Raw genomic sequence first — 57,671 nt, forward strand, 5'->3', positions numbered from 1 at the left:
TGGTCATCCACACCCCTGAGCGGCAGGTATTGCTGCTTGAGCGGGCACGCCAGCCCGGTTTCTGGCAAAGCGTGACGGGCTCGAAAGATGCCATCGACGAAGCCTGGCGAGACACCGCGATCCGCGAAGTGCTGGAAGAGACGGGGATCCGCATCGGTTCCACAGACGTGCCAGATGCCGCCTTGCAGGACTGGGACATCGAGAACGTCTACGAGATCTACCCAGTCTGGCGTCACCGCTACGCGCCTGGCGTCACCCACAACCGCGAGCATGTGTTCGGTCTGTGCGTACCGGCAGGCACCCCGGTCACCCTGGCACCAGAGGAGCACACCCATTTCCGATGGCTTCCCTGGCACGAAGCGGCCGATCAATGTTTTTCGCCTTCGAACGCCGAAGCCATCCTCCAGTTGTCGCAGCGGGCAGGCACCGGCGTGCCCACTGCACCAACCATCTGACGAGTGCACCGTGCTGAACCCATTGAATTCTTCTCTGCTGCCAGAAGCCCCACAGGGCTCGCCCTCGCTGCGTGTTGCCACGTACAACATCCACAAAGGGGTGCGCGGCATGGGGCCCACCAAGCGCCTGGAAATCCACAACCTCAGTCTGGCGGTAGACGCCCTGGACGCGGACCTGGTCTGCCTGCAAGAAGTACGTCACTTCAATCACCAGGAGGCCCGGCACTTCTCGCCTACCAATTTCGGCCCCCTGGCCTGGCCACAGGAGGGCCAAGCCGATTACCTGGCGCCCGATGGCTACGAGGTGGCCTACCGCACCAACGCCATCACCCGCCACGGCGAACATGGCAACGCCCTGCTGTCTCGGTGGCCCATGGGGGCGATCGGTCACCACGATGTCTCGGATCACCGTTTCGAGCAACGTGGCCTGCTGCATGTGCCCATCATCTGGCACGGACAGACCCTGCATGTGGTGGTGGCCCATCTCGGCCTGATCCACGCGAGCCGGGTTCGCCAGGCACGCCAGATCGTGGAACTGGTCGAGCGGGAGATACCCGGAAATGAGCCGGTGATCATCGCGGGTGATTTCAACGACTGGAACGAGCGGCTGGATGAGATCCTGCATGGAGCCAACCTGTGGCGCGGTACCGACCCGTCGGGTAGCCACAAGGCCACCTACCCCTCCCGCGTGCCCGTGCTGTCGCTGGACCGCATCTATATGCGGGGCATGCGCTGTGTGTCCACCATGGTGCCCAAGGGCACGGCCTGGGCGCGCATGTCGGACCACCTGCCCTTTGTGGCCGAACTGCGGTTAGATCAGCAGGCATGAGCCCGGCACTGTCGGCCTCGCTTCAACAGAAGCTACGCAGTCTGGCCTGGTATGGCCAGCGCAAGCCGGTGTTCTCCGAAGGCAATGAAGTGTCCCTGCTGCGCGGTGGGCAGGCGCTGTTTCCTGCACTGTGCGAAGCCATTGACCAGGCCACCGAGTCGGTCTGGCTGGCCTGCTACATCGTCTCGCAGGAAGGCGAATCGGCCCACGTGATCCAGGCCCTCAAACGAGCTGCGCGCCGGGGTGTGGATGTCAGGGTCGTGGCCGATGGCATCGGTTCCCGCGAGGCACCTCCCGCCATGTGGGCCGACCTCAAGGCAGCCGGCGCGCAATGCGTCATCTACCGACCGGTCTTGGGCGTGCTCCGATCCCTTTTCAAACCCGGGCAATGGCGCCGCATGCACATGAAGTTGTGTGTGGTGGATGAGCAAGTCAGTTTTGTCGGCGGCATCAACCTCATCGATGACCTTTACGACATCAACCACGGCTGGTCCGATACCCCTCGGCTGGACTATGCCGTGCGTGTGGTCGGCCCGGCTGTCGAGCCCATTGACCACACCACCAAAGCCATCTGGACACGTGCCGCTGTGGGGCGCGACTGGCGAGATGACGTTGTGATGTGGCTCGGTGAGCAAAACCGGCTGGGCCGGCTGCGTGGCTGGTGGCACCAGCTTCGACTGAACATGCCGGTAAGCCAAGGCAGCACCTCAGCATCGGAAGCCAGCATGCGGCCCATGCGGTGTGCCTTTGTGTTGCGCGACAACATCCTGCAGCGTCGGACCATCGAGCGTGCCTTCCGTGTGGCCCTGGCGACCGCTCAGACGCGGGTCGACATCGTCACGCCCTACTTCTACCCCGGGCAAGGGCTTCGGGTTGCCCTGCAGCAGGCTGCGGCCAGAGGCGTGGAGGTGCGCTTGCTCTTGCAAGGCAAGATCGACTACCCCATCGCAGGGATGGCGGCACGGGTGCTCTATGAAGAGTTGCAACGCCATGGCATCCACATCTTCGAGTACCAGGCTGCATTCCTGCACGCCAAGGTCCTGTGCGTAGACGCACACTGGTCATCCATCGGGTCGTCTAACCTGGACCCGCTGTCGCTGCTGCTCAATCTCGAGGCCAATGTGATCGTCGACGATCAGGGCTTTGCCCAGACCTTGATGTCCGAGCTGGAAAAGGACTTTGCCTCAGCCCGTCGCATCGATCCTCCAGCACAGCCCTCGCGCTCCTGGCGGCGCGGGCTGGCGCGCTCCTTTGTGGCCTGGTGCGCCAACCTGTACCTGCGCATGGGCGGCGTGCGCAAACGCTATTGATCAGCTTGAGCGCCTTGCCACAGGCTCAGTCTTCAATGCCCCGCTGAGCCGGCACACCCGCTTCGAAGGCGTGCTTGACCTTGCGCATCTCCGTCACGGTGTCGGCGATGTCGATGATCTCCTGCGGGCAATCACGCCCGGTCAGCACCACGGTGACACCCGCAGGTCGGCCTCGCAAGGTGGCGACCACCTCATCAAGCGGCACCCAGCCATAGATCAAGGGGTAGGTGATTTCGTCCAGCACCACCATGAAGTGCTGCCCTGCGTCGATCAGACTGGCCGCCCTCGCCCAGCCCTGACGAGCCAGTTCGGCTGAATGAGCCAGATCCTTGCTCTTCCAGCTGAAGCCGTCACCCAGGCCCTCGACAGGCACCCCGAGCTGCTCGAACGCACGGTGCTCGCCAAATCGGGCTGACGGCACCTTCATGAACTGGAAGATGTGAACAGCTTTGCCACGTCCGTGGGCCCGCAAGGCCAGGCCAAATGCCGCCGTGCTCTTGCCTTTGCCGTCACCCGTGTTGACGATGACCAGGCCTCGGCGATCACCTTCCGGCTTGATGGGGCTGATCTCAGTGGGAGGCTGACGAATGTCCATGAATCAATATCTGCAAAATTGAAATCGGATCACAGCTGAGGCACGGCGACCCAGCGCTCCTGAACCGGCATGATCGAGACCGCCTGGCGAAAAACCTGCTCGATGGCGCGGTGAACCAGCGTGTCGTCGCTGCGCCCGGCGGCCACAATCCGCCCCTGATCGATGACGGCAACCTGGTCGGCCAACAGGGCGAGAGACAGATCGTGCACGCTGCTGATGATGGTCCGCCCTTCTCGGGCCTCCCGCTGCAAAACCCTGGTCAGCAAGCGCTGGTGCGGCACATCAAGGTAAGAGGTAGGCTCATCAAGCAGCACCAACTGGGCCTTGACACACAGTGAGCGGGCCAGCCGCACACGCTGTTGCTCCCCACCAGACAGGGTCTCAAGCCGCCGATGGGCCATGGTCTCCAGCCCGGTGTCCAGCAAGGCTTGCGCGATGGCGTGCTCATCTGCTGCCCTCAACCAACCCAGGCCCATCCAGCCCAGATAAGGCAAACGCCCCAGGGCCACGGTGTCTCGCACCGTCAGGCCCTCGCCCAGACCGTCTTGCTGCCCCATCCAGCTCAGCTGCAAGGCACGCTCACGAGGCGACCACTCGTCCAGGTTGCGCCCCATGAACTTGATGTGACCTTCTGTCAGCGCTTGCAAGCCAGCCAGGCATCGCAACAAAGTGGACTTGCCCGCCCCATTCGGGCCGACCAAGGCCAGCCAGCACCCGGGCTCCAGCCACAGATCGACCCCATGCAGCACCTGCTTGCCATCGTGTTCGGCACCCACATGTCTGGCAGCCAGAAGCGGTGTGTGTGTGTGCTGCACCGTCATGCCAGCGGCCTCCTGTGCATCAACCACAGCAGATAGCTGCCACCCAGGACAGCGGTCAGCACCCCCACGGGGAGTTCAGTGGGCGCAAACAGCGAGCGCCCCAGGATATCGGCGGCCAGCAGCAGCACGCCACCTGCCAGACTCGACAGCAACAACAAGCCGGCGTAGCGGAACTGCCCCAGACGCCGGATGAGATGGGGTGACACCAGCCCGACAAAAGCCACCAGGCCGGCTTGCGCAACTGCTGCGGCTGTGGCCAGCGCCAGCACACCAACCAGCACAGCCCGGGCACCACCCAGCGGCACGCCCAGGGAGCGCGCGGTGTCCTCGCCCAGTGTCAGTGCATCCATCACGCGGGACAACAACAGGGCCAGCACCAGGCTGATCACCCAGATCACACCCATGGTCACACAGGCCCACCACCCCAGCATGGCGGTGCTTCCCAACATGAACGACTGCATGGTTCGCCAGGCATCGGCCGACATCACCATCAGCAACTGGGTGACCGCGCCCAGCACCACACCAACCACGACCCCAGCCAGCAGCAGACGCAAGCTGTGCGTGGCACCGTTGGCGAGAAACAAGGCCAGCAGCACACCGGCCAGCGAACCAACGAACGCCGCCCCCGTCTGCCCCAGCAAACCGCCCCAGTAGCTGCCAAGGGCCAGCGACCCCGCATGGCTGACCCATGTCGCCACGGCCAGGCCCGCACCAGAAGAGCTGCCCAGGAGATAGGGCTCGGCCAGTGGGTTGCGAAACAAACCTTGCGCCACGGCACCCGCCAGCGCCAGCAGTGCCCCAACCAGCCACGCGCCAAACACACGTGGTGCGCGGATCTCGACCATGATGCGATGGTCGAGTGGCGACGACCAAACACGGTAGATGTCCATCCAGCCGGCACTGCCCATGGACAGACCCAGGCCCATCAGCATCAGGCTGACGACCAGTAATACGATCAACAAACTGCGAAGCGTCATGGCGACTTCAGGGCCTTTTCGAAGCAACGAGCCAGGATCCCGGCCGCTTCGCCCAGCCTGGGCCCTGGTCTGACCAGTACATCGTAATCATCGGCGGGCACAGCACAGACCTGCCCGCGACGAATGGCACGCAGTGTCGCCCAACCAGGGCGAGATGTCACGGCGCGCACGCCAGATGTCGACACAATGACGAGATCCGGATCAGCACGAACAATGAATTCGGGCGTCAGTACCGGGAAGGCGCCCAACTGCTCAGGCACGATATTGCGGCCGCCCAGACGGGTGATCAGCTGCCCGATGAACGAGGACGGCCCGGCGGCATGCGGTGACGGGCTGACCTCGACATAGACCTTAGCGCCCAAAGCTGCAGCAGGCACGACGGAGCGCGCTGCGGCAACCTTGCGATCGACGTCTTGCCACACCGCTACAGCGGCCTGCTCCCGGCCCAGCAACACACCCAGATCCGACAGCATCCGCCGCACGCCATCGAGGTCCCGCGTGTCGACCTCGGCCACGGCCACACCCAGGCTGCGCAAGCGAGCCGCCACGCGGGCTGCCGGCGCCACCAGCACCAGATCGGGCTGTTGCAGCACGATCAGCTCGACATTGGGATCATCGAGCCCGCCCACCTTCGGCAAGGCCTTGACCGACGCGGGCCAGTTGGACCAGCGGTCCACCGCCACCAGACGCTCACACGAGCCCAGGGCACAGACCGCCTCGGTGGCCGACGGCACGAGGCTGACAATGCGCTGTGCGGGACGTGCCAGCACGACGGGCTGCCCGCGGTCATCCTGCACGCGCACCGATGCTGCGGCCGGCACCTGCAACAGGCACCAGATCCAACACAGCAAACCGACTCTCATACAAGCCGACAACACAGGCATCGCCTCCTCGGAAACGTGGTGCTACAAGGCCAATCAGTCGTGAGACCAGGACAAGGTCACGTACGCTGCACGACCCGCCTGCTTGTAGCCATAGGCGTTTTCATAGTCGCGGTCGAACAGATTGTCCACCTTGAGGGCAACCTTCCAGTCACGAGCCAGGGCCTTTTCAACCCCCACGTTCACCACCTCGTAAGCGGGGAGGTGCTCGCTGGTACTGGCATCCTTGTCGCGACGGGCACCGACCATGCGCACACCCGCATTCCACTCATAGCCCCATTGCGAGGTGGTCACGCCCAGTGACCCGTGGTGATAGGCACGACGCGCCAGCGACAAGTCGGTCGACATGTCCTTCGGGTCCTGGATGGTCCACTCAGCCTGCACCAGCGTGTCCTTGGCCACCCGCACGGTTGCCGAGGTCTCGATACCGGTGATCCGTGCGCGGCCAATGTTCTTGATCGGCCAGGTGGAAATCAGATCACGGTACCGGGTCTGGAAGTAGTTGCTGCGCAGCGTCCAGCCGTCCTGACGGATCTTGATGCCCAGTTCCTCGCTGTTGGCCCGTTCCGGCCGCAGGCTGGCGTTGCCACCCCATGGGTAGAACAGCTCATTGAAGTTCGGTGCGCGGAACCCGTTGGAGTGCGAAGCGGTCAGCGTCACACCCTTGATCACCTGGTAGCCATAACCCACATAGCGCGTGATGGGCGTGCCAAAGTCGCTGTAATCGTCACGACGGATGGACAGTTGCCACTGGTGCGGGCCGTACTCACCCACATAGCCCAAAGCCAGGGTATCGATGTCGCGGTGATTGCGCGCGTAGACGGTATCCGAGCTCAGTTGCTGTACCGAGTGCTCCACGGTCGCGCTCACGGTCTGGCCTTCATAGACCTTCACGTCGTGCTGCCATTGCAGATCACGCGATACCGTCTTCGCATACCAGGGGTACGACGTCGTATCGGCGTTGCTCAATTCCTGCGATTGTGTCCAGGACAGGTTGCTGCTCCAGATGGGTGTCCACTGGTCACGGCTGCGCAGGGTGGTCTGCTGCAGGCGATAAGTGGTTTCATCTGCCTGGTTGGCTGGCCCGTATTCCGAGTCGTACTCATAACGACCGAAAGAGCTCAGCTGGCTGACACCGAGTTCGTGTCCGGCCAGCCATTGCCAATCCAGACTGCCATTGAAGGCCTTCTGACGGAAGCCGTCACGGTCAGGGTTGGTGCCGCTGACCTCCGACTGGTCAATGCTGTTGAAACCCGATGTCCCGAACACCCCTGCACCAATGCTGTAGCGCAAGGTATCGGTGCCACCTTGCAGACCCGCCGAGGCACTGTGCGTACCGTTTTCACCAGCAGTGACCTGCCCAGACATGTGCAGACCCGGGCGCCCACGTTGCGTGATGACGTTGATCACGCCACCAATGGCGCTGGAGCCATACAGGCTGGACACGTTGCCACGCACGACCTCGATGCTGTCCATGCCAATCAACGGCAAATAGGCGATGGGTGGGCGGCCAAAGTTCAGGCTGGGCACGGCCACACCGTCGATCAGCAGCAAAGTTTGCTTGGAGCTGCCACCACGCAGGAACACGCTGACATCACTGCCCAGACCGCCCGTCCGACTGACCTCTGCCCCGGCTGCTTGCAACAGGGGAGCCAGATCACCGGACACCGCCGAATCCAGCTGTTCGCGGGTGATCACCGAGGTGGCCGCGATCGTCTGGCTCAAGGCCTGGGGCGTGCGGGATGCCGTGACCACCACCGGGTCCAGCTCCGTATCCTGAACCACTTCTTCAGCGCCATAGGCGGCACAAGAAATAGCTGCGCAAACCAGGAGAACCGCCAGAGAGACGGGCGAAATGAAGCCGGGGGCCTGCTGCCCCAAAGAACGAATAGACATGAAGGAAAAACAGACTGAAGCGAGCCCGGACCAGCGTCCCCGCAGGTCATGGGCGATATGGCATCAGATGGACAAACCAGCTGATACCCCCTGTCGGCCGGTATCCGGGCTGGGCGGTTTGAGTCTGTACAGCCTTCCCAGATGGGTTTCATCCAGTGGCAGGAGAGGTACAGGCACGGCAAACCTACCTGCATGTGCAGATAGATCAGTCAACCGCCTACCGTTGCGGGGGCAGCTCAGGTCTGGTGACTCATGGCGTGATGAGTCAGCCGTCCTGATTCCCGTTTAACTGCACCGAAGAGAACCTCGGTGCGAGCACCAACGTTGCGTATTGTAAGGGCGCCTACAATGGCAAACTTGTCGGGCAGTGAATGCCCTCGTTTTCCGGGGCCCTGTGCCAATGTCCAGAATCGAAGACCTCACCGAGCGTGTGGAGCGGCTGCTGTTGCGCCACGAAGAGTTGCAACGCACGCACGCCCTGCTCCAGCAACAGCTGGCCAACACCACCCAGGAGCGGGACTCGCTCAAAGCGCGTCTGGCCGCTGCGCGTGCGCGCATCGATGCCCTGATCGACAAGCTGCCCGCATCGAACGACCCTTCGTCTTCCACTGAATCGTCCGGCTCATGAAACAGATCGAAGTCTCCATCATGGGACAAAGCTACCTGCTGGGCTGCCCGGACGGTGGCGAAGAACGCCTCAAGGAAGCGGTGGCCCATGTCGACCGCGAAATGTGCGCCATCCGCGACTCAGGCAAGCTCAAGGCTCGCGAGCGCATTGCGGTGCTGGCGGCACTCAATCTGGCCTACACCCTGACCGAGCGCCCGGTGGCGCCAGCTGCCGTGGCGGCACCGGCATCGCAGCCAGCGCTTGATCAGCCTGCATCCGAATCTGTCGAGAAGCTGATCGAGCGCCTCGACACCGTGCTGGGCGCCGACGGCCACCTGCTCTGAGCTGCGCAGCCCGACTTTGTCGAGGCTGTTGCAATTGCGCCCCCACCTCCGCGCTGTGGCGCGTAGAATGAAACTGTTCGTCGCGTTCGTGGAAGCTATTAATTCCTTGAACCGATGCTCTCTGAGCCTGGGCTTGGAACATTGGCAGCGGGCGTGATCGTCTCGCGTCAGATGAACCCGAAGCTGCTCTGACCTCGCCCACCTGAATCCCCTGGGTTCAGGAAGGCGGCGACCAGTGCGCGGCGAACACCTCTTCAGCTGGCTGGCACAAACTGGATGCTGGCCAGCGCTACGCGGTTGCCACCGCTCTCACGTGCCGTACCCAATGCCCTATCGGCACTGCGCATGATTTCCTCCACCGAACCGGCGGTGTGCGGGAAGCTCGCTACCCCCATGCTGACCGTGAACGGGATCTGCTGGCCGTTGTAAGGCACCACATGCGCTGCACACTGCCGACGCAACTGCTCCATGCGCGAATGCGCTGTCGCCAGCCCGATCCCGGACAGCAGCACGACGAATCGATCCCCGCCCAGACGGCAAGGAGAGTCCATGGCGCGGGTGTTGGCCTTCAACAAACGACCAAGTGCCTCAATGACACGCTCGGCACCCTCTGCGCCATGCAGGCGCAAGATCTCGTCCAACCCGTCAATCGACATCGAGACCACGGCGAACTCGCGCTGCTCGCGGCTGGACAGATCAGCCTCTCGCCGCAGTTGCTCTTCAAAGTGAACGCGGTGATAAAGACCTGAAACCGAGTCACGCACCTGCCCATCCTGCATGTTGCGACGCAGCTCGTCATTGTTCTTTTGCTGGACTTCCAGCTGAGCCAGGGCCAGTTGCAACTGCTGCTCGCGGCGACGTGACTCGGTCACGTCCTGCCACACAGACAGGATGCGCCCTTCGGGCTCCCCGGCCATGGCCTGGCGCCAGACGGTGAAGTCGCGGCGATGCCCCTCCAGCTCCAGACGGTGCTCAAGAGAGAACCCGCTGCCCAGCGACACGGCCTGCTGATCGGCCGTGCGCATGGCCACCGCCACCGTCGCGTCGAATATTTCCGCGTCATTGCGCCCCACCAGCAAGGGCCCGTGCTCAGCCAGCATGTGCTGGCCTGCCTGGTTGGCCATGGTGTAGCGGCCGCCCACGCCATCCTTGACAAGCACAGCGATTCCCAACTGGTCCAGCGCGTGCGCCAGCGGCCCCACCATGGAGTCGTCTACCAGGCTCGCCAGAGCGATCGAATCAGCCATAAAGTCGATATCTGTTATCAGGTGTCAAGAGCCCAGGACCATGACGGCGTTCGCGCAGAAAGGGGCTCATGTGACCATATTCCCCCAAATCACGAAAGCTGCCTGCCCTTCAAACAAGGGGGCGGGCTCACAAGTTACAGTACTTCCGTGCGGTTTAGCACGGAACATCGGCGCGCATTGTCACGCCAATGACACTGGTTTTCAGGACAAATTTCGATTCTCTGCCGACTATGACTCAGATCTGCCTTTTGGGCTGTGGGCTGATGGGTGCCCCGATGTCTCGCCGCCTGCTTGCGGCCGGTTTTCCCTTGACGGTCTGGAACCGCACCCGTACCAAAGCCGAGGCGCTCGCTGCGTTGGGCGCCAAGGTCGCGGACACCCCGGCAGAGGCGGCCCGCCACGCCGACATCGTGATCACCATGCTGGAGCACGGCGGCATCGTGGAGGACGTGCTGTTCAATCCGGCACACCCCGGTGCAGCCACCACCCTGCAGCCCGGTGCCCTGGTCATCGACATGAGTTCCATCCTGCCCGAGCAGGCACAGGCTCACGCGCGCCGACTGGCTCAGCAAGGCGTGGAGGCACTCGACGCCCCGGTGTCTGGCGGCACCGTGGGTGCCGAAGCGGGCACCCTCGCCATCATGGCCGGAGGCGATGAGTCGGCTTTCGAGCGCGCGCGCGCTGTCTTGGAAGCCATGGGGCACCCGGTGCACGTGGGCCCGGCAGGCAGCGGGCAACTGGCCAAACTGGCCAACCAGATGATCGTGGGCATCACCATCGGCGCGGTGGCCGAGGCCTTGCTGCTGGCCGAAAAGGGGGGCGCCGACCCGGCCAAGGTTCGTCAGGCCCTGCGTGGCGGTTTTGCAGAAAGCCGCATTCTGGAGGTACATGGTCAGCGCATGGTCGACCACGACTTTGCCAAACGCGGCTCACTGGCGATTCAGCTCAAGGACATGCGCAACGCCTTGCACACGGCAACCGGCCTGCACTTTGATGCACCAATCACCGCCCATCTGGCAGAGCTCTATGCTGCGGCCGCATCGCACGGTTTCGACCAACTGGACCAGTCAGGCCTCTACTGTGAGTTGGTTCGGCGTCAAGCCCAGATCGCGCCGAATTGAGACGGCCCGATCTCTGGCGGCGGCAGCCTGGCAGGCTGGTGTGCCGCCAGGAATGCCTGGACGTCACCGGATGCCAGCGGGCGGCTGATCAGATAACCCTGAGCCAGCTCACAGCCCTTGGAAGCCAGGTCCTGCATTTCCCATTTGGTCTCGATGCCTTCGGCCGTACTCTCGAGGCCCAGTGCTGAAGCCAGATCCAGAATGGTCTGCAAGATGGCGCTGGCCTCGCCAAACGGGTCATGGTTGAGCGCCATGACAAACGAGCGATCGATCTTGAGCTTGTCGAGCGGCAGGCTGCGCAGGTAGGACAAGGACGAATAGCCGGTCCCGAAATCATCCAGCGCCACGCGCACGCCCAATTCCCTCAAGGCCTGCAGCGTGGTGCGGGCGCTCTGCTCATCCTGCAGGAATGAGGACTCGGTGATTTCGAGCTCAAGCCGCTGTGGAGCCAGCCCGCTGAGCGTCAGTGCCTGACGAACCACATCCCGCACCGACCGGCTGGCAAATTGGGCGGCCGACAAATTGACAGCCACCTTCAGGTGAGCGGGCCACTGCACCGCATCGCGACAGGCCTGCTCCAGCACCCAGGCCCCGATCGGCACGATCAGGCCCGACTCCTCTGCCATGGGAATGAATTCCAGCGGAGAGACCAGTCCTCGCGAGGGGTGCCGCCAACGGACCAGGGCCTCCAGGCCAACGATCTGACCATCTCGCATGCGGGTCTGGGGTTGGTAGTGCAGCTCGAACTGATCCAGCTCGACGGCTTTGTGCAGGTCCTGAATCAGCTCATGGCGTGCCTTGAGGTGATGATCCATGGCCGCGTCAAACAATCTGGCGGTATCGCGCCCGGCGTCCTTGGCTGCATACAGGGCCACATCGGCACTGCGCAACAGCTGTTCGGCATCGGGACTGGTGTCGTCCATGCGGGCCATGCCGATGCTGCTGCGCAATTCGATGCGCAGGCCATCGAGTTCACCTGGCTCACGCAAGACCTGCAGCAGGTTGTTGGCGCGCGCAAACAGCCTCGTGTCGTCCAGTCCACCCGGCACAATCAAGGCGAATTCATCACCGCCCATGCGGGCCAGCAACTCCCCTGGTCGCACTTCAGACTCCAGCCGCCGGGCGACCATGCGCAGCACCTGATCACCCACGCCATGCCCCAAGGTGTCATTGATCCATTTGAAATTGTCGAGATCCAGCAAGAGCAAGACGGGCGGGTGATCCTGCGTTGGTCGAATCTGGCTGAGCCGGTCCAGCCCCAGTCTGAACTGGTGTCGATTGGCCAAACCGGTCAGGCTGTCGATGCTGGCCAGGCGTCGCATCTCCATTTCCCGCTGATGGTTCTCCGTGATGTCGGAACCCACCCCTCGCCAACCCATGAGTCGGCCCTTGGCATCCAGCAAGGGCGTAGCGGTCAAGGACCACCAGCGGCGAAAGCCACCCACGCTGACAGTCACCACCTGATCCCGGAATGGCAAAGCTTTGTCCAACTGGGCCTGCAACATCGCGAGATGGGCCTGGTCAGAAGGTCGCTTGACATCGCCGAAGGTCTGCCCGATCAAATCCACGAGGGAGGCATCACGCAGCCCCTCTGCGCTGCGCCCCAACAGTTGGGCCAGCCGACTGGACACGTGCTTCAACTGCCCACGGGCATCTGTTTCCCATAGCCAGTCACTGGACTGCGCCTCGAAATCACGCAACAGCAAACGCACCACATCGCTTTGGCGGCTGAGTTTGGCCTCCGACATGAGACGGGCGGAAAACAGGCGGGAGGCGGCCATGGCGGTTGCCGCAATGGTGATGCTGTACACCATGAGAAAGAGCAGCAACACCCGCGACATGAGCGTATCGACCTGACACAGCACGAAGATGCTGCCAACAGTCAGGATGGCCACCCAGGTCAGCGCGGAAGGCGGGCTCGCCGCCAGCTTGAAGGCGCCAATGCCGATGTGTCCGGCAATGAGGGCCACCAGCAGCATGCGTGCATCGGCATCTACCAGCGGGAAAAGGTGAAAGGGCAGGCCCACGAACAGGATGGCCAACACGGCGGCAAACAGCATGGCCAGACGCACATGCAGGCGAGGCGCTGTATCGCGCCGGGCACCGAGTTTGAAATACCACCAGAAGGCTGCCCAACCGCTGGACAGCCCCACCACCATGAAAGTCCACGCCCGCACGGCTGCATGGCTGACCTCATGGAACAGCAGGTACATGACCACCGCCTCGCTGATGCAAGCCAGCATCAGCAAGGGCATGAAGTCGAGCGCCGACCTCAGTTGGCGCGCACGAAAGGCTGCCAACTGATCCGGTGTGGCACCCCGCGGCTCCCAATAAGCCACGATGGCATCCTTGAGTGCCTGGAGGCCTCTTCGTTCAACCGCTTCTGTCATCCTGCTCCACCGCGTGCTGCCCCGTTAAGACTGCAGCACTGCTCTGGACAGGATCAGACTGCGCCCAGATTATCGGACTAGTCAGATCTGAGCGCCAGCCAATTAGTTCACGGCAAAGCGCTGAACCCGACGCGGCTTGAGGTGCACCACCACCCCGTTCTGCAACACGCCGCTGTCACGCAGGGCGGCATATTCCCCACGGGTCAACTCAACATCCACCTCGCCTTCACCGTCCGTGCGGCGGAACTCCAGGCGGGTATTCGGGCCGACCGTCAGGGCATGCGCCAGGGTGACTGGCAAGCTGCCCTCTTCCGGACGGGCCAGCACCTGGATTTCGTGTGGCCGCACATAACTGACGTCGTTCGAGGCGCCACTGGCATTCGCGGCCGCAACCCCGCCAGGCACGTGGTCTCGCCCATGGAACAGGTTCACGTCGCCCAGGAACTGCAACACAAACGGTGACGCCGGGTGGTCGTACACCTGGTCCGGCGTACCGTCCTGCTCGATGCGGCCCTGGTTCATGACGATGATGCGGTCAGCCACCTCCATGGCCTCTTCCTGATCGTGCGTCACGAACACGCTGGTGATGTGCATCTCGTCATGCAGACGACGCAGCCAACGGCGCAACTCCTTGCGCACCTTGGCATCCAGCGCGCCAAAAGGCTCGTCCAGCAACAGCACCTTGGGCTCGACCGCCAGTGCCCGCGCCAAGGCGATACGCTGACGCTGGCCACCAGACAGCTGGTGCGGGTAGCGGTCGGCGATCCAGTCGAGCTGCACCAACTTGAGCAGCTCGGTCACCTTGGCGTGGATCTCGGGCTCACTGGGGCGGGTCGCCTTGGGGCGGACACGCAGACCAAATGCCACATTTTCAAAAATGGTCATGTGACCAAACAGGGCGTAGTGCTGGAACACGAAGCCCACCTGACGCTCTCGCACCGGTACGTTGGTCGCATCCTCACCGTGAAAGAGCACCGACCCGCTGTCCGGTTGTTCCAGCCCCGCGATGATGCGCAGCAAGGATGTCTTGCCCGACCCGGATGGCCCCAGCAGCGCGACCAGCTCGCCAGACGGGATATCGATGTTCAGGTTGTCACACACGGTGACGGCACCAAAGCGCTTCACCAGGTTCTTGATTTCAATGCTCATGCTTGTGCTCCACCACGCTGAGTCTGCACCTTTTGCTGATGCAAACGGCGTTCCACGACGTATTTCAGAACCAGGGTGACCAGCGCCAGGCTGGCCAGCAGCGACGCCACGGCAAAGGCCGCCGCAAACTGGTACTCGTTGTACAGAATTTCGATATGCAAGGGCAGCGTGTTGGTCTGGCCACGAATGTGGCCGGACACCACCGACACCGCACCAAATTCACCCATGGCGCGCGCATTGCACAGGATCACGCCATACAGAAGTGCCCACTTCACATTGGGCAGGGTGACCTTCCAGAAGGTTTGCCATCCCGATGCCCCCAGCACACGCGCGGCCTCTTCCTGCTCCTGGCCTTGCGCCTGCATCAGCGGGATCAACTCACGCGCCACAAACGGGAAGGTCACGAAAATGGTCGCCAGCACGATACCCGGTACGGCGAAGATGATTTTCAGGTCGTGGTCTCTCAACCATTCGCCAAACCACCCCTGCAAACCGAACACCAGCACGTAGATCAGTCCGGCAATCACGGGGGACACCGAAAATGGCAGGTCGATCAACGTCAACAGCACGGACTTGCCTCGGAACTCGAATTTGGCAATGGCCCAGGCCGCCGCCACGCCAAAGACCAGGTTCAAGGGGACCGAGATGAAGGCCGCCAGCACCGTGAGCTTGATGGCCGAGATGGCATCGGGGTCCGTGACCGCTGCGGCGTAGACCTCCCACCCCTTGCGAAAGGCCTCGTAGAACACCGAGACCAAGGGCAGGAAGAGGAAGGCCGACAGGAACAGCAGGGCCACGGTGATCAGCGTTGCCTTGACCCAGTTGGACTCGGTCCGGGCATTCGGTATGTTCAAAGGATATGTCATGGTCTGTGCCATATCAGCGTCCTTGGCGTTGACGGGTCCAGGCCTGCAAACCATTGATGGCCAGCAGCAGGACGAATGACAGCACCAGCATCACCACCGCGATGGCCGTGGCACCGGCATAGTCGTATTGCTCGAGCTTCGTGATGATCAGCAAGGGCGTGATCTCGGAAATCATCGGCATGTTGCCGGCGATGAAGATGATCGAGCCATATTCGCCCAGGGCGCGGGCAAAGGCGAGTGCGAAGCCTGTGAGCAGTGCGGGCGCCAGGATAGGCAGGATCACGCGCACAAAGGTTTGCCAGCGGGTGGCCCCCAGGGTGGCAGACGCCTCTTCCAGCTCGGCTGACAGATCTTCCAGCACCGGCTGCACAGTCCGCACCACAAAGGGCAAGCCAATGAAGGTCATGGCCACGAACACGCCTTGCGGCGCGAATGCGATCTTGATGCCGTGCGGTTCGAGCCACTGGCCGATCCAGCCGTTGGAGGCGTAGAGGCCCGTGAGGGTGATGCCGGCCACTGCGGTTGGCAAGGCAAAAGGCAGGTCGACCAGGGCATCGATCAGGCGACGCCCCCAGAAGTCATAGCGCACCAGCACCCAGGCCACCAGCAAGCCGAACACCGCATTGAGCAGGGCCGCCGCCAGCGAAGAACCAAATGTCAGCTTGTATGACGCCACGACGCGCGGTGAGGCAACCGTGTCCCAGAAAGCAGGCCAGGTCATGGTGGCCGACTTGAGAAACACAGCCGACAAAGGCAGCAGCACGATCAAGGTGAGGTACAGCAGGGTCAGGCCCAGTGCCAGGTCAAAGCCTGGCAGCACGGAGGGCCGCTTCAGCAAGGTTCGCGACAACAGCATGTTTACTTCCGCACCTGACTGAAGATCTGGTCAAAGGTGCCCCCATCATTGAAGTGATCCTGCTGAGCCTTCTTCCAGCCACCAAAGGTGTCATCCACCGTGAAGGTTTTCACCTTGGGGAAGTCCTTGCTGAAGGCGGCCAGCACCTTGGCGGAACGCGGACGCAGATGGTGTTTGGCAGCAATGGTCTGGCCTTCGTCGGACCAGAGGTATTTGACATAGGCTTCAGCCTGCTTGCGGGTGCCGTGGCGATCGACATACTTGTCGACGACGCTCACCGGGTTCTCCGCAAGGATGGTCAGCTTGGGGTAGACCACATCGAAATCACCACCGAATTCGTTGAGGATCAGCGGCACTTCGCTCTCGAAGGTCACCAGGGCATCGCCGATGTTGCGCTGGGCAAAAGTGGTGGTGGCCGCACGCCCACCGCCATCAAAGACCGGCACATGAGCGAAGATCTTGTGCACCAGTGCCCGAGCCTGAGCCGCATCACCGCCTTGCTTGATGACGGAACCCCAGGCTGCCAGATAGGTATAGCGGCCATTGCCAGACGTCTTCGGGTTCGGAATCACCACCGAGATGCCAGGGCGAGCCAGGTCGTCCCAGTCCTTGATCTTCTTCGGGTTGCCCTTGCGAACGAGGATCACCGTCACCGACGTGTTGGGCGAGGCGTGGTCCGGCAGGCGCTTGGCCCAATCCTGCGGAATCAGCTGACCACGGTCGGCCAGCAGGTCGATGTCATTGGCCTGGTTCATCGTGATGACATCGGCTTCCAGCCCCTCCACCACGCTGCGGGCCTGCTTGGTGGAGCCACCGTGCGACTGCTTCAGCACCAGCCCCTCGCCCGTGGTCTTTTGCCAGTAGCGCGCAAAAGCCTGGTTGTAGTCCTTGTAGAACTCACGGGTGACGTCATAGCTGACATTGAGCAGGGAGACGTCCCCGGCGTGGGCGACCGCAGGCACCAGGGACGTCGCCGTGGCCGCAGAGGCCAGTGCAACAGACAGCCACGAGGACAGGACGCGGCGGCGAGAGAGGGTGATGGGCTTCATGACTTCTTATGTGTTGAATTTCAGACAGGTGAAGCCATGCTAAGAAGCCACCCAACTTCAAGGAACGAATGAAATCGACATTCCTTATTCGTTTTTCAACAAAAACAGGAGTCAAGCACCATATCTAATTACTTTTTGTTCATTACATATGATTTATAAAAACTTCCATACATAAGAAGCCTTGGACAGAATGATCCTCAGAAAACGATAAGGACAGCTGTTCATGAACTTCCAGCAATTGCGATCCGTACGAGAAGCCGTGCGTCAGCGCTTCAACCTGACCGATGTGGCAGAAGCCCTGCACACCTCTCAACCGGGGGTGAGCCGCCAGATCAGAGAACTGGAAGATGAATTGGGTGTCGAGTTGTTCATCCGCGCCGGCAAACGCCTGACCGGCTTGACCCAGCCTGGGGCCCAGTTGCTGCCTATCGTCGAGCGCCTGCTCGCTGATGCCGACAACCTGCGCCATGCCGCTCAGGACTTCGCCAGCCAGGACAGTGGCAGCCTGTCGATTGCAGCCACCCACAGCCAGGCGCGTTATGCGTTGCCTTCGGCGGTCAAGGATTTCAGGGAGCTCTTTCCCAAGGTCACACTGAGCCTGCACCAGGGCTCACCACGGCAGGTGGCAGAAATGCTGCTCAGCGGTGAAGCCGACGTGGGCATCGCCACCGAAGCGCTGGCCCATTACGACCAGCTCGTGACCCTGCCCTGCTATCGCTGGACGCACAGCGTTGTCGTGCCGCCAGATCACCCCCTGCTGCATGGTCCCCTGACGTTGGAGCGGCTCAGCCGCTTTCCGATCGTCACGTACGACGCGGGCTACACGGGTCGCACCCACATCGACGAGGCCTTTGCCAAGGCCGGCATCCAGCCCCAAGTGGTCTTGACCGCCATGGATGCCGACGTGATCAAGACCTATGCCGAGCTGGATCTGGGCGTGGGCATCGTGGCGTCGATTGCCTATGACGAGGAGCGTGATCGCAATCTGCGGGCCATCGATGCGGGCCATTTGTTCGAAGTGAACATGACCCGACTGGCCTTCCGCCGGGGGCACTTCCTGCGCGGCTACATGTACAGCTTCATCGAGACCTTCGCGCCCAGCCTCACCCGTCAGGTGGTGCTGGACGCCGTCAACAGCGACACACCGACACAGGCTGCTTGATCGGGGTCTTACTGGAGGCTGGTGGCCGTGGCGCGCAAGGCCATCAGGCGCTGCAGCAGGCCATCGGGAATGCGGGCCACAGTCCGCACCGCACCACGGTAGACCACGCCGGCATTGCCATCCAGGGTGATCACATCACCTTCCTGAAAGTGCTCGCCCGCAATCGTCACACCATGCCCAGCCTCGTCGAGTTGCAACTCTGCACAGCCGACCAGACACACCTTGCCCAGGTGCCGTGCAACCACAGCTGCGTGTGAGGTGCGTGCCCCGCGCTCTGTGAGCAGCCCCACGGCCGACTCCAGGGCTGCGATGTCGCTGGTTTCTGCATCGCGCCTCACCAGCACCACGGTCTTGCCAGCCGCATGGCGCTCTCGCGCCCGCTCTTCACCCAAGGCCATTTCGCCAATGGCCACACCACTGCAGGCCGTGGCTGCGCTGGCCAGGGGGCTGAGGCTGCGACCATCGTCCGACACCACCTCAACGAGGGTGAGGTCTGCTTCGCTCAGGTGGTCGGTGCGCTGACGGGCCACCGCGGGTGAGATCACGCCCTCATCGAGCAGATCCAGCGCGATGCGCGCCGCAGCCTGTGGTGTGCGCTTGCCTGTGCGGGTCTGCAGCATGAACAGCCGACCATCCTGCACCGTGAATTCGAAGTCCTGCATGTCGCCCAGCGCATGCTCCAGCGTGCGGGTGGCACGCTGCAGCGCGTCCCAGGCCTCCGGCATCACACTGGCCAAGGTCTCATGACCATGGGCGCTGCGGCGGCCTGACACCACATCTTCGCCCTGGGCATTGAAGAGGAAATCCACCCACAACTGCGGGGCGCCCGAAGCCGGGTCCCGGGTGAAGCCCACCCCCGCGCCCGACAGCCCCCCGGCATTGCCAAAGACCATGGCCTGCACCGTCACGGCGGTACCGATTTCATCGCTCAGGTGATTCAGTCGCCGGTACTCACAGGCCTTGGCAGACTGCCACGAAGCAAACACCGCGGCGATGGACTCATTGAGTTGTTCGATCGGATCCTGCGGGAAGGGCCGCCCGGCATGTGCTTCATACACGGCCAGATAACGGTGGGTGAGTTCGCGCAGCTCGGCGAAATCCAGATCATGTTCATCACGATGATCGAACAGCAGGTGGTCTTGGGCTTCAAACAGGTCCGGGGCGACACCTGCCACCACTTCACCATAGGTAGCCACCAGTCGGCGGTAGGCATCCCAGACCAGACGCGGGTTGCCGGTCTGCCGCAACAGGCCTGGCACCGTCACGTCACACAGGCCCACGTTCAGCAGGGTTTCCATCATGCCGGGCATGGACACCGGTGCACCGGAGCGCACCGACAGCAGCAACGGCCGACGGGCGTCGCCCAGCTTGGAACCCGTCTGCGCCTCAAGCGCACGCAAGCCAGGCAACCAGTCGGCGGCGCTGGCACCACCCAGTGCGCAATAGCCGGTCCCCAGCACAAAGGCAGGCGGTACCGGCAACTGCAGGTCGGCCATGCGCAACAGGTTGTAGGCCTTGGCACCCATGGTGTCGGCCGAGGGCTCGCTGTCACCCGTCAAGTTGGGAGAAGACAGACCACACCCGACAACAAACAGATCACGGGAGGATGAATTCGTGGCTCGATCGGCACTCATGCGCTGGCTCCAGCTCGATTGAAAGCAACTTCGCGCAGGGCATAGCCTGCAGCCAGCAAGCGGTCGGACGCCAGCTCCAGCGTCACGGCCAGGTCATTGGCCAGCATCAGGGCCGGCGCTTCCTTGAGCGTGCTCAAAATCAGCCTGCGCGCGCTGCGCAGCAACTCATCACAATGCCGTTCTGCACGCAGCACGCTCCACAAGGCCGCGAGGAAGGCATCGCCATCCGAGGCGTCGCCCCCGGCCCCCAGGCTGCGGGCCACGGCGAGTGCCTTGACATGGTCCTGTGTCGCATTGAACACGGCCTCGGCCAGCTTGCTGAGCACCTGTCGCACGTCGGCTGTCCAGCCCTGCTGATGGTGGTCGGCAATCAGGCTCATCAGGAACGCAGCCTCTTCCAGGGCATCGGCCACGTCGTCGGTGGTCTCGATCAGGCGGGCAAACGGTGTCCAGCGCGGCTGGTGTTCGGCCTGGCTGCGTGCCTGCATCACCAGGTGGTCGGCCTGCCGCTCCCACACCTTGGCACGTGCAGCCAACTCGTCGGCCGCATCCCGGCGGCTGTCTCGCCCATGGCTGAGCCCATCGCGCACGGCCTGAGCCAGCGCATGACAGTAAGCAGCGTGTTCAGCCAGCAGGTCGAACTCACTGGTGCGCTGCTGAACCAGGCGGGCCAGCAGCATGCGCACCTCGTCGGCCACCAGCGCCAGCGGGCCTCGGGCCAGCAAGACCTGGGTCGACAGCTTGAGGGTGTCAACCAGGAACGAGCGTGCCCCGGCTTCCCCCAGCACCGTATCAAGCCGGTCGCCAATGCGGAAAGCGCGCTCTCCAAGCGACTGCATCGCGCTGTAGATCAGTTGCTCACCACCGGCCTTGAGCCAGGCCATGTGCCCCACTTCCAGGCGCGCTGCCTGGGTCAGCACAGCCACAGCGTCATCACCGCCGACAAAGTGCTGCAGGCGCTTGCGGGCGCGGTTCCAGTCAATGAGGAACACGATGCGCGAGCCGATGCCTTCCAGCGTGTGCAGCAGCGTCATCTCCGAACTGCTGTCAAACGTGGCGGTCCCCACGTGATAGGTTTCACCACCGTTGAGGCCCGGTGTCACGCGGGGCTCCACCGCCGTCCATTGCGCGCCCAGTTCCGACAGGATGGCCTGGAAAAACGCAAAGCGAGGGCGATGCAGGTCCGAATACGTCATCGTGACCCGCAGGCCTTCGACCTGCACCACCAGCACGTGGGCATCGTTGGTGCCAATGTCGTTTTGCAGCAGCAGGCGTTCACCGTCACGCGTCGCGGCGGTATCCAGCCCTGGGTGATCCAGTTTCAGTTTGGCGGTGCGATTGAGCCCGCGCATGAAGGCAGCAACCCGGGGCCGGTCCTCATCCAGCAACTGCCAAACGTGCGCCCCATCAATGTCCTCGCTGGCGAGCGCCGCGGCGAGGTGGTTGAGCCGTTTGTGCAGGTCCATCACCAGGATGTGGAGGCTGTCGCTGTCATGGCGATTGCCGTGGGTCAGGTCACGCAGTTGCGCCTCATCCAGACGCTCACCCTTGAGTTGATCCAGCCAGGTTGACCAGGTCTCGACGCGCGTGCGCAGGGTCAGGTCATCCGGTTCGGACAACAGCACCGGACGGGCCATGATCTCGATGTCCTCGTGAAGCTGGTGCGCCAGCTTTTCAAGCTCAGGCAACAACAGTGCGTGGCCTGCGCGGGATGCACTGCCAGGCAAGTCACGCAGCCAGCCGTCCTGCACCCCGGCGGCGGCCATCTCATGACTGAGATCGAGCGCCTCCTGATCAGGGTGCGCCGCATGGTCGGCGCCCGCCTGCACCACAGACAGGTAGAGCTTGAGGCGGTCATTGGCTCTCAAGGCCGCTTTCACACGGGCAGGCATCAACAATTCCTGCTGACCCAGCATCGCCACCGCTTCTGCTTTCTGCATTACACCCTCCGGATGATCGAGCTGACCAGTTTGTGTGAGGCTTGTGACAAGCCCGTTAATGCCCATGCAAGAGCCCTGCCATTTGATGCAGCGCAACGGCCTCCTTGCGGCTGCTTCACATTTCCTGCACACGAAGCTGACATACTGGCGCCACCTGAACGGGATGAAAGCGCATGCACCGTCGTCTGGAAGTGAGAGGCCTGGTCCAAGGGGTGGGGTTTCGCCCCTGGGTCTGGCAGGAAGCCACCCGGCTGGGCCTGATCGGCTGGGTTCGCAACACCAGTTTTGGTGTGGAAATCGATTTGCACGGCGAAGCGCCACAGCTCGACGCCTTGCAGGATCTGCTCTGGCACGCTCCGGCACCAGCCCGCGTGGAACAAGTCCATGCGGTGGCAGCCGGCAACGAGCAGGCCACATCCACCCCCCCCTTCGCCATCCGTCCCAGCACCCGCGAGCGTGCCCCGACGGCCTTGCTGGCGCCCGACACCGCCACCTGCTCGCACTGTCTGAGCGAGCTGTTCGATCCAACCAACCGGCGCTGGCGGCACCCCTTCATCCAGTGCCCGCACTGCGGCCCTCGGCTAACCCTGACCCGTCATCTGCCGTTCGACCGGGGTAACACCAGCTACGGCGCATTCGAGCCCTGCGCCCATTGTCTGGACGACACCGTTCGCAGTGAAGACCGCCGTTTTCATGATCAGACAAGCGCCTGCCCCCAATGCGGCCCGCGTCTGAGCCTGATCGACCGTCACGGCAAGCCTGTTGAAGGTGATCCGATCGAACAGGCATGGCACCGTATTCAATCGGGGCAGATCGCGGCCATCAAGGGCACCGGCGGCTTCCACCTGTTCTGTGACGCCCGCCAGCCCCAGGTGGTTCAACGCCTGCGTGACGGCAAGCCATGTGGCCCCAGACCCATGGCGCTGATGGCCGCCAACATCGCCTCGGTGCCATCAGTGGCAGACAGCACCCCGCAAGAACATCGCTGGCTGGCATCTGCCCAGCGCCCCGTTGTGCTGCTGAAAAAACAAGCGGCCAAAGACTGGCAGCACCTTGCCCCCGGGCTGGCCTGGCTGGGGGTGATGCTGCCCGAAAACCCGATTCACCACCTGCTGTTCCATGAGGCTGCTGGGCGCCCCGTCAACCTCGACTGGCTGAGTGAACCCCAGACACTGCTGCTTGCCTTCACCAGCGGCAACCGTGCTGGCGAGCCGATGATCACGGACAACGACAAGGCTCTGTCCGATTTGCACCATCTGGCTGACTGTTTCCTTGTCCACGACCGGGCCATCACCATGCAGGCCGACGACTCGGTGTTGCGGGTGCGCTCTGATGGCTCACCCTGCGTGCTGCGCCGCGGCCGCGGGCTGGCGCCTGTGGCTGTACCTCGCCCGGAAACCACCGTGGATGCTGCCCACAGCGTGCTCGCCTTGGGCGGTCGTCACCACAGCACGCTGTGCGTGGCACACAACCGGCACGCACAGATGGCCCCGCCCATGGGTGAGCTGGATCACCCCGCCACCCGCGCCGCACTGCGCCAGATGGCAGGCGACTTCCCTGCCCTCATTGGCGCTGTGCCCACGGCGCTGGCCTGCGATGCCGACCCCACCTTCTACAGCAGCGAGCTGGCCCGATCCCTCGCCCAGGAGCAGGGCGTACCCCTGCTGACGGTGCGACACCACCATGCCCACGTCGCCGCGGTCCTGGCGGAACATGGGCTCAACCGCCCGGTCATCGGCCTGGTGCTGGACGGCTACCTGCCCAGCGATGCCGACGCGGCACCCTCATCCCCCCTGTTGCAGGTGGCATTCGACAGCTGCAAGGACATCGGTCAATTCAAGACACTGTCCTTGGGCCGTGCGCCAGCCATCCACAACATCGGGCAGCTGTTTGATGCACTGGCCTCGCACTGGCAGCTTGAACCAGCCCCCATGTTCAGAGGCGATGCTGCCCTGCGTATCGAAGCCCTCGCGATGCCAGCGTGGCCACGCCCCCCTTTGCTGACGGGCTGGACCTTGTCGGACACCGGCGTGCTGGACTTTCAGCCCTTGCTGGATTGGGTGCGCGCCGAGCCCGCCTCGGCCGACATCGCCTCGGTGACCATCGCCACCCTGGTAGCCGGCCTGACTGAATGGACCTTGCACGCCTGCCGGCAGGAAGCGCTCGATACCGTCGTGCTGACAGGTGGGTGTGCTGCCAACCTGCTGCTAGCAGAGTGCCTGCAGCAGCGGCTGGCACAAGCTGCACTCATCGTGCACCAGCCCACCCAGTACCCCGGAGGAGATGGCGGGCTCAGCCTGGGACAAGCCTGGGTAGCGCGCCATCGGCTTCAGCGCAGCCCCCAGCCCGTAACATCCTGACGCGTACGCTCTGTCATCAAAACCTGCTAAGGTCTGGCTTCAAGGAGGCCCCTTGCAGATGGAAATCGCCATGGATGACATCGACGACATCCTGACCCGGCACCCTCGCGGGCCGGGTGCCTTGCTGCAGGTGCTGCGAGATGTTCAAGCGCGTTTCCAGCATGTGCCGGCGGCCGTGATCGACACGCTGGCTGAGAGCTGGGGGCTGTCACACGCCAGCATCCGCAGCGTGGTCAGTTTCTACCACTTTCTCAGTTTCACCCCGCGTGGACGCTACAGCCTCTACATCAGCGACAGCGTCACCGACAGGATGCTCGGCAACGAAGCGCTGATCAGGCAGTTGTGTCAGCGGCTGAACATCACCGAAGGCACCACCCGCGCTGACGGTCTGGTGTCCCTTCGCCGTACATCCTGCACGGGCCTGTGCGACCAGGGGCCAGCGGGCCTGGTCAACGGACGCCCGCTGACACACCTCACCCGGCGACGCACCGATGAAGTGGCCGAACTGATCCTGGCTGAAACACCTCTGGACGAGTGGCCTCCTGATTTCTTCGCGGTGGCCAACCCGGTCTGGCGGCACAACCTCACGCTCAGTCATCCCATCGAACCGGGCACGGCCATCCGCACGGTGCTGACCCATGGGGCAGACGCCATGATGGCCCAACTCCAGTTAGCGGGCTTGCGTGGCCGTGGTGGCGCGGGCTTTGCCACCTGGCAGAAATGGCAGGCCTGCCGTCAGGCCCCCGGGCCGCGCGCCATCACCTGCAACGCCGACGAGGGCGAACCCGGCACCTTCAAGGACCGCATGTTGCTGATGCAGTGGGCGCATGAAGTCATCGAAGGCATGACGGTCGCGGCGCTCACCGTCGGTGCCCGTCAGGGTTTTCTGTATGTGCGCGGTGAATACGCCTTTGTCGAAGCGGGCCTGCAGGCTGTTCTGGCGCAACGACGTAGCCAGGGGCTGCTCGGCAGCGACATCCTCGGCAGCAACCAGGCGTTTGACATCGACCTGCATTTCGGCGCCGGCGCCTATGTCTGTGGGGAAGAAACCGCGCTGATCGAATCGGTCGAAGGCAAGCGCGGCATCCCGAGAACACGGCCACCTTTCCCGGTCGACCGCGGCTACCTCAGCCTGCCGACTGTCAACAACAATGTCGAGACCTTCGTGCAGGTTGCCCAGATTGCTGTGCATGGTGGCGCCTGGTTCGCGACGCAGGGCACGCCGCGTTCGCCCGGCACCCGCATCCTCAGTGTCTCGGGCGATGTCGCCCGCCCTGGCCTCTATGAAATCCCCTGGGGCGTGACCGTGGCCGAGGTGCTGGAAGATGCGGGCGCCACCGATGTCCAGGCGGTACTGGTCGGCGGGCCTTCCGGACATTGCATCGATGCGGGTCAACTGCAGCGCCAGATCAGCTTTGAAGACCTCCCTACCGGGGGCGCCTTCACCGTGTTCAACCGCAGCCGTGACATGGTCGATACCGCTCGCCAATACACCCACTTCTTTGCCAGCGAATCCTGCGGGTTCTGCACACCCTGCCGGGTCGGTTGTGGCCAGCTGGTCGAAACAGCAGACCGACTGGTGCGAGGCCATGCGAGTCAGGTCGACATCGACCGTCTGAAAGACACCGCCGCCATCATGAAACAGATGAGCCATTGCGGCCTGGGTCAAACAGCCGCCAACCCCTTGCTCGACGTGCTGGCTCATTTTCCCGAACAGGTTCAAACCCGGCTGCGATCCCCCCTCGACGCATTCGACCTCGAAGGCGCCACCGCTGACATGCACCCGGCTCCAGCCCGAGTACCCACATGAGTGCCACGCCCGCCACCACCACCTTCCTCCTAGATGGGCGACCCGTGCCCTTCGAGCCAGGCCAGACCATCATGCAGGCCGTCCAGGCAGCAGGCGGCTACATCCCGCACCTGTGCCACCACGCCGACCTGCCCCCCATCGGCAGTTGCAAGGTCTGCAGCGTGCGCATCAAAGGGCGTCTGGTCGCGTCCTGCACCTACCCGGCCAGCGCCGGGCTCGAAGTCGAATCGGAACAAGACGACATCAACGCCGATCGCAAACGCCTCATCCAGATGCTGTTTGCCGAAGGCAACCACCACTGCCCTTTCTGCGAAAAGAGCGGCAACTGTCACCTCCAGGCCCTGGCTTACCACCTGGGCATGCAAGACACCCACTTCGTCCAGGTCTATCCACAACATGATGTGGATGCCTCGCACCCCGACGTGCTGCTCGACCGCAGCCGCTGCGTGCTGTGCGAGTTGTGTGTGCGCGCCAGCCGCGACATCGATGGCAAATCGGTGTTCGCCATGGCGGGCCGGGGCCTGCAAACCCATCTGATCATCAACAGCCCAAGCGGCCAGCTCAAGGACAGCGCCATCGCCGTGTCCGACCGAGCCATGTCCATCTGCCCAGTCGGGGCCCTCATGCCCAAACACCAGGGCTTCAAGGTGCCCATCGGCGAGCGGCTGTATGACCATACCGACATCGCACAGCGACCGGAGGACACATGAGCACGCCACCCGTCACCAAGCTGCGCATTGCCACGTGCTCCCTGGCCGGCTGTTTCGGCTGTCACATGTCCTTGCTGGACGTGGATGAAGCCCTGGCCGACCTGATTGAACACATTGACTTCGACCGCAGCCCCCTCACCGATATCAAGCACGTCAGCGAGACCGGTGTCGACATCGGTCTGATTGAAGGCGGCCTGTGCAACCGCGACAACGTCGACGTCCTGCGCGAATTCCGCAGCCGATGCAAAGTGCTGGTGGCAGTCGGCGCCTGCGCCATGTATGGCGGTGTACCGGCACTGCGCAACGGCATCCCCGTGGCCGAGCTCATCGAGGAAGCCTACCTGGGGGCCGATCTGCTCAACCCACAGGTGCCCCTGGACCCGGAGCTCCCACCGCTGCTCAAGCAGGTACTGCCGGTTCACGAGGTCGTACCCGTGGACTACACCCTCGCCGGTTGTCCGCCCCCCGCTGCGGCTTTTCGTGAGCTGATCATGGCGAGCATCGAACAGCGCCCCGTCGTGCTGCCCGAAGCCGAGCGTCGATTCGATTGAGAACCCCCATGCCATCCCGACTCGAAACCGCGCCCCATCCCGAAGGTCTGCAACGTGTGGTGATCGAACCCGTCAGCCGGGTGGAAGGTCATGGCAAGGTCACCCTGCTGCTCGACGAACAGCGCCGGGTCCAGCAAGCCCGTCTGCACATCGTTGAGTTCCGCGGGTTCGAACGCTTCATCCATGGCCGTCCCTACTGGGAAGTGCCCACCCTCGTGCAACGCCTGTGCGGCATCTGCCCGGTCAGCCACCTGCTCGCCGCCAGCAAGGCCTGCGATGCCTTCGTGCTCGGGCAGGCACGCCCCACGCCGACGGCTGACAAGCTGCGTCGCCTGCTGCATGTTGCCCAGGTGCTGCAGTCCAATGCCCTGCACTTCTTCCATCTGGCCTCGCCTGACCTGCTGTTCGGCTTTGATGATGTCGTGCCTCACCGCAACATCGTCGGCGTGCTGCAAGACCACCGTGAACTCGGCCTGCGTGGCATCCGCATCCGCAAGTACGGTCAGGAAGTCATCCGCATCCTCACGGGCAAGCGTGTGCACGGCACGGGCTCGGTACCCGGCGGCTTCAACCGGGCTCTGAGCCTGGCTGACTGCACCGCCTTGCGGACGGACATCACCGACATCATCAACTGGTGCCGTGACACCCTGGTCCTCGCACGAGATCTCTTTCTCTCCCATCAGGATGAGCACGCCCAGTTCGCCAACTTCCCGTCACATTTCATGTCTCTGGTGCGCGCCGATGGGGCAGCCGACCATTACGACGGCGCCTTGCGCGTGCGTGACGCCCACGGCCAACTTGTCGTCGACCAGGTCGATGTGCACGACTATGGCCAACTCATCGTCGAAGAGGTCAAACCCTGGAGCTACATGAAGTTCCCGCACCTGCGGGCACTCGGCCCCGACCACGGCTGGTACCGCGTAGGTCCTCTGGCACGCATCAACAATGCAAGCTACCTCGACACCCCCCACGCAGAAGCTGCGAGGCAGGAGTTCATGGCCTGGGGCCAGGGACGCCCCGTGACCGCCTCGCTGGCGCAGCACTGGGCCCGGATGATCGACACCCTGCACTGCGCCGAAACCATCGCCCGCCTGCTCGCCGACCCCGACATCACGGGCACCGACCTCATGGCCACGGGCTCGCCCTTGCGCGAGGGCATCGGCGTCATCGAAGCCCCGCGCGGCACGCTGATCCACCACTACCGCATCGGTGAAGACGACCTCATCACCTACGCCAACCTCATCGTCTCCACCACCCACAACAACCAGGCCATGAACGAAGCCGTGCGCAGTGTCGCCGATCGCTACTTTGATGGCCGCGAGTTAACCGAAGGTCTGCTCAACCACATCGAAGTGGCCATTCGCGCGTACGACCCCTGCCTGTCGTGTGCCACCCACGCCATCGGCAAGATGCCCTTGCGGGTAGAGTTGCTCGACGCTGCCGGGCAGTCACTGGATGTGCTGCTCAAGCATGACGATGGTCGCATCGAACACGCCGCATCGAGTGGCCCCGTCGCATGAGCGAGCCCATCGCACCCATCCTGGTGCTTGCCATCGGCAACCCCAGTCGAGGCGATGACGCTGTCGGGCCCATCCTGGGTGAGCGCCTCATGCAATGGCGCCGGGAACAGCCTCCGCTGATCGCCAACCAGCTCGATGTCATTGCCGAGCAACAACTGATGGTCGAGCATCTGCTGGACATGCAGGGCCGACAACACATTCTTTTCATTGACGCGGCAGCCTCCGGCGTAGAAGGCCACCGGCTGGCACCCATTTTGCCAAGCCCGCCCCCGCCACTTCCTGGCCACGCCTGTCACCCGGGTGAATTGCTGGGTTTGTATCGGCAAACATTCGACACGCCACCGCCGGCCACCTTGCTGGCCATTGAGGGGCAACAGTTCGAATTAGGACAAGCGCTGTCCGAATCCACCGTCAGACACATGGATGCGGGCTGGCTGAGCCTGCTGCAATGCCTGAGCGAGCTGCTCGGAATGCCATCACCCTGCGCGTAAATTGCAAGTGAAGCTACAGCGCCAACGTGGGTTATCTCAAAGCATCAAATGGGCAGGCAGACAATCGCCGGTTAACCCAGACTCACCACCAGGTGTTCGTGCATGTCCTCTCATAACGACCAACATTCATCCGGCCTGGGTGCCCTGACGATCGCGGCGTTGGGCATCGTATTCGGCGACATCGGGACCAGCCCGCTGTATGCATTCAAGGAAGCATTCAATGGCCACCATGGCCTGCCTGCGGACCAGTTGCACATCCTTGCCACGCTATCAGCGCTGCTGTGGGCCGTGGTCATCATCGTGTCGATCAAGTACGTGTCCATCGTGCTCAAGTACGACAACGACGGCGAAGGTGGCGTGCTGGCCTTGACCGCCCTGGCCCACCGCCTCGGACACGACTCGTCTCGCCGCTCCCTGCTGGTCATCAGTGCGGGGGTATTCGCGGCGGCCCTGTTCTATGGCGACGCCATCATCACGCCGGCCATCTCGGTGTTGTCCGCGGTTGAGGGGATGAGTGTGGCCACGCCCCGGTTCGAACACTTCATCGAGCCCATCACCATCGGCATCATCATCGGCCTGTTCCTGATCCAGAAAAAGGGAACAGGCAGTGTGGGCAAGTTCTTTGGCCCGATCACGGCCCTGTGGTTCCTGACGCTCGGCGTCATGGGGGTGATGAGCATTGCCCAGACACCTGAGGTGCTGCGCGCCATCAACCCCTGGTATGCCCTGCACTTCACCATCCACAACCCAGGCAGTGCCTTCGTGCTGCTGTCGGCCGTCTTCCTGGCGCTGACCGGTGGTGAAGCCCTCTATGCCGACATGGGGCACTTTGGGGCCAAGGCGGTGCGTCTGGCCTGGTTCGGGCTGGTGTTCCCCTGCCTGATCATCAACTACTTTGGCCAGGGTGCCCTGGTATTGCGTGAGCCTGCCGCTGCCGCCAATCCCTTCTTCCTGATGGCGCCTCCGTCGCTCCTGATTCCCTTGGTGGTCCTCGCCACCGCGGCCACGGTGATCGCCTCGCAAGCCACCATCTCGGGAGCCTATTCGATGACCCTGCAGGCCAGCCGACTGGGCTATCTGCCACGTGTACGCATCCTCCATACGTCCGACCGGGAGCAAGGCCAGATCTACATCCCCAGCGTCAACTGGCTGATGTTGCTGGCCGTGATCGCGCTGGTGCTGGCATTCAAGTCGTCTGGTGCGCTGGCAGCGGCCTACGGCATCGCCGTATCCGGCACCATGATCATCACGACGCTGCTGACAGCCTACGTCACACGTATCAGCGCACGTACCTTGCGCCGCCCGACCTTGATCATCCTGGGCTTCTTTACCCTGCTGGAAATTGGCTTCTTTGCATCCAACCTCAGCAAGCTGGGTGAAGGCGGCTGGTTCCCGCTCACGCTGGGCGGCTGCATCTTCCTGATGCTCACCACTTGGAAGGAAGGCAGCATGCTGGTGGCCGATCAGCGCCGTCAGATCGACATCCCGATGAAGGACTTCATCGAAGGCCCGATGCCGGATGTGCCCCATGTGCGCGGCACGGCCATCTACCTGACCTCTGACCCGACCATCGTTCCCAGTGCCTTGTTCCACAACCTCAAGCACTACAAGGTCATGCACGAGCAGACCGTGTTCCTGCATGTGATCAACGAGAACGTGCCTTACATTCCGGACCGTCGACGTCTCACCGTCAGCCCATTGAGCGCAGGGCTATTCACCCTCACGGTTCGCTTCGGCTTTCGGGAAGAGCCCGACATACCAAAGGCCCTGTCCACGCTGAACGATGAGGCGCTCCGTCTCGACGCGATGACAACCACGTTTTTCGTCGCCCGCTCAACTGTGGTCGATGGGCCCGGGGCACTGCCTGCGTGGCGTTGCGCCCTCTACAGCTGGATGACCCGTCAGGCAGAAGGTGCCGGTACCTACTACCGGCTGCCAGCCAACCAGGTGGTGGAACTCGGCACCCAAGTCATGCTCTGACCAGCCAGGGCTAGCCGGTCACGCCACGGTGACCGCAAACTGCCCGGCCTCACCGACCCCCACGGCCAGGTGCTGGATGGCACGGCCTTCGGCCATGTGGTCCAGCACCACATCGGCCATCTGCGGCAGCAAGGTGCCGTTGAGGATGTGGTCCACCGCACGCGCGCCGGTGTCGACCTCGGTGCAGCGATCCAGCACGGCCTCCAGCAGGCTGGGCTCATAGCGCATGTCGGCCTTGTGCTGGGACGCGAAACGCTGTGCAATGCGATCGAGCTTGAGCCGGATGACATCCATCAGCACCTCATCAGCCAGCGGGTAATAGGGCACCACCTTGGTCCGCCCCACAAAGGCTGGCTTGAACACCTTGTAAAGGGTAGGACGCAGCATCTCGGCCAGTTCGTCGGCGGCCGGCCGTTGCGCAGCTGTTTTCATGACCGATCCACCCAGGGTCTCGTCATGCTGGAAGCAGGCCTGCATGATGCCCTGAGAGCCTGCGTTCGAGGTCAGGATGATGATGGTGTTGCGGAAGTCGATTTCCCGGCCTTCGGCATCATCCATCACCCCCTTGTCAAACACCTGGAAGAACATCTCCAGGACATCAGGGTGTGCTTTCTCGACCTCATCCAGCAGCACCACGCTGTAGGGCTTGCGGCGCACGGCCTCTGTCAACACCCCACCCTCACCATAGCCCACATAGCCTGGCGGAGAGCCCTTCAGACCGCTCACGCTGTGCGCCTCCTGGTACTCGCTCATGTTGATGGTGATCAGATTGCGCTCGCCGCCATACAGGATGTCGGCCAGTGCCAGCGCCGTCTCCGTCTTGCCCACACCGCTGGGCCCCACGAACAGGAACACCCCCTTGGGCTTGTTGGGATCCTCCAGGCCAGCACGCGCCGTACGCACCCGCTCGGCAATGGCAGCCAGCGCATGGTCCTGTCCCATGACCCGCTCCTGCAAACTGCGCTGCAAGCGACGCACGGTATCGATTTCATCCTTGACCATCTTGCCCAGCGGGATGCCTGTCCAGCCCGAAATCACCTCGGCGACCACATGACCATCCACCTGAACGGGGACCAGCGGCGCATCACCTTGCAGGGCCCGCAAGGCCTGTCGCTGCTCCAGCAGTGTCTGCTGCTCGATATCCGTCAGCACCTCTCCGGCCTCCATGCGCAAACGCAGCGCCCATATCGACTGAACCAGTCGCTGCTCCTGCTCCCACTGTGACTCATCGGCGGCGAGCTGGGCGGCCACATCGAGCCGGATCATCTGCAAGTCGTCGATCCGGTTCCCATGCGCCGCACCACTGCGCTGCTCACGGCTCAGCGCCAGCACCTCGGCATCAATGCGCACCAGTTGCTTGCGGGCGTCATCAATGCGACCGGGTGTGGCACGCTGACCCAATGCGACCCGCGCACAGGCCGTATCCAGCACACTCACAGCCTTGTCAGGCAACTGCCGGTCGCTGATGTACCGACTGGACAGACGCACGGCTTCACTGATGGCCTCGTCCAGCAGTCGCACACCAAAATGCTGCTCCATCAGAGGCACCATGCCACGCAACATCGCACACGCCAACAGTTCACTGGGCTCTTCAACCTTCACCACCTGGAAGCGGCGCGCCAGCGCGGCATCCTTTTCGAAGTATTTCTTGTATTCACCCCAGGTGGTCGCGGCGATGGTACGCAACTCACCACGCGCCAATGCTGGCTTCAACAGGTTGGCAGCGTCGTTCTGGCCTGCCTGCCCACCGGCACCAATCATGGTGTGCGCCTCATCGATGAACAAGATGATCGGCTGCGGACTGCGCTTGACCTCATCAATCACACCCTTGAGCCGGTTTTCGAATTCGCCCTTGACCGATGCGCCCGCCTGCAGCAAACCCATGTCCAGCACATGGATCGCGACACCGGCCAAAGCCGCAGGCACATCGCCCTGCGCCACACGCAAGGCCAAGCCCTCAACCACCGCTGTCTTGCCCACTCCCGCCTCCCCGGTCAGGATCGGGTTGTTCTGACGACGGCGCATCAGGATGTCCATCACCTGGCGAATCTCGGTATCGCGCCCAATCACCGGATCGATCTCGCCCGCGCTGGCGCGAGCAGTCAGGTTGGTCGTGTACTGATCCAATGCCGGCGTGGCAACTCGCCCCGATACGGCTGCATCGCCCCCTGCTCCACACACATCGTCACCCGTCACGGACGTGTCACTCACCTGCTCGACAGATCCCGCAACAGCACGCTCTGGATGATGCTTGAGCGCCACCACATCAAAGCGCTCAAACTGAGCCGAGACCCTGTCTGCAACCTGACGCAACCCCGGGTCAGTCAACATGGCCAGCAGCAGATGAAACCCGCGGATACGAGGCTGCGCGCCCTCCAGCGAGGCAATGAGCCAGGCGTGCTCCAGCCAACTCTGCAGGCGCACGGAAAACACCGGCGTACGGGTGTTGCCATCGCGGAATCGCCGCAACTCGCTCTCCAGGTCATTTCGCAAACGCACCGCATCCACACCCTGTGCACCACAGATCAGGCAGATGTCACCGCTCGCGTCGTCCAGCAGCGCCAGCAGCAGATGCTCCAGGTCCACCTCATGATGACCACGTGACAGACACTGATTGGCCGCCCTCTCGGCTGCGCGCCGCGTGGTGTCATTGAGTTTCGAGATCAGTGTCTTGAGTGAAAGGCTCATGGTCTAAGGTTGGGTTGGATGGTGCGAAAAGGTGGCTGCAAAGCCAGTGCTGACAAATTCATATCTGCCCAGGCATCAGGCTGCTGCGTGAATGTCATACCGGACATCACTGCGGTCCTGATCCGTGGGTCTGCTCAGGACAAAGGTGTCCCAGCCGAGGCGTCCTTGCTGGACCGAGCGAGCGCTGCTCAGAGACACCCCTCTCACATCCAGGCGGCTCAAGGTCAATGCCACCTCGTATTCAAGGCTGACGCCATGCACCAGCGTCAGCCACTCCTGGAGTGCAAGCGCCCCTGCCCCACCGGGGAGGAAGCGGCAAAACTGTTCGTGGGTCAGAGGCCCCAGCGCGACCCTCACCCGAAGATCGCGCTGCCAGACGCGCTCGCCCAACATCGCGGACTGCCCCAGCCTGCCTTGCACGCCAAGGCCCAGATGCAGCCGGGCCTGTTTGGGCACCTGATACCAGCGCCCCTGGAACTGGTCCAGTCGAACGGATACGCCCAGATAGTCCTGCAATACGGACTGAAGTTGTCGGGCAGACAGATGACGCTGCTGCAGCGTGCCCGCGAAATACGCCAGCGTGGCATCGGCCACACCACCTTGGCGAGCGCCCAGGCGATCATGCAGAGAACGGCTCCCCAAGCCGGCGACAGACAGCACATGCGGCATGAAATGCCGTTTGCCATCACGCTCGAATGCCAGAGGCAAACGGTTCTTGCGCCACGCGGCATAGAACAACATCAAAGCCCGGTGGCTGAACATGTCCAGAAACGACCTCGCAGCCGTGTCCTTCTGATACAGCTCCCTGTGCGCCAAAGCCTCCGTGTAATGCGCGGGCAGAGCGCCAGTCACACCCAACAAGCCCATGAAAGTGGGCGTCAGCTCCAGCGACTCCAGTTGTGCGGCTGTCATCGATGGACTGCTGCCATCGACGCCCGATGCCCCCATGCCTTCTGGAGCGGAACGAACCGTCACCGACTCGATCTCGCTCACTGGAAAGCGCATCTCCAGCGAGTTGCGCAAACTGACCTTGTGGAGACCGCCCTCGTCCTCCAGCCAGTGCTCCAGCACCCGCATGGCCTGGAAGAAGCCAAACTGCTGGGGTGCCGCCAAGAAGCGACTGATTACAGGAGGGCTTGATCGCCGTTGCGAGGCAGACATGCCAGCACCTCTTCACCTGTCCTGGACGACACCAGGGTCAGTTGCGTGAAACTGTTGATATGGACGTACAGCGCAAAAAAGCGCTCCAGTACGGCTGCCAGCAGAAACAAGCCTGTTCCGACATAACTGTCCTCGTCGACCTCCATGCGGACTTCGGTACCACGCACGAACGTCGCGAAAGGCTCACCAGGCAGCCAGGCCGTCGCTGGCAGAAACTGAACCGCCTTCAAGCCATCAACCTGCCTGCGATTGGAGGCGCTGCGTGGCAGGTCGTACAAGCGGAGCATTTCACACAAGGCTTCCATCCCGCCAGACGACAGCGACAGATGATTGAGCGACAAATGCGAAATCAGTCGCCACAGCGCACCTTGCCCACGAGGAAACCGGACGGTCGCAGTAGGCTTGCGCAGCAGCCGTACCTCTTTGGCCAGGCCACCGCCCTCAAGAAACAGATCCCCCCCGACGGTCCCGAATGGCAGCAAGGTAGGCAAGTCGCGGTTGGTCGCCGTCACCTGCAGGGACAGGGTTTCAGTCTGAGGACGAGACGGGTCGAAATCACCGTCCACCAGGGTGATTTCAGTCTCGTAACCAGGACTTTGCTCAGCCAAGGCCTCCTGTCGTTGCACATGCCAGTAGCGAGAGCTGCCACCCTCGCCCTCCCCCGCACTCAGGTGCTCATGTCGCAAGGAAAAAAATGGCTGGAACTCATCAACCGACTCGCCGTTGGGGGTCTGAACAACCCGGTACACGCGGTCGACTGAACTGACCTCATAGGCCCAGGCTCGGCGACTGTCTACCAAAACAGGGTAGCTCACCTGCTGGTGGGTCAGCCGAATCGGATCTGCTGGCTGGCTGAACAGGTTGATGACGGGCGTACAACCCGTCACGAAATGCCGCGCCTCAATGGTCTCGAGCAAGCGCCCCTCATCTGAGTCCGCGCGCACCCCCGCCATCAGCAGGTGCACGGTCAGATTGCGCGCTGCGGCCTCGCCGGAGTTGCCATCCCCCATCGAAGGCAATCGGTCGGTCGGCAGCGAAAAATCCACGAAGTTGAATTTCTCGGGAAAGGCGAAATACTCTGTCAGCAAGCGGTAAGCCGCGTGAGAACGGGCATCGAAATCCAGCAGAGCCTCGTCTTCGGCAAAGCCCGCCAGCGTGGGTTGATAGCCGCCATGACCGTCCGGATCGGCTGTCTGCCAAGCCTGGCGCTCACCAAGCTGCCACATCACCCCCACAACACGTCGGCACAGTGCTTCACGCAAAGCAGTGATCTGAGATGCTTCGCCATCCAGGTAGAGCCGCACCGGTGACTCGAACATCCCAGACCAGGACGCCTGAGCCGATTGCAGGGTGAAGGTGAGTGACAGAACCGAGGTAGCCGTGGCAGGCAATCGTGTGCCATCCGGTGCGGAGATGGCATGTCGAAATGAGGCCGCCGACACGGACAGCGGCCGAAGCACCAGGTCTTGTGTGGTCCGGAAGCGGCATGCCACGCCCTTGACTGGCCGGCTGTGCAGAATGGCACCTCGGTCTATCCGCTGCGGCCTGCTCATCTGCGTGGCGCCCTGCCCCAACTCGAACCGTGCAATCGAACAAGAAGGGAATGGTCGCAGGTAGTGCGGATACAGCACCTCCAGCAACGATTCGGTAAACAAGGGGAAATCGTCGTCCAGCCGCTTGTGAATGCGCGCTGCCAGCAAGGCAAAGGACTCGATCATCCGCTCCACATGCGGATCTTCCGAACCATCGCCGGCAAGTTGCAACCGACCTGCGATCTTCGGATAGCGTTGCGCAAAATGCGCCGAGGACTGTCGAAGTGTGGCGAGCTCACGCTCGTAGTGCGGCAACAGGCTTTCCATAAGGCAATGACTTCAGCAGAACAGATCAGGCTCAGTGACCTCGAGACACCTGATAACGCTGGGAGACCGGCTGCAACACGGCATCGAAACTCACCACTTCATTGATGTCGGGGGCGACCAATAGCGCCTGGATGGCGAAATGCAGCTTTTGCAGGCCCACCGTTGTCACACTGACAGAGACAACCGGGTCACGCAACCGTGGCTCATGTACATGCAAGGCGCGCCGGATGTCTTCACACAAACGCTCGCGATCGCCCTGGCTACCAAGGCACATCGAGACAAAGTCCTTGACCCCGAAAGACAAGACCGAGCGCCGGCTGTGCGGAAAGGATGCCAAGCTGGACTCCGGCAAGCCACAACGGGTGTTGAGCAAGGCCTCGACATCCCTGGCTACACTGTCCTTCAATCGATCAATGGACACCGCACCACGGTCTGGCCCACCGTCGTCGAACAACTTGTCAAGTAGATTGAGTCCGTACAGATTCATGAGCAATCCAGAAGGCCACAGCCCTCGCTGTGGCCTTGCTCCGCAGATCAGGAGAACGTGGCCGTGTTCGTGGCCAGGTTCCAGGCACCGGTGCCGGTGACCGAGCCCTGGCTGCCATCCAGCTTCGAAGCCGAGTAGGCCCACTCGACGGCGGAATACTTCAGACCGAAGGTCTCCTTGGGGATGCCTTCGCCCGACACCGTCGGTGCCACCGACGAGATCAGCACGTTCTTCAACTTGATCACGAGGTACTTGACGCGGTCGTTCTTCGTGCCGGTGTTGAAAGAGCCTGTCTGGCCGCTGGAGCGGTAAAAGGTGATTTCCACTTCCGGGGTCACCAGGCCTTGAGAGGCGGCTTGCCACAGCTTGGGGCTGGCGGAATCGATGTCCTTGACGAACACCATTTCCTCATGTTCACAGCGCTCGGCGGTATGGCCGCCTGCGGTCGACGCCGTGGCCGACTTGGGCTGACGAATCAGGTGCGACCACGAATCGATTTCGATGGTGGGCTTGCTGTTCTGGCCGGTGGCCGAATTGCTGCCATGCACGGCATCACGGACATCACCCTTGATGGCCGAATTCTTGAACTCGATATAGATGTCTTTCACGACATTTCCTTCCGACTTTGTGATGAGAATGGACCAGCATCAATTGCCGCCGGGCAACTCCGCCACGAGACGCAATGACACCGACAGCTCGTCCAGCTGGAAGTGCGGGCGCACGAAGGCAACCGCACGGTAGACCCCCGGTCGACCGGGGACTTCCTGAACCTCGATCGAGGCTTCACGAAGGGGGTACTTGGCCTTGGCTTCCTGAGAGGCACTGTCATCGGCCAACACGTACTGTGCGATCCAGGCATTGAGGAAGGTCTCGACGTTGCCTGCGGACGCAAAGCTGCCAATCTTGTCGCGCATCATGGCCTTGAGGTAATGCGCGATGCGACAGACCGAGAAGATGTATTGCAGCTGCGAGGCCAGCACCGCATTGGCATTGGCCGCCGGGTTGTCGTACTTGCGGGCCTTCTGCACAGACTGCGCGCCAAAGAAGGCTGCGTAGTCCGTGTTCTTGCAATGGACGAGCGGAACGAAACCCAAGTCGCTCAATTCCTTCTCTCGGCGATCGGTGATGGAAATCTCGGTGGGGCACTTGAGCGCCACTTCGCCATCATCAGTCTTGAAGGTGTGCGTAGGCAGGTCTTCCACGAGGCCGCCGCCCTCCACACCCCGGATCGCAGCGCACCAGCCGTACATCTCGAAGGCTGACGTGAGGCGAGCACCAAAGGCATAGGCTGCGTTCACCCACAGGTACTTGGCATGGTCGGTCCCGTCGATGTCTTCAACAAAGTTGAAGCCTTCGGTGGTGTTGCCGTCCTTTGGATCAAACGGCAGACGACCGAGAAAACGTGGCAGGGTCAGCGCGACATACCGGGCGTCTTCCGACTCACGGAAAGACTTCCATTTGGCGTACTCGACGGTGTCGAACACCTTGGACATGTCGCGCGGCTTGCCCAGGTCAGTGAACGACTCCAGCCCCATCAACTCCGGAGATGCTGCCGAGATGAATGGCGCATGAGCGGCGGCCGCCACATGAGACATCTGCTCCAGGAAATACATGTCCTCGGCGCTGCGACCGATATCGAAGTCGCCAACCAGCGAAGCGAAGGGGGCACCACCAAAGGTGCCGAACTCTTCTTCGTACACCTTCTTGAACAAGGCCGACTGGTCAAAGTCAATGGCCGTCTTGAAGTCCTTGACAAGCTCCTTCTTGGTGGCGTGAAAGACCTTGATCTTGAGTTTTTCGCCCGTTGACGTCTGCTTGCACAGATAGTGCAACCCGGTCCAGGAGGCTTCCAGCCTCTGGAACTCAGGCGTGTGCATGACCTCGCTCAGCTGATCGGAAATCAGCTTGTCGATCTCGGCAATGCGCGCATCGAGCGTGGCTGACAGGTTATCCGACACCACGACGGTGCCTTGCAGCACCTCCCGTACCAGTTCGCTGATCAGGTCCTTGGCTCGATCGTGCTCGGTCGGCGTGCGAGCGACGCGGCTGCGTGCAACGATGTCGTCGAGCAAGCTGAGGCTGCCTTCACCCTGTGGCAGTCCATTGGTTTGCAATTGAGCACTCATGGCTTCACTCCTCTTCAGGTCGGGCTTCATCGCCCAGTTGCTGCAACTGCTCGGTGTTACTCAGCACATCGGCCAACACGTCTTCTAGCTTCTCGTTGCCAGCCATCTTGTTGCGCAGATCAGAGAGCTTTGTGCGAGCCTCCAGCAGCCGGCGCAGAGGCTCCACCTGCTGGACCACGGCTTCCGGGCGGAAGTCATCCAGCTTGCGGAAATCGAGATTCACAGCGAACTCGCCACCGTCTTCGCTCAAGCGATTGCGCACGCGGTAACTGGCACGGGGTGCCATGCCTGCCAGGACCTCGTCGAAGTTGTCGAGATCGACATTCACAAACTTGCGATCCTTCAGACGGGTCACGGGCTGATCAGGATCGGGCTGTCCCACGAAGTCCCCCATCACACCCATGACAAAAGGGAGTTCCTTCTGCTCGATCGCATCGCCGATCTCGACGTCATAAGTCAGTTGCACTCGGGGTGGGCGAACGCGCTCAAGGCGCTTTTGCACGCTGTCATTCTTGGCCATGGTGAGATCTCCTCTGAAGTGAATTACTGCAACGCGCCGAATGGATTGGTGCGCCCACCCGCCCCAGTCGGCGCTGACTTGATCGTGCTGTTCGCCTTGGTGGCATCAACCGCCTTGACTGTCGAACTGGAAGAAGTGCCTGCACTGGCCGACGCAGCGCTACCTGCGCCCGCGCTGGCAGGCGCAGACGTGTTTGACCGAACAACGCGCCGTGCTGCTGGCTTGCGCGAGGCCGGTGCGCTCGCGCCATCTGCGGCCGGAATCAGGATGGGCTCACCAAGCGCATCACGGATCAGCTTGGCCACACTCTCTGCCTCTGTGCGGGTCGAACCATTGACCTCATTGACCTTGCGCAGTTGCTCCAGCGCGTTGGCACTGACACGCAAGCCACTGACAGCCAGAATGCTTTTGGCAGTCAGATCGCTGGTGTCACGCTGCAAGGCCTCCTGAGCTGCCGTGATGGCCTGACCATATTGATGCGCATCGAAATAGATCTGGGACTTGCGGACCCATGGTGTCTTGCTGGCCGGATCGACCTTGGCCGCCTGATCCAACTCTGTGAGCGCCTCTTCCGTACGCCCCTCCTTTTGAGCCTTGTCAGCCAGACTCAAGCGCTCTGCCAGCTTTTCTGCAGACAGCTGGGAGGCCGACTCCGCCGACATCTTCTGGGTTGTGCCGCATGCCGACAAAGCGGCAACCATGACCAGCATCACGGCACATGAAAGGCCGTGACGGACTTGCGATGAACGCACCGTGGAACTCCTGAATTTGTGGATGTATGTAGGGTTCAAGAAGACATGTCTTGCCTTGAACTGGCGCGATTTGAGCCCAAAGCCCTTCACCACAGCCACCCCCTTATGGGGTGCATTCAGGACTCTTGCATCTGGTTGCAATTCCCCCATCCCTCTCGTGGGGGGGAAGGGCCAGACACACGCTTTCAAGCTGCCTACACTCCCGCGCAAACAGCCGCTCTCCAGGGCTGGTAACAATACAAAGCACAGGGATCCAAAGCATGAAGGCGAGGTATGGCATCTGGTTGACGCTGATGCTGGTGGCGTGTGCCTCATCCCCCCCGCCCTCGGCGGATCTCATTCCCACCGGGGCATCGGCAGGGTCCGACAGCAAGTCGGACAAGCTGATTGATCTGGCCAGCATCAAGGACAAGGCGCTTGAGTTCGTTGGCATCAAGAAAGAGGCCCCACTGGAGTTGCCTGAATCGGCCAAACCCGACTGGCGCGTGACTTGGCAACTGCGCGCCAGTCCCTCCCTGAATGTCACACCGTCCGGCCAATCGCTGGCCATGGTCGTTCGCCTCTACAAGCTACGCAGCGCAGATGCGTTCACGCAAGCGCCTTATGACGCGTTCGGAGATGCCGCACGAGAAAAGCAGGCTTTTGGCGACGATCTCATCGAGGTCAAAGAACTGCGCTTGCTGCCTGGTCAGACAGAGCAGATCAAGACCAAGGTGGCGCGAGAGGCGAGCTACATCGGCATCGTGGCGCTGTTTCGAGATCCTGCAAGCAAGCGCTGGCGCTATGCATTTGACACAGCCAAGTCGGCCGACTCGGGTTTGATCATTGGTCTGCACGCATGCGCCATGAGTGTGCAGCGTGGTGAGCCTCTCGGGCTGCCAACCGAACTGGCTCGCTCCGTCGCCGTGAGTTGCTCCTGACGACCCCACCGCTCAACGCATTGAAAGGAACTGCGGTGCTACCTACGCAAAAAATCCTCTGGGGTGAAGGCCTGTTTCTGCGCCCACAACACTTCCAGCAACAGGACGCCTACCACGAGTGGCGCCTGGCCCAGTATGCACGTGCCCTGCACCCCCACGCATGGGGCATCCGGCACATCAAGATAGATGCCGATGCCTTGCAGACAGGCGTGCTGCGCATCCTTGAACTGCAGGTCATCTTTCCCGATGGCGAGATGTTCAATGCCCCTGGTGAAGACCAGTTGCCCGACCCTGTCCAGATCCAGTCCTGCCTGCCCGACACGGACGTCAATGAGGTGGTGCTGCATCTGGCCTTGCCACCCATTCGACGCCATGGCAGCAACTACAGCACCGGTCGCGACGATGCCGATCTTGGCGTTCGGTACTTCAAGCATCACATCGAGGCACCTGACGCCTTCACCGATGCCGTGTCGGCCGAATTGACGGTCTTGCAAAAATCCGTGCGCATCCTGGCCGACCACGAACCCCGCGCCCACCTGGTCACGGTGCCCGCCCTGCGACTGCGACGCACTGCCAGCGGTCAATTCGAACAGGATGGCCGCTTCATCCCACCCAGCCTGAGCCTGCAGGCGTCCCCTGCCTTGCTGCTGCACCTGCGCCGGCTGCTCGACATCCTGCAAGCCAAGGTCGATGCGCTGTACGGCCTGCACCGGGAACCCAGCAAGAACATCATCGAGTTCCGCTCTGGCGACGTCGCATCCTTCTGGTTGCTGCACACGGCCAGCGCAGCATCCGCTGGGCTGAGCCACTTCCTGCGCAACCCCGGCCTGCACCCGGAGCGGCTGTTTCAAAGCCTGCTCGAACTGGCTGGCTCGTTGATGACGTTTTCGAAAACCTACACCTTGTCCGATCTGCCAAGCTATGAGCACCACCAACCCGGTCAGGCCTTCATCAAGCTGGACCAGATCATCAGGGATCTGCTCGAAACGGTGATTTCCACACGCTACTTTTCTGTCCGTCTCATTGAAGAGCAGCCGTCGTTCCACCGAGCACGGCTCGACTCCGAACAAATCGGCAACCAGACTCAGCTGTATCTGGGTGTCAGCGCCTCGGTGCCCCCCGCAGAACTCGTTGACATGGTGCCGTCACGCTTCAAGCTGGGGGCGCCTGACGATGTTGACAAGCTGGTGTTGTCCGCCATGCCTGGTGTACGGCTGGTTCACGCTCCGCAGGTCCCGGCGGCCATCCCGGTCAAGCCCGGCGCGTACTACTTCACCCTGGATACGCGCAACCCTTTGTACGAACGCATGCTGCAGGCTCAGGCCCTGACGCTGTATGTCCCGGCAGGCTTGCCGGATCTGCAACTTGAACTTGTCGCTGTCAACGCATGACCACGCCCACACTCATGGCACCAGCCAGCATGGCAAGCCCGGCACGCAAGGAAACCTTGCTGGATCTGATGTACGACGGCTTTTATCTGTTGTTTCTGCTCAAAGGCCGCCACGCGCCCCAGGACGCCGATGTCTTTCGGGAGCGGATCAAGCAGTTCCTCACGGCATTTGAACGGGGTGCCACGCGGCTGGATGCCGATGCTGAAGATGTCTACGCCTGCAAATATGCGTTTTGCGCGACCATCGACGAGGCCATCCTGATGTCAGGTTTCAAGGCGCGAGACGCCTGGCAGCGCCTGCCCTTGCAGCTGCAATTTTTCGGTGATCAACTCGCTGGCGAGCAATTTTTCACCCGGCTGGAAACCTTGCGGGGAGAAGGTGCCCGCCGCGTGGAGGTGCTCGAGGTGTTTCACATGTGCCTGCTGCTCGGTTTTCAGGGCAAGTACCTCATCGAAGGTTCAGAAAAGCTCGCCTACCTGACCTCGAGGCTGGGCACAGAAATCGCCCACCTGAAAGGTCAACGCAGTGGTTTTGCCCCGCACTGGGCGGCGCCAGACCGCATTCGACACCAGCTTCGCCACGAAGTGCCCCTGTGGGTGATGGGTGCCCTGCTCGGCTTGCTGTCACTGACGGCTTTTGCAGGCCTGCGATGGCAACTTGGCCGGATGGCGGAGCAGCAACTCGGCAGCCACCACGACATCGTGCAATTGGCTCCACAGGTGGCGCACATCACGGTCACCCTGCCTTGAGCGAGGCGCGTTCAGCTTGGATCTGATTCACGCTTGACCGCGCCGACCGTCCCGCCAGCACGCACATCGCCTGCCAGCTCGCGCAGCTGGTTGAGCCGTTCTCCGATCTTGATTTCCAGACCGCGGGGAACAGGTCTGTAAAAAGCCTGCGGTGCCATGCCATCGGGGAAATAGCATTCGCCCGCGGCCACACCACCAGGTTCATCGTGGGCGTAGCGATAGTCCTTGCCAAAGCCCATGTTCTTCATGAGCTTGGTTGGCGCATTGCGCAAATGCAGCGGCACAGGTCGGGTGGTGTCCTTGGCCACCCAGGCCCGCACCTCGTTGTAAGCCTTGTAAACCGCATTGCTCTTGGGGGCCATGGCCAGGTAGACCACGCACTGCGCCAGGGTGAGCTCACCTTCAGGCGAGCCCAACCGTTCATAGGTTTCAGCAGCGTCCAGTGCCAGCCGCAAGGCCCGCGGGTCGGCCAGTCCGATGTCTTCGCTGGCCATGCGAATCAGTCGACGGGTGATGTAGCGCGCATCCACGCCACCATCGACCATGCGCACGAACCAGTACAAGGCCGCATCCGGATCGGAGCCCCGCACCGACTTGTGCAGGGCCGAGATGGTGTCGTAGAACTGGTCCCCGCCTTTGTCATAGCGTCGCAACTGCTCGCCCAGGGATTTTTCGAGTGCAGCCTCGTCAATGGTGACGCGCCCCTTGAGCATGCCTGCCAGTGTCTCGTAGGTGTTGAGCACCCGGCGGGCATCGCCATCTGCATAGGCGATCAAACGGGTGCAAGCCTGCGGCGTCAGCTCCGGTCCCTGGATGGCTTTCTGGCCCCGGTCCAGCAACTGGCGCATCGCCGCCTCGTCCATGGCCCGCAGCACATGCACCGTAGCCCGCGACAGCAACGCCGCATTCACCTCGAAAGAAGGATTTTCCGTGGTGGCCCCAATGAAGGTGAACAGCCCCGACTCGACATGCGGGAGAAAAGCGTCCTGCTGCGCCTTGTTGAAACGGTGAACCTCGTCGACGAACACAATGGTGCGCCGACCGGACGCTTGCGCAATCAGCGCTTTGTCCACCGCCTCGCGGATGTCCTTGACGCCGCCCAGCACGGCTGAGATGTTGAGAAATTGGGCATCGAATGCCTGGGCCATCAGGCGTGCCAGCGTGGTCTTGCCAACACCCGGCGGGCCCCACAGAATCATCGAGTGAGGCTGCCCTGACTCGAATGCCACACGCAACGGCTGCCCCTCGCCCAGCAGATGGTCTTGCCCGACAACTTCGTCCAGGGTACGCGGGCGCAAACGCTCAGCCAGCGGCGCGTTCAACGGCACGGGTGGGCTGGGGGGCGCACTGCGCTCACCATCGGAATCGGGAAGCAAAGACATGGTTTCCTGCATGTGCATATTGTCGCGCCGCTTGGCCGAATCCCCTCACCGTAACGTGGAACTGGACAGGGCGTGCCTTTGCTGCGACAATAAGCAATTCCCCGATGTTCAGACAACTTGTTCCAATATTTGAATTGGCGCAATCGTACCCATCTGGGCTCGCTCATCCCCTCTGACCCTTTCAAGCCGGGCTGACACCGTCGGGTGTCCTCCATATACGTGTCTTGAGTTTTGGTTGGCGGCGATGCCGTCGCTTTCAACCGACTCACCGTGACGATTCGGCACCTGTCACTGAACAGGCCCTTTCGCCCAGTTACGCGATTCGGACACGAATCCATAGCGACTCACCTGCTCCAGCAGCCTTGATCCGGTGCTGGACATTGCCCCATGGCGCCTCGCTTTGACGAGCAGCCGTGGTGTTTCGTATTGCCTTGCTTGAAGCACACACCGACATGAACCAATCTGAAGACACCTCCAAGATCGACGCCCTGGCGCGCCTGATCGACCAAGAAGACACCCCTGCCACCGAGGCGGATGAGAGCGCCGAGTCGCGCACCAAATTTGCTGATCTGGGCCTGAGCCCTGCCCTCGTCCGCGCCCTGGCGGATGCCGGCTATGAATACCCGACGGCTGTTCAGGTGGAAGCCATTCCGGCCGCCATGAACAACGAAGACCTGAAGGTCGCCTCCAGCACCGGCAGCGGCAAGACTGCCGCCTTCATGCTGCCGGCACTCGAGCGCATCGTCGCCGCACGCGGCGAGGGCAAGCGTCGTGAAAAGGGCATGATCCACGGCCCTCGCGTGCTCGTTCTGGCCCCGACCCGCGAACTGGCCCTGCAAGTGGCCAAGGCCGCTCAGACCTACGGTCGCCACCTGCAAGGTCTGCGCGTAGCCACCGTGGTGGGCGGCGTGCCTTACGGCGCCCAGTTGAAGGCTCTGCGTGGCCCTCTGGATGTGCTCATTGCCACGCCTGGCCGTCTGCTGGACCACCTGGGCACCGGCGCCTGCGTGCTGAGCAACCTGGAAGTACTGGTGCTTGACGAAGCCGACCGCATGCTCGATATGGGCTTCATTGAGGACATCGAATCGATCGCCGCTCAAACGCCTGCCGAACGTCAGACCCTGATGTTCAGCGCCACGTTTGCCGGCCACGTGGGCAGCCTGGCTCAACGCCTGACGCGCGCCACCGCCCGCTCGATTGACATCGCCAGCCATACCGATCGCCACGACAACATCGAGCAACGCCTGCACTACGCCGATCACCTCGGCCACAAGAATGAGTTGCTGGACCGCATCCTGACCGCGAAGGACGTCGATCAGGCCGTGATCTTCACGAGCACCCAGCGTGATGCCGACGTGCTGGCCGACCGTCTGGCTGACATGGGTCACGCCGTGGCCGCCCTGCATGGTGGCATGCCCCAAGGTCGCCGCAACCGCGTGCTGCAGGCCCTGCGCCAGCGTCAACTGCGCGTGCTGGTGGCTACCGATGTGGCCGCTCGCGGCATTGACGTGCCGACCATCACCCACGTGATCAACTACGGCATGCCGATGAAGCCGGAAGACTACGTGCACCGCATTGGCCGTACCGGTCGTGCCGGCCGCAGCGGTCTGGCTGTGACCATCGCCGAACGCCGAGACGTCCCGATGCTGCGCCGCATCGAGCGCTACACCACCCAACAATTGCCGGTGGCCACCATCGAAGGCCTGGAGCCCAAGATGCAACCCGCACCCGATCGCCAGCGCTTTGGCCGCGGCAAGCCGATGCCGGGTCAACGCCATCGTGACGACCGTTTTGGTGGCCAGTCACGCGGCTTTGGCGGCCCGCGTCAGGACCGTGATGAAGGCGGCTACCGTGGCGGTCATCACCACCACCCTGACCACGCAGCCCAGGGCCACCGCGCACCGCGCGATGACATGCCTTTCCGTTCGAATGAGCGCGGTGACCGCCCCTCTTTCGAAGGCGAGCGCTCGGATCACCATCCGCGTCGCGACGAGCGACATGGCGGCTATGGCGCCAAGGCTGGCTTTGGCGGCAAGCCTGGCTTTGGCGAGAAGCGCCACGGCGGTCAGGACAAGCCTGGTTTCGGTGGCAAGCCCTCGTTTGGCGACAAGCCCCGCTTTGGCGACAAGCAGTCCTTCGGTGACAAGCCCCGCTTTGGTGACAAGCCGTCGTTCGGCGACAAGCCTCGCTTCGGTGGTGACAAGCCCCGTTTCGGCGACAAGCCCGGCTTCGGTGGCAAGCGTCACACTGGCGCCCCCAAGCGCCAGGGTTGATCAGGGTTGATCCAGCACGTCCGCCCCCTTGGGCGGCGTGAACTGGAAGCGGTTAGCCGGGAGGCTGACCCGCGACTCAAACTGGGTGAAGGTCAGCCGAGAGTGCTGACCAAATCCATCTTCAATGTCGAGTGCCATCAGCGCACCCGCCTTGAACCCCACCCTCACAGACCGGAACTGCCCGTCCTTGTTGCGCGGCGTCGCCTCTACCCATTCGGAGCCAGCCGGCTCACCAGAAGGCACCGCCACATTGCGCAAGGCAAAGTCCTTGTCGAGCGAACCGCCTGAGAGCAATGCTGCAGGGCTTGCCCCCAAGGCCTGGCTCATGGGGCGCACCGTGACCTGATTGAGGTCTTCATCCCATAACCAGACCTTCTGGCCGTCACCCACGATCAACTGCGGGGTCGGCGTCTTGTATTCAAAGCGGAAGCGGTTGGGGCGCTGAAACTCCAGGCTGCCGACAGACTTGCGGGTCTTCTTGCCATCGGGCGAAGTCACCAGTTGGGTGAACTGGCCTCTGCCACTGCCCACGTCCTTGACGAAGGCATGCAAGGTGCTCACGCCATCCGCATGCGCAGGGATGGACAACACAGAAGCGGCCGCCAGCCACGCGCCGGCAACCCAGGCACGCCGGGACTGAAGCCCTGCATGCAAATATCTCAGATTCATATCAGGCATCCCAAGGGGCTGCGGTAGCACCCCCATCTCCACCACGCGCCGGCACCAGCAATTCGCGGTTGCCATTGGTGGCCATATTGGATACGAGTCCGGATTTCTCCATTTGTTCCAGCAAACGGGCCGCACGGTTGTATCCAATGCGCAGGTGACGCTGCACCAGCGAGATCGAGGCCTTGCGGTGCTGCAAAACGATGGCGACCGCCTGGTCGTACATGGGGTCGGATTCCCCCTCGGCACCACCCACCCCGCCCCCTTCGGCGCCGCCGGCATCACTGTCCAGCGTGCCGCCTTCAAGGATGCCTTCGATGTAGTTGGGCTCGCCCTGCGACTTGAGGTACTCGACCACGCGATGCACTTCATCATCACTGACAAACGCACCGTGCACCCGCGTCGGCAAACCCGTGCCCGGCGCCAGATAGAGCATGTCCCCCTGTCCCAGCAGGGCTTCGGCCCCCATCTGATCCAGGATGGTGCGGCTGTCAATCTTGCTGCTGACCTGGAAGGAAATCCGCGTCGGGATGTTGGCCTTGATGAGGCCGGTGATGACATCCACAGACGGTCGCTGCGTAGCCAGAATCAAGTGGATACCGGCAGCACGGGCCTTTTGTGCCAAGCGGGCAATCAGCTCTTCAATCTTCTTGCCGACCACCATCATCAGGTCAGCCAACTCATCGATGATGATGACGATATGCGGCAGGCGCTCCAGCGGCTCGGGTGACTCCGGGGTCAGGCTGAACGGGTTGGGTATCAACTCGCCCCGGGACTTCGCCTCGTCCATTTTCTTGTTGTAGCCCGCCAGGTTGCGCACACCCATCTTGGACATGAGCTTGTAGCGGCGCTCCATCTCACCGACGGCCCAGTTGAGGGCATTGCCAGCCTGCTTCATGTCGGTCACGACCGGACACAGCAGATGGGGAATGCCCTCGTAGACGCTCATTTCCAGCATCTTCGGGTCGATCAGGATGAGGCGCACATCGCGGGCCTCGGCCTTGTAGAGCAGGCTCAGAATGGTGGCGTTGATGCCCACCGACTTGCCGGAGCCAGTGGTACCCGCCACCAGACAGTGCGGCATTTTGGCCAGATCAGCCACCACAGGCGCACCGACAATGTCCTTGCCCAGGCCGATGGTCAACATGGACTGTGCGTCGTTGTAGACCTGAGAGCCCAGGATTTCCGACAGGCGGATCATCTGCCGCTTGGCATTGGGCAGCTCCAGCGCCATCAGGTTCTTGCCAGGGATGGTTTCCACCACACGGATGGACACCAGCGACAGCGAACGGGCCAGATCCTTGGCCAGGTTGACGACCTGCGAGCCCTTGACGCCTGTTGCGGGTTCGATTTCGTAACGCGTGATCACTGGCCCAGGGGACGCCGCCACCACCCGCACGTCGACACCGAAGTCCTTGAGCTTCTTCTCGATCATGCGCGAGGTCATCTCAAGGGAGTCTGCGGTCACGGTCTCCACCCGGCCAGGTGGCTCGTCGAGCAGCGCGATCTGCGGCAGCTTGGTATCAGACAACTCGGAGAACAGCGGCTTTTGCTGTTCCTTGACGATGCGATCGGACTTCGGCACCTCAATGATGGGCTGTTCAATCACCAGTTGCACGGGCTCGATCGGCATGTCGTGGCGCACTTCTTCGACCACGCGCTCACGCTCAATGGTGGCCTTCTCACCCAGGCGGATATCGCGCTCGACCTCGCGCTGCGCTTCCCGCCGCTCGCGCAGACCTTCGAAGGACGCACCAATCCGTTCAGCCAGATCAAGCCAGGAGAACCGGAATGCCAAGGCCAACCCAGCGACCAGCAAGGCGATCCACAGCACCCCAGATCCATTGAAGCCCAACCAGGTGCTGCTGAGCTGCCCCAACATCCAACCCAGTACCCCGCCAGCGTGCTCGCCAGCCAGATTGGCTTCATTGCGGTATAGCCGCGTCCACTCGAGCGCAGAGCTGGACGACATCAGCAACACCACGCCCAGCCAGAAGGCCCAGCGACCGCGCTGAGGAGCAAGCCCCCCTGTAACCGGCACAGCAAGGCCAGTATCACGCCGCAACCAACGCGCCAGGCCACCAAGCCAGACCCGTGCACCGACCAAGATCAGCCACCAGACCGAGTAGCCAAACAGAAACAGCCCCAGATCGGAGGCCACTGCACCCAGATGCCCACCCCAGTTGTGCGCCTCGGTGCGCATACCGGATGTCGTGAAGGCTGGGTCCAGCTTGTCATGGCTCAGCAGGGCCAGCACACACAGAATCAGCAACACCCCGCCCAGGAGCAAAAATGCCTGGTACCGCAAGGTGTGCTCGATGGGGTCACCCGGCTCGGGCGCCGGTGGCGCGGGCTGGCGATGCAGGCGACCGGTCACACGGGCGCTGCCCCCAGAGTCTTTGCGCTTGTCCGCCCGACCAGCGGGGGAAGCCGTTTCACTTCGAAGTGATCCCAAAGGAAAAGTCATGCCCGCATTGTGCGGGCATTTTGCTCAGGTTGCAGAGGAGAGAACCGTATCAGGCTGTTGCCATCAGGCGGTCCTTGAGCAGCACGCTGCCGGTCTCCTGAGTTTCGATCAAACCGCGCTCCTCCAGATCCTTCATCACGCGGCTGACCATCTCCCGAGAAGCGCCCACGTGCTTGGCCAGATCCTGGCGCGACACCTTGCCACGGATGATGCGGCCACCGTCTTCGCCATCAGCCATGTCCAGCAAGGCACGGGCAACCCGGCCATAAACATCAAGCAGCGCCAGTGACTCGATCTGGCGGTCGGCATTGCGCAGGCGCTGCACCAGTCCACGCAGGATGGCGTAAGACAGGCTGGAACTCTCCGGCAGGCACCGTGCGAAATCGGCCCGCCCCAGTACCAGCACATCCGTCTGCACTTCGGCCCGGACCGTGGCAGAGTGCGGTTCGTTGTCGATCAGACTCATCTCACCGATGTAGTCGCCCGCTTCCAGCACCGCCAGGATGACCTCGCGACCACGCTCGTCCGCAGCAACAACACGAGCACGGCCCGTCAGAAGAATGAAAAGAGCATTACTCTTACGCCCGCGTTCGACGATGAGCTCGCCGCGGCGGTAACGCCGCTTGACCACGCTTTCGGCGATGCTTTCGGCCTGGGCAGCCGTGAGCATCGAAAACAGTGGCACGCGCCGGATCAGATCAAGATTGGACAGCATGGCCATGGGAGCTCCTCGTGCATGAATGGCGCGGTGAACGAATCACCTTGAATCGAACGCGACAAACAACCTGTCTTTACAATTTTCGGCATTCCTACCGGAATTTGTAGGCACTTTATCGATGTCTTTACTTGGGACAACCCCGAAGATACGACGGGAATCCCCTTTTTGTTTGCATACCCACAAGGAAACGCACTATGTCAAACACCCAACATAGCCAGGTTCTGGTCCTGGGCTCCGGCCCTGCTGGCTACACCGCAGCCATCTACGCTGCCCGCGCCAACCTCAAGCCGACCCTGATCACCGGCATGGCGCAAGGGGGTCAACTCATGACAACCACCGAGGTCGACAACTGGCCCGCCGACGTGCACGGGGTGCAAGGTCCGGACCTGATGCAGCGCTTCCTGCAGCACGCCGAGCGTTTCAACACCAGCATGGTGTTCGACCACATCAATGCGGTCGATTTCTCGAAGCGCCCGTTCACACTCAAGGGCGACGCCGGCACCTACACCTGTGATGCCCTGATTCTCGCGACCGGGGCCTCGGCCAAGTACCTGGGTTTGCCCTCGGAAGAGGCCTTCATGGGCCGTGGCGTCAGTGGTTGCGCCACCTGCGACGGCTTCTTCTACCGTGACCAGGAAGTGTGCGTGGTTGGCGGCGGCAATACTGCCGTGGAGGAAGCACTGTACCTGTCGAACATCGCCAGCAAGGTTCACCTCATCCACCGCCGTGACAAGTTCCGTGCTGAAGCCATCATGATCGACAAGGTCATGGAAAAGGTGGCGGCCGGCAAGATCGAGTTGCACCTGTTCAACGTGCTGGACGAGGTGCTGGGCGACCAGACCGGCGTGACCGGCGTGCGCCTGAAAAACATTGATGATGGCAGCACCAAGGACCTGACCCTCAAGGGTTGCTTCATTGCCATCGGACACGCGCCCAATACCGAGATCTTCCAGGGTCAACTGGAGATGAAGGACGGCTACATCGTCACCCGTGGTGGCCAAAATGGCTTTGCCACCATGACCAGCGTGCCCGGCATTTTTGCGGCTGGCGACGTGCAAGACCACATTTATCGCCAGGCCATTACCAGCGCCGGAACCGGCTGCATGGCTGCGCTGGATGCTCAGCGCTTCCTGGAGCAAGGGGCGGCCTGATCGGTGCCTCTTTGCAGACGCTGATTTTCTGGCTATAATCAGCGTCTTTGCAAAAATTCGTCCCGACATAGGGGCTCAATGCCGAGGCATTGCGGCCTTTTTGTCGGAAGGGTGATGTCCCAAGAGTCTGCCTTCGGGGTGATTCTTGTTCTGATCACTGCTTCGCAACACCAGCTTTTAGCGAACGGAGAAGCGTCATGGCACGCGTCTGTCAAGTTACGGGTAAGCGCCCGATGGTGGGAAACAATGTTTCTCACGCCAACAACAAAACCAAGCGTCGTTTTCTGCCTAATCTGCAGTACCGCCGTTTCTGGGTCGAGAGCGAGAACCGTTGGGTTCGTCTGCGTGTGAGCACGGCTGCTCTGCGCCTGATCGACAAGGTGGGTATCGACCAGGTCCTGGCTGACCTGCGTGCCCGTGGCGAACTCTGATCGGAGACTGAAAAATGGCTGCTAAAGGCGGACGCGAAAAGATCAAGCTGGAATCCACTGCGGGTACCGGCCACTTCTACACCACCAGCAAGAACAAGAAGACCACGCCTGAAAAGCTGGAATTCATGAAGTTCGACCCCAAGGCACGCAAGCACGTGCTGTACAAGGAAATCAAGCTGAAGTAATTCAGCCCTTCCCTGTAAAAAACCCGCCCAGCATGGCTCGGCGGGTTTTTTTATTGCATATGAAAACCCCCGCCGTAGCGGGGGGCAGCATGTCAAGCGTGGGCAGCACGCAGCTTTCGAGAAAACTCTTCCAGGGCGGCCACGCCACTGGCCTCGGCCTTCTGGCACCACGCCTGCAGATCCAGCACCAGTTGCTCGGCAGACACATTGGTCCGCGTCCACAAGGCTCGCAGCTCTTCCCGCATCGCCAGCAACTGATCCAAGCCAGGGTGCGCAGCGCGCGCCTGAGATACGGCCTGACGCAGGCGTTCTGGCACCTGGTTGTCATCTCGGTGGAGCCACTTGCGAACCTTGCCAAGCTGCTCAGCTGCTGATTGTTGCCCGCTGGACTTCAAGCGGCTCATCTCGACCTTGCAGGCCTCCCGCACTTCACGGGCATAGCCGGCCATCAATTCATACCTGTTGGCCACAATGGCCTCCAGCGTCTTGGCATCTGCCACCGGCTTCACATCACCCAGTTGCAAACGCGGCGGCGTCTTGCGCACCTTGGCCAGGCCCACGATTTCCATCGCACGGATATAGCCCCAACCGATATCGAACTCGTAGGACTTGACCGACAGCTTGGCCGATGTGGGATAGGTGTGGTGGTTGTTGTGCAACTCTTCGCCACCGATGATGATGCCCCAGGGCGAGATATTGGTGGATGCGTCAGCCGCTTCAAAGTTACGGTAACCCCAGTAGTGCCCGAGGCCATTGATGATGCCTGCCGCCGTGATCGGAATCCAGATCATCTGGACCGCCCAGACGGTGATACCGATGGCGCCGAACAAGGCCAGGTCGATCACCAGCATCGTGATCGGGCCCCAGTTGTTGCGCGGGGTGTAGAGGTGACGTTCCAGCCAATCATCTGGCGTGTTGTGCCCGTACTTCTTCAAGGTTTCTTCCTTGAGCGCTTCGTCGCGGTACAACTCACGCCCTTGCAACAGCACCGTCTTGATGCCGTGCGTCACCGGGCTATGCGGGTCTTCCACTGTTTCGCATTTGGCGTGGTGCTTGCGGTGCACCGCCACCCACTGCTTGGTCACCGTGCTGGTGGTCAGCCACAGCCAAAAACGAAAGAAATGTGACGGGATGGCATGCAACTCGAGGGAACGGTGCGCCTGGGCCCGATGCAGAAAGATCGTGACAGACGCAATCGTGATGTGCGTCACCACGAGGGTGAAGGCGACGATCTGCCACCAACTGGCATCAAGCAGTCCATGGATTGACCACTGCAGTGCCGCATCCATCAACCCACCGGCAAAAACAAAATCTGACATTCAAAACCTCTCAAGCGGAACCCGCGATTTTAGGTGGATCAGCGCAACCTGTGTCATGGATAGCGCCCCCAAAAACACGATGCCAACCCATTCCCTAGCAACAACTTCCAACAGATGCAATCCCAATATCATGGGAAAATTCAGGACCACAAAATCTGCATACGTCGGTTCACGCGCACGCTCCTGACATGATCAGAACATTGGTTACTGGAGGCGCCGGATTCATCGGCTCTCATCTCTGCGAACGTCTTCTCCAGCAAGGACATGAAGTCCTATGTGTCGACAATTTCTTTACTGGACAACGTAGCAATATCAGCCATTTGCTCCGTGAGCTTCGCTTCGAGTTGCTGCGACATGACGTGACATTTCCGCTCTATGTCGAAGTCGATGCTATCTACAACCTAGCCTGCCCTGCCAGCCCGATCCACTATCAGTTTGACCCGGTCCAGACAACAAAGACCAGTGTGCTGGGTGCCATCAACCTGCTGGGTTTGGCCAAGCGATTGAAAATTCCCATCCTCCAAGCCTCGACCAGCGAGGTTTATGGCGACCCGGAAGTACACCCACAGACAGAAGCCTATTGGGGCCACGTCAATCCTATCGGCCCACGCAGTTGCTATGACGAAGGCAAGCGTTGTGCGGAGACGCTCTTTTTTGACTATCACAGACAACATGGAATCGACATCAAGGTAGCCCGCATCTTCAATACCTATGGACCGAGGATGCACCCCAGTGATGGCCGAGTCGTCAGCAACTTCATCGTGCAGGCTTTGCGCAATGAACCTATCACCATTTACGGGCAGGGCTTGCAAACCCGCAGCTTCTGTTTTGTGGATGACATGGTGGATGCTTTGATCAAACTGATGGGGACTGCATCAGGCGTCACCGGGCCGCTCAACCTGGGCAACCCTGTTGAATTTTCCATGCTCCAACTGGCCGAGCTTGTTATCGACATGACAGGCAGCCGCTCCACTTTGACTTTCATGCCGTTACCACAAGATGACCCTCAGCAACGTCGGCCTGACATCAATCAGGCAAAAGATGTGCTGGGCTGGATGCCATCCACCCAGCTGACAGAGGGACTCCAGCGCACTGTTCAATATTTCAAAGATCAACTGCAGCTTGGCGGCTAAATAGAAAACCGGCCACATGGCCGGTTTTCATCAGTGGTGGCAGTGAACCAATGTGGCTCACTCCACTGTCAGCACCACCTTCACGCTGCCATCCACTGCCGATTTTTCGATGTAGCCGATCGCATCGGGGTTACCCGCCACGAACTTCTTCACCTCGGCAGCAGAACCCAGCTCACGGGGTGGTGTGGCCTTGCCCGAGAAGGTCAGCCGGGCCCAGGTGGCTTTCACCTGAGCCGAGGTCTTTCCTGCAGCCTTGCTGTAGAAGATTTCATGCGCGTTACTGGACTCTGGCAGGTCAGCCGCCTGCGCGACCGAGCCATTCGGCAAGGTGTTGGTCTTGCCCATGAAAATGGCCGCAGCCTGGTCAGACGTCAACGATGTCACCGAGCTTTTCGGACTCACGATGACAGCTACTTGAGCAAATGCCACATTGGCAGCCACCATCAGGCAGGCAGCAGTCAGACCACGGAGGACGTGAGTGAACTTCATATTGGTGCCCCCTCGTTTTAGAACACAAAGTCAACAGACAGCGAGACTGCGTTGACGGTTTGTTTGTTGTCGTAGAAATCGCTGCCCACGGTTTCGTTCACATAGAACATACCCACGGAGTCAGCCGGCTTGACGATGCGGTCCCACTGGGCCTTGATCGCTACATTGCTCAGGACATCCCAGCGCACACCCAGTGAGGTCGTGCGCTGCTCGGTGTTCTGAGTGGCCAGGAATTGCGTGACATAGGGGGAAAACGGCGGGACGCCAGGGGCCATGGCAAGCAAAGGGTTCGTATGACGCTTGTCCACCGAAATCTTCGACACGGCCAGGTAGGGCGTGAACTTGCCGAGGCGATAGCCCGCCGAGGCATACCAGCCAGTCGTATCACTGATATAGGTGTCGGTTTTACGCTTGGTGTACTCCATCGAGGCCAGCCAGTTGCCACGGTCGATCGAGAGGCCGATCCCCGTGAATGAGGCGTCCGCACCAGAGGCGGTCAGCAAAGCCTGTGTTTCGGCACAAGGGGCTGCCGCAGCACACAGTGCAGCATAGCCTGCCAGGGTCTCGGTGGTATCCGACTCCACTTTCAGCTTGCCCTGGGTGTGGCCCAGACGCAGGGTGATGCCACCATCGAACTCGGCTTGCAGGTTGATCCCACGCATGTTGTTCAGGATCACCTTGGACGGTTCGGTGATATCCGACAGGCTGTATTTGGTATCGGCGCGGCCAGCAAAGATGGAGGCCGACAAGGTGGTGTCGCCAATCGAGGTCTGGTAGCTGGCATCTGCACCGTTGAAGCTGCTGAATGGCACCTGCCCGTAGACGTCCAGAGGCGTACGCACCCACAGGTTGGCGTAATTGACCTCACGGAAGTCGGAAATCATGAACAGGGGCGCGCCCATGCGGCCAACGCGAATGGCCACGGAAGGCAACGCTTGCCACTTTGCAAAGGCCCACTCTACCGACGGGGTGTATTGGCCTTCGGCATCGTACTTGCTCATCAATTGAGCAGTGAAAGACACTGTCGGCGTGAACTTGTAGGTCCCCTGGACAGCAATCTTGGAGTCCGGATTCAGGCTGAAATCACTGCCGGCACCACCACGCTGCCCTTTGTAGTTGAACTCAGCATCGTCCGTATCCAGCTTCACAGCACCCAGGGTGCCAAAGCCAGACAGGCTGAATTTGCCGTCTTCGGAGGTGTAACCACCCGCATGCGCGCTCATGCAGGCAGCCATGGCTGCCAGAGCCAGGGG

The 57,671-nt window shown here is 61.9% G+C and carries 50 protein-coding genes and 1 riboswitch (2 of these 51 running past the window's edge); of the genes, 22 read left to right on the forward strand and 28 right to left on the reverse strand.

Going from position 1 to position 57,671, the window contains the following annotated elements:
• The 3 genes in view from nudB to clsB are tightly spaced (at most 13 nt apart) and all read left to right on the forward strand, a layout consistent with a single transcriptional unit that may run on beyond the window.
• On the forward strand, positions 1-455 hold the 3' portion of the coding sequence (gene nudB / locus ACE3PH_RS03135) for a dihydroneopterin triphosphate diphosphatase (RefSeq protein ID WP_374316442.1). It extends 34 nt beyond the left edge of the window; 455 of the gene's 489 nt are visible here — the last part of the coding sequence; the start codon falls outside the window, past its left edge; the stop codon is at positions 453-455.
• 13 nt (positions 456-468) lie between these two features.
• Positions 469-1,284, forward strand: a complete 816-nt coding sequence (locus ACE3PH_RS03140) for an endonuclease/exonuclease/phosphatase family protein (RefSeq protein WP_374316885.1) — start codon at positions 469-471, stop codon at positions 1,282-1,284.
• Positions 1,281-2,594, forward strand: coding sequence for a cardiolipin synthase ClsB (gene clsB / locus ACE3PH_RS03145; protein WP_374316444.1), 1,314 nt, complete (start codon positions 1,281-1,283; stop codon positions 2,592-2,594). Before ACE3PH_RS03140 ends, clsB begins: the two co-directional genes overlap by 4 nt.
• A 25-nt stretch (positions 2,595-2,619) precedes the next feature.
• On the opposite strand, the gene cobO is transcribed toward clsB, so the two are convergent.
• From cobO to ACE3PH_RS03170, 5 genes are all read right to left on the reverse strand, one after another.
• Positions 2,620-3,189 (reverse strand): cob(I)yrinic acid a,c-diamide adenosyltransferase, encoded by a 570-nt coding sequence (cobO, locus tag ACE3PH_RS03150; protein ID WP_374316446.1) that lies wholly within the window; start codon positions 3,187-3,189, stop codon positions 2,620-2,622.
• Between the two features lie 29 nt (positions 3,190-3,218).
• Positions 3,219-4,010: an ABC transporter ATP-binding protein gene (locus tag ACE3PH_RS03155; protein ID WP_374316448.1), complete on the reverse strand. Its 792-nt coding sequence runs from the start codon at positions 4,008-4,010 to the stop codon at positions 3,219-3,221.
• A complete protein-coding gene (locus ACE3PH_RS03160; protein WP_374316450.1) occupies positions 4,007-4,987 on the reverse strand; it encodes a FecCD family ABC transporter permease in 981 nt (326 codons plus the stop codon). Before ACE3PH_RS03160 ends, ACE3PH_RS03155 begins: the two co-directional genes overlap by 4 nt.
• Positions 4,984-5,838: an ABC transporter substrate-binding protein gene (locus tag ACE3PH_RS03165; RefSeq protein WP_374316452.1), complete on the reverse strand. Its 855-nt coding sequence runs from the start codon at positions 5,836-5,838 to the stop codon at positions 4,984-4,986. Before ACE3PH_RS03165 ends, ACE3PH_RS03160 begins: the two co-directional genes overlap by 4 nt.
• A gap of 66 nt (positions 5,839-5,904) precedes the next feature.
• Positions 5,905-7,764 (reverse strand): TonB-dependent receptor plug domain-containing protein, encoded by a 1,860-nt coding sequence (locus tag ACE3PH_RS03170; RefSeq protein WP_374316454.1) that lies wholly within the window; start codon positions 7,762-7,764, stop codon positions 5,905-5,907.
• A gap of 77 nt (positions 7,765-7,841) precedes the next feature.
• Positions 7,842-8,102: riboswitch (cobalamin riboswitch) on the reverse strand.
• 62 nt (positions 8,103-8,164) lie between these two features.
• Between ACE3PH_RS03170 and ACE3PH_RS03175 the strand changes: the two genes are divergently transcribed.
• Positions 8,165-8,392 (forward strand): DUF904 domain-containing protein, encoded by a 228-nt coding sequence (locus ACE3PH_RS03175; RefSeq protein WP_374316456.1) that lies wholly within the window; start codon positions 8,165-8,167, stop codon positions 8,390-8,392.
• Positions 8,389-8,715, forward strand: a complete 327-nt coding sequence (locus tag ACE3PH_RS03180; RefSeq protein WP_374316458.1) for a cell division protein ZapA — start codon at positions 8,389-8,391, stop codon at positions 8,713-8,715. Before ACE3PH_RS03175 ends, ACE3PH_RS03180 begins: the two co-directional genes overlap by 4 nt.
• Before the next feature lie 254 nt (positions 8,716-8,969).
• Here the strand turns inward: ACE3PH_RS03180 and ACE3PH_RS03185 are convergent, their stop codons facing one another.
• Complete coding sequence (locus ACE3PH_RS03185) at positions 8,970-9,962, reverse strand: GGDEF domain-containing protein (RefSeq protein ID WP_374316460.1); 993 nt, start codon at positions 9,960-9,962, stop codon at positions 8,970-8,972.
• A 230-nt stretch (positions 9,963-10,192) separates the two neighbouring features.
• Between ACE3PH_RS03185 and ACE3PH_RS03190 the strand changes: the two genes are divergently transcribed.
• Complete coding sequence (locus ACE3PH_RS03190) at positions 10,193-11,083, forward strand: NAD(P)-dependent oxidoreductase (protein WP_374316462.1); 891 nt, start codon at positions 10,193-10,195, stop codon at positions 11,081-11,083.
• On the opposite strand, the gene ACE3PH_RS03195 is transcribed toward ACE3PH_RS03190, so the two are convergent.
• The 5 genes from ACE3PH_RS03195 to ACE3PH_RS03215 all read right to left on the reverse strand — a co-directional run bounded on the left by ACE3PH_RS03195 (position 11,059) and on the right by ACE3PH_RS03215 (position 17,393).
• Positions 11,059-13,473, reverse strand: a complete 2,415-nt coding sequence (locus ACE3PH_RS03195) for a putative bifunctional diguanylate cyclase/phosphodiesterase (protein ID WP_374316464.1) — start codon at positions 13,471-13,473, stop codon at positions 11,059-11,061. The genes ACE3PH_RS03190 and ACE3PH_RS03195 overlap by 25 nt on opposite strands.
• A gap of 102 nt (positions 13,474-13,575) precedes the next feature.
• Complete coding sequence (locus ACE3PH_RS03200) at positions 13,576-14,622, reverse strand: sulfate/molybdate ABC transporter ATP-binding protein (RefSeq protein ID WP_374316466.1); 1,047 nt, start codon at positions 14,620-14,622, stop codon at positions 13,576-13,578.
• A complete protein-coding gene (gene cysW / locus ACE3PH_RS03205) occupies positions 14,619-15,488 on the reverse strand; it encodes a sulfate ABC transporter permease subunit CysW (RefSeq protein WP_374316468.1) in 870 nt (289 codons plus the stop codon). The genes ACE3PH_RS03200 and cysW overlap by 4 nt, the downstream gene beginning before the upstream one ends.
• Before the next feature lie 13 nt (positions 15,489-15,501).
• Positions 15,502-16,344, reverse strand: a complete 843-nt coding sequence (gene cysT, locus ACE3PH_RS03210; RefSeq protein ID WP_374316470.1) for a sulfate ABC transporter permease subunit CysT — start codon at positions 16,342-16,344, stop codon at positions 15,502-15,504.
• A gap of 2 nt (positions 16,345-16,346) precedes the next feature.
• Positions 16,347-17,393, reverse strand: coding sequence for a sulfate ABC transporter substrate-binding protein (locus ACE3PH_RS03215; protein ID WP_374316472.1), 1,047 nt, complete (start codon positions 17,391-17,393; stop codon positions 16,347-16,349).
• A 223-nt stretch (positions 17,394-17,616) separates the two neighbouring features.
• On the opposite strand from ACE3PH_RS03215, the gene ACE3PH_RS03220 reads away from it, so the two are divergent.
• The gene (locus tag ACE3PH_RS03220) at positions 17,617-18,555 is read left to right on the forward strand and encodes a CysB family HTH-type transcriptional regulator (protein WP_374316474.1); all 939 of its coding nucleotides are present in this window, start codon (positions 17,617-17,619) and stop codon (positions 18,553-18,555) included.
• 8 nt (positions 18,556-18,563) lie between these two features.
• Here ACE3PH_RS03220 and ACE3PH_RS03225 read toward each other — a convergent pair whose 3' ends face one another.
• Complete coding sequence (locus tag ACE3PH_RS03225; RefSeq protein ID WP_374316475.1) at positions 18,564-20,189, reverse strand: PEP/pyruvate-binding domain-containing protein; 1,626 nt, start codon at positions 20,187-20,189, stop codon at positions 18,564-18,566.
• Positions 20,186-22,129 (reverse strand): DUF47 domain-containing protein, encoded by a 1,944-nt coding sequence (locus ACE3PH_RS03230; RefSeq protein WP_374316477.1) that lies wholly within the window; start codon positions 22,127-22,129, stop codon positions 20,186-20,188. Before ACE3PH_RS03230 ends, ACE3PH_RS03225 begins: the two co-directional genes overlap by 4 nt.
• 173 nt (positions 22,130-22,302) lie before the next feature.
• On the opposite strand from ACE3PH_RS03230, the gene ACE3PH_RS03235 reads away from it, so the two are divergent.
• From ACE3PH_RS03235 to ACE3PH_RS03265, 7 genes are all read left to right on the forward strand, one after another.
• Positions 22,303-24,489, forward strand: a complete 2,187-nt coding sequence (locus ACE3PH_RS03235) for a Sua5/YciO/YrdC/YwlC family protein (protein WP_374316479.1) — start codon at positions 22,303-22,305, stop codon at positions 24,487-24,489.
• 70 nt (positions 24,490-24,559) lie between these two features.
• Positions 24,560-26,299, forward strand: a complete 1,740-nt coding sequence (locus ACE3PH_RS03240; protein ID WP_374316481.1) for an NAD(P)H-dependent oxidoreductase subunit E — start codon at positions 24,560-24,562, stop codon at positions 26,297-26,299.
• Complete coding sequence (locus ACE3PH_RS03245) at positions 26,296-27,009, forward strand: 2Fe-2S iron-sulfur cluster-binding protein (RefSeq protein ID WP_374316483.1); 714 nt, start codon at positions 26,296-26,298, stop codon at positions 27,007-27,009. Before ACE3PH_RS03240 ends, ACE3PH_RS03245 begins: the two co-directional genes overlap by 4 nt.
• Complete coding sequence (locus tag ACE3PH_RS03250; protein WP_374316485.1) at positions 27,006-27,560, forward strand: NADP oxidoreductase; 555 nt, start codon at positions 27,006-27,008, stop codon at positions 27,558-27,560. Before ACE3PH_RS03245 ends, ACE3PH_RS03250 begins: the two co-directional genes overlap by 4 nt.
• Before the next feature lie 8 nt (positions 27,561-27,568).
• Positions 27,569-29,080 carry a Ni/Fe hydrogenase subunit alpha gene (locus ACE3PH_RS03255; RefSeq protein ID WP_374316486.1) on the forward strand — a complete coding sequence of 504 codons (1,512 nt, stop codon included), beginning with the start codon at positions 27,569-27,571 and terminating at the stop codon, positions 29,078-29,080.
• Positions 29,077-29,571, forward strand: a complete 495-nt coding sequence (locus tag ACE3PH_RS03260) for a hydrogenase maturation protease (RefSeq protein ID WP_374316488.1) — start codon at positions 29,077-29,079, stop codon at positions 29,569-29,571. Before ACE3PH_RS03255 ends, ACE3PH_RS03260 begins: the two co-directional genes overlap by 4 nt.
• Before the next feature lie 102 nt (positions 29,572-29,673).
• Complete coding sequence (locus tag ACE3PH_RS03265; RefSeq protein ID WP_374316490.1) at positions 29,674-31,551, forward strand: potassium transporter Kup; 1,878 nt, start codon at positions 29,674-29,676, stop codon at positions 31,549-31,551.
• Between the two features lie 18 nt (positions 31,552-31,569).
• Here ACE3PH_RS03265 and tssH read toward each other — a convergent pair whose 3' ends face one another.
• From tssH to ACE3PH_RS03305, 8 genes are all read right to left on the reverse strand, one after another.
• Entirely contained in the window at positions 31,570-34,239 is a 2,670-nt protein-coding gene (tssH, locus tag ACE3PH_RS03270; protein WP_374316492.1) for a type VI secretion system ATPase TssH, read from the reverse strand.
• A gap of 75 nt (positions 34,240-34,314) precedes the next feature.
• Positions 34,315-35,352, reverse strand: a complete 1,038-nt coding sequence (tssG, locus tag ACE3PH_RS03275; RefSeq protein ID WP_374316494.1) for a type VI secretion system baseplate subunit TssG — start codon at positions 35,350-35,352, stop codon at positions 34,315-34,317.
• A gap of 11 nt (positions 35,353-35,363) precedes the next feature.
• Positions 35,364-37,259 carry a type VI secretion system baseplate subunit TssF gene (tssF, locus tag ACE3PH_RS03280; protein ID WP_374316496.1) on the reverse strand — a complete coding sequence of 632 codons (1,896 nt, stop codon included), beginning with the start codon at positions 37,257-37,259 and terminating at the stop codon, positions 35,364-35,366.
• 31 nt (positions 37,260-37,290) lie between these two features.
• Positions 37,291-37,746, reverse strand: coding sequence for a type VI secretion system baseplate subunit TssE (gene tssE, locus ACE3PH_RS03285; RefSeq protein WP_374316498.1), 456 nt, complete (start codon positions 37,744-37,746; stop codon positions 37,291-37,293).
• Between the two features lie 47 nt (positions 37,747-37,793).
• Positions 37,794-38,354 (reverse strand): Hcp family type VI secretion system effector, encoded by a 561-nt coding sequence (locus tag ACE3PH_RS03290; RefSeq protein WP_374316500.1) that lies wholly within the window; start codon positions 38,352-38,354, stop codon positions 37,794-37,796.
• A gap of 39 nt (positions 38,355-38,393) precedes the next feature.
• On the reverse strand, positions 38,394-39,872 hold the full coding sequence (gene tssC / locus ACE3PH_RS03295) for a type VI secretion system contractile sheath large subunit (RefSeq protein WP_374316502.1): 1,479 nt from the start codon (positions 39,870-39,872) through the stop codon (positions 38,394-38,396).
• A gap of 4 nt (positions 39,873-39,876) precedes the next feature.
• A complete protein-coding gene (gene tssB / locus ACE3PH_RS03300) occupies positions 39,877-40,392 on the reverse strand; it encodes a type VI secretion system contractile sheath small subunit (protein ID WP_374316504.1) in 516 nt (171 codons plus the stop codon).
• A gap of 23 nt (positions 40,393-40,415) precedes the next feature.
• A complete protein-coding gene (locus tag ACE3PH_RS03305) occupies positions 40,416-41,093 on the reverse strand; it encodes a hypothetical protein (protein ID WP_374316506.1) in 678 nt (225 codons plus the stop codon).
• 311 nt (positions 41,094-41,404) lie between these two features.
• Here ACE3PH_RS03305 and tssJ point away from each other — a divergent pair, with 311 nt between their 5' ends.
• From tssJ to icmH, 3 genes are read left to right on the forward strand one after another with little or no spacing between them, the layout of a single operon-like run.
• The gene (gene tssJ / locus ACE3PH_RS03310; protein WP_374316508.1) at positions 41,405-42,064 is read left to right on the forward strand and encodes a type VI secretion system lipoprotein TssJ; all 660 of its coding nucleotides are present in this window, start codon (positions 41,405-41,407) and stop codon (positions 42,062-42,064) included.
• A gap of 35 nt (positions 42,065-42,099) precedes the next feature.
• Positions 42,100-43,455 carry a type VI secretion system baseplate subunit TssK gene (gene tssK, locus ACE3PH_RS03315; RefSeq protein WP_374316510.1) on the forward strand — a complete coding sequence of 452 codons (1,356 nt, stop codon included), beginning with the start codon at positions 42,100-42,102 and terminating at the stop codon, positions 43,453-43,455.
• Positions 43,452-44,204 carry a type IVB secretion system protein IcmH/DotU gene (icmH, locus tag ACE3PH_RS03320; RefSeq protein ID WP_374316512.1) on the forward strand — a complete coding sequence of 251 codons (753 nt, stop codon included), beginning with the start codon at positions 43,452-43,454 and terminating at the stop codon, positions 44,202-44,204. The genes tssK and icmH overlap by 4 nt, the downstream gene beginning before the upstream one ends.
• Positions 44,205-44,215: 11 nt before the next feature.
• On the opposite strand, the gene ACE3PH_RS03325 is transcribed toward icmH, so the two are convergent.
• Positions 44,216-45,586, reverse strand: a complete 1,371-nt coding sequence (locus ACE3PH_RS03325; RefSeq protein ID WP_374316514.1) for a replication-associated recombination protein A — start codon at positions 45,584-45,586, stop codon at positions 44,216-44,218.
• Positions 45,587-46,038: 452 nt separating this feature from the next.
• On the opposite strand from ACE3PH_RS03325, the gene ACE3PH_RS03330 reads away from it, so the two are divergent.
• The gene (locus ACE3PH_RS03330) at positions 46,039-47,859 is read left to right on the forward strand and encodes a DEAD/DEAH box helicase (RefSeq protein ID WP_374316516.1); all 1,821 of its coding nucleotides are present in this window, start codon (positions 46,039-46,041) and stop codon (positions 47,857-47,859) included.
• Here the strand turns inward: ACE3PH_RS03330 and lolA are convergent, their stop codons facing one another.
• The 3 genes from lolA to ACE3PH_RS03345 are packed head-to-tail and all read right to left on the reverse strand — an operon-like array spanning position 47,860 to position 51,713.
• The gene (gene lolA, locus ACE3PH_RS03335) at positions 47,860-48,528 is read right to left on the reverse strand and encodes an outer membrane lipoprotein chaperone LolA (protein WP_374316518.1); all 669 of its coding nucleotides are present in this window, start codon (positions 48,526-48,528) and stop codon (positions 47,860-47,862) included.
• Position 48,529: 1 nt separating this feature from the next.
• A complete protein-coding gene (locus ACE3PH_RS03340; protein ID WP_374316520.1) occupies positions 48,530-50,992 on the reverse strand; it encodes a DNA translocase FtsK in 2,463 nt (820 codons plus the stop codon).
• A gap of 49 nt (positions 50,993-51,041) precedes the next feature.
• Positions 51,042-51,713: a Crp/Fnr family transcriptional regulator gene (locus ACE3PH_RS03345; RefSeq protein WP_374316522.1), complete on the reverse strand. Its 672-nt coding sequence runs from the start codon at positions 51,711-51,713 to the stop codon at positions 51,042-51,044.
• 191 nt (positions 51,714-51,904) lie between these two features.
• On the opposite strand from ACE3PH_RS03345, the gene trxB reads away from it, so the two are divergent.
• The 3 genes from trxB to rpmG all read left to right on the forward strand — a co-directional run bounded on the left by trxB (position 51,905) and on the right by rpmG (position 53,477).
• On the forward strand, positions 51,905-52,861 hold the full coding sequence (trxB, locus tag ACE3PH_RS03350) for a thioredoxin-disulfide reductase (protein WP_374316524.1): 957 nt from the start codon (positions 51,905-51,907) through the stop codon (positions 52,859-52,861).
• A gap of 197 nt (positions 52,862-53,058) precedes the next feature.
• Positions 53,059-53,292, forward strand: coding sequence for a 50S ribosomal protein L28 (gene rpmB / locus ACE3PH_RS03355; protein WP_374316526.1), 234 nt, complete (start codon positions 53,059-53,061; stop codon positions 53,290-53,292).
• Positions 53,293-53,306: 14 nt separating this feature from the next.
• Positions 53,307-53,477 (forward strand): 50S ribosomal protein L33, encoded by a 171-nt coding sequence (gene rpmG, locus ACE3PH_RS03360; protein ID WP_374316528.1) that lies wholly within the window; start codon positions 53,307-53,309, stop codon positions 53,475-53,477.
• Between the two features lie 92 nt (positions 53,478-53,569).
• Here rpmG and ACE3PH_RS03365 read toward each other — a convergent pair whose 3' ends face one another.
• A complete protein-coding gene (locus tag ACE3PH_RS03365; RefSeq protein ID WP_374316530.1) occupies positions 53,570-54,796 on the reverse strand; it encodes an acyl-CoA desaturase in 1,227 nt (408 codons plus the stop codon).
• A 188-nt stretch (positions 54,797-54,984) separates the two neighbouring features.
• Here ACE3PH_RS03365 and ACE3PH_RS03370 point away from each other — a divergent pair, with 188 nt between their 5' ends.
• Positions 54,985-55,929 (forward strand): UDP-glucuronic acid decarboxylase family protein, encoded by a 945-nt coding sequence (locus ACE3PH_RS03370; RefSeq protein WP_374316532.1) that lies wholly within the window; start codon positions 54,985-54,987, stop codon positions 55,927-55,929.
• A 57-nt stretch (positions 55,930-55,986) separates the two neighbouring features.
• Here the strand turns inward: ACE3PH_RS03370 and ACE3PH_RS03375 are convergent, their stop codons facing one another.
• Positions 55,987-56,418, reverse strand: a complete 432-nt coding sequence (locus tag ACE3PH_RS03375; RefSeq protein ID WP_374316534.1) for a hypothetical protein — start codon at positions 56,416-56,418, stop codon at positions 55,987-55,989.
• A gap of 17 nt (positions 56,419-56,435) precedes the next feature.
• Positions 56,436-57,671: the 3' portion of a porin gene (locus tag ACE3PH_RS03380; protein WP_374316536.1), read on the reverse strand. Its footprint extends 27 nt past the window's final position; the window shows 1,236 of its 1,263 coding nt (coding positions 28-1,263); its start codon lies off the right edge, out of view; the stop codon is at positions 56,436-56,438.

Source organism: Aquabacterium sp. (assembly GCF_041909175.1).
Classification (GTDB): domain Bacteria; phylum Pseudomonadota; class Gammaproteobacteria; order Burkholderiales; family Burkholderiaceae_C; genus Aquabacterium.

Coding starts and splice junctions, on each gene's coding strand:
- clsB (WP_374316444.1), top strand. CDS start 1,281: ATGAGCCCGGCACTGTCGGCCTCGCTTCAACAGAAGCTACGCAGTCTG.
- cobO (WP_374316446.1), bottom strand. CDS start 3,189: ATGGACATTCGTCAGCCTCCCACTGAGATCAGCCCCATCAAGCCGGAA.
- ACE3PH_RS03155 (WP_374316448.1), bottom strand. CDS start 4,010: ATGACGGTGCAGCACACACACACACCGCTTCTGGCTGCCAGACATGTG.
- ACE3PH_RS03160 (WP_374316450.1), bottom strand. CDS start 4,987: ATGACGCTTCGCAGTTTGTTGATCGTATTACTGGTCGTCAGCCTGATG.
- ACE3PH_RS03170 (WP_374316454.1), bottom strand. CDS start 7,764: ATGTCTATTCGTTCTTTGGGGCAGCAGGCCCCCGGCTTCATTTCGCCC.
- ACE3PH_RS03175 (WP_374316456.1), top strand. CDS start 8,165: ATGTCCAGAATCGAAGACCTCACCGAGCGTGTGGAGCGGCTGCTGTTG.
- ACE3PH_RS03180 (WP_374316458.1), top strand. CDS start 8,389: ATGAAACAGATCGAAGTCTCCATCATGGGACAAAGCTACCTGCTGGGC.
- ACE3PH_RS03185 (WP_374316460.1), bottom strand. CDS start 9,962: ATGGCTGATTCGATCGCTCTGGCGAGCCTGGTAGACGACTCCATGGTG.
- ACE3PH_RS03190 (WP_374316462.1), top strand. CDS start 10,193: ATGACTCAGATCTGCCTTTTGGGCTGTGGGCTGATGGGTGCCCCGATG.
- ACE3PH_RS03195 (WP_374316464.1), bottom strand. CDS start 13,473: ATGACAGAAGCGGTTGAACGAAGAGGCCTCCAGGCACTCAAGGATGCC.
- ACE3PH_RS03200 (WP_374316466.1), bottom strand. CDS start 14,622: ATGAGCATTGAAATCAAGAACCTGGTGAAGCGCTTTGGTGCCGTCACC.
- cysW (WP_374316468.1), bottom strand. CDS start 15,488: ATGACATATCCTTTGAACATACCGAATGCCCGGACCGAGTCCAACTGG.
- cysT (WP_374316470.1), bottom strand. CDS start 16,344: ATGCTGTTGTCGCGAACCTTGCTGAAGCGGCCCTCCGTGCTGCCAGGC.
- ACE3PH_RS03215 (WP_374316472.1), bottom strand. CDS start 17,393: ATGAAGCCCATCACCCTCTCTCGCCGCCGCGTCCTGTCCTCGTGGCTG.
- ACE3PH_RS03220 (WP_374316474.1), top strand. CDS start 17,617: ATGAACTTCCAGCAATTGCGATCCGTACGAGAAGCCGTGCGTCAGCGC.
- ACE3PH_RS03225 (WP_374316475.1), bottom strand. CDS start 20,189: ATGAGTGCCGATCGAGCCACGAATTCATCCTCCCGTGATCTGTTTGTT.
- ACE3PH_RS03230 (WP_374316477.1), bottom strand. CDS start 22,129: ATGCAGAAAGCAGAAGCGGTGGCGATGCTGGGTCAGCAGGAATTGTTG.
- ACE3PH_RS03235 (WP_374316479.1), top strand. CDS start 22,303: ATGCACCGTCGTCTGGAAGTGAGAGGCCTGGTCCAAGGGGTGGGGTTT.
- ACE3PH_RS03240 (WP_374316481.1), top strand. CDS start 24,560: ATGGATGACATCGACGACATCCTGACCCGGCACCCTCGCGGGCCGGGT.
- ACE3PH_RS03245 (WP_374316483.1), top strand. CDS start 26,296: ATGAGTGCCACGCCCGCCACCACCACCTTCCTCCTAGATGGGCGACCC.
- ACE3PH_RS03250 (WP_374316485.1), top strand. CDS start 27,006: ATGAGCACGCCACCCGTCACCAAGCTGCGCATTGCCACGTGCTCCCTG.
- ACE3PH_RS03255 (WP_374316486.1), top strand. CDS start 27,569: ATGCCATCCCGACTCGAAACCGCGCCCCATCCCGAAGGTCTGCAACGT.
- ACE3PH_RS03260 (WP_374316488.1), top strand. CDS start 29,077: ATGAGCGAGCCCATCGCACCCATCCTGGTGCTTGCCATCGGCAACCCC.
- ACE3PH_RS03265 (WP_374316490.1), top strand. CDS start 29,674: ATGTCCTCTCATAACGACCAACATTCATCCGGCCTGGGTGCCCTGACG.
- tssH (WP_374316492.1), bottom strand. CDS start 34,239: ATGAGCCTTTCACTCAAGACACTGATCTCGAAACTCAATGACACCACG.
- tssF (WP_374316496.1), bottom strand. CDS start 37,259: ATGGAAAGCCTGTTGCCGCACTACGAGCGTGAGCTCGCCACACTTCGA.
- tssE (WP_374316498.1), bottom strand. CDS start 37,746: ATGAATCTGTACGGACTCAATCTACTTGACAAGTTGTTCGACGACGGT.
- tssC (WP_374316502.1), bottom strand. CDS start 39,872: ATGAGTGCTCAATTGCAAACCAATGGACTGCCACAGGGTGAAGGCAGC.
- tssB (WP_374316504.1), bottom strand. CDS start 40,392: ATGGCCAAGAATGACAGCGTGCAAAAGCGCCTTGAGCGCGTTCGCCCA.
- ACE3PH_RS03305 (WP_374316506.1), bottom strand. CDS start 41,093: ATGGTTGCCGCTTTGTCGGCATGCGGCACAACCCAGAAGATGTCGGCG.
- tssJ (WP_374316508.1), top strand. CDS start 41,405: ATGAAGGCGAGGTATGGCATCTGGTTGACGCTGATGCTGGTGGCGTGT.
- icmH (WP_374316512.1), top strand. CDS start 43,452: ATGACCACGCCCACACTCATGGCACCAGCCAGCATGGCAAGCCCGGCA.
- ACE3PH_RS03325 (WP_374316514.1), bottom strand. CDS start 45,586: ATGTCTTTGCTTCCCGATTCCGATGGTGAGCGCAGTGCGCCCCCCAGC.
- ACE3PH_RS03330 (WP_374316516.1), top strand. CDS start 46,039: ATGAACCAATCTGAAGACACCTCCAAGATCGACGCCCTGGCGCGCCTG.
- lolA (WP_374316518.1), bottom strand. CDS start 48,528: ATGAATCTGAGATATTTGCATGCAGGGCTTCAGTCCCGGCGTGCCTGG.
- ACE3PH_RS03340 (WP_374316520.1), bottom strand. CDS start 50,992: ATGACTTTTCCTTTGGGATCACTTCGAAGTGAAACGGCTTCCCCCGCT.
- ACE3PH_RS03345 (WP_374316522.1), bottom strand. CDS start 51,713: ATGGCCATGCTGTCCAATCTTGATCTGATCCGGCGCGTGCCACTGTTT.
- trxB (WP_374316524.1), top strand. CDS start 51,905: ATGTCAAACACCCAACATAGCCAGGTTCTGGTCCTGGGCTCCGGCCCT.
- rpmB (WP_374316526.1), top strand. CDS start 53,059: ATGGCACGCGTCTGTCAAGTTACGGGTAAGCGCCCGATGGTGGGAAAC.
- rpmG (WP_374316528.1), top strand. CDS start 53,307: ATGGCTGCTAAAGGCGGACGCGAAAAGATCAAGCTGGAATCCACTGCG.
- ACE3PH_RS03365 (WP_374316530.1), bottom strand. CDS start 54,796: ATGTCAGATTTTGTTTTTGCCGGTGGGTTGATGGATGCGGCACTGCAG.
- ACE3PH_RS03370 (WP_374316532.1), top strand. CDS start 54,985: ATGATCAGAACATTGGTTACTGGAGGCGCCGGATTCATCGGCTCTCAT.
- ACE3PH_RS03375 (WP_374316534.1), bottom strand. CDS start 56,418: ATGAAGTTCACTCACGTCCTCCGTGGTCTGACTGCTGCCTGCCTGATG.